General features: G+C 71.0%; 55 protein-coding genes and 1 pseudogene (1 of these 56 running past the window's edge). 27 read left to right on the top strand and 29 right to left on the bottom strand.

Annotation, left to right across the window (positions count from 1 at the left end; translation table 11 throughout):
- Window positions 1–137 precede the first annotated feature (137 nt).
- Window positions 138–584 (bottom strand): Rv3235 family protein, encoded by a 447-nt coding sequence (locus AB0N03_RS00005; RefSeq protein ID WP_364362897.1) that lies wholly within the window; start codon window positions 582–584, stop codon window positions 138–140.
- Between the two features lie 228 nt (window positions 585–812).
- Here AB0N03_RS00005 and AB0N03_RS00010 point away from each other — a divergent pair, with 228 nt between their 5' ends.
- Window positions 813–1,187 (top strand): HAD-IA family hydrolase, encoded by a 375-nt coding sequence (locus tag AB0N03_RS00010; protein WP_364364212.1) that lies wholly within the window; start codon window positions 813–815, stop codon window positions 1,185–1,187.
- 3 nt (window positions 1,188–1,190) lie between these two features.
- Here AB0N03_RS00010 and AB0N03_RS00015 read toward each other — a convergent pair whose 3' ends face one another.
- Complete coding sequence (locus tag AB0N03_RS00015) at window positions 1,191–1,952, bottom strand: RNA methyltransferase (protein ID WP_364362899.1); 762 nt, start codon at window positions 1,950–1,952, stop codon at window positions 1,191–1,193.
- Window positions 1,953–1,986: 34 nt separating this feature from the next.
- Between AB0N03_RS00015 and AB0N03_RS00020 the strand changes: the two genes are divergently transcribed.
- Together AB0N03_RS00020 and AB0N03_RS00025 are read left to right on the top strand one after the other, a co-directional pair.
- The gene (locus AB0N03_RS00020; protein WP_364362901.1) at window positions 1,987–3,393 is read left to right on the top strand and encodes a wax ester/triacylglycerol synthase family O-acyltransferase; all 1,407 of its coding nucleotides are present in this window, start codon (window positions 1,987–1,989) and stop codon (window positions 3,391–3,393) included.
- Complete coding sequence (locus AB0N03_RS00025; RefSeq protein WP_364362903.1) at window positions 3,390–3,881, top strand: hypothetical protein; 492 nt, start codon at window positions 3,390–3,392, stop codon at window positions 3,879–3,881. Before AB0N03_RS00020 ends, AB0N03_RS00025 begins: the two co-directional genes overlap by 4 nt.
- A gap of 38 nt (window positions 3,882–3,919) precedes the next feature.
- Here the strand turns inward: AB0N03_RS00025 and AB0N03_RS00030 are convergent, their stop codons facing one another.
- The 3 genes from AB0N03_RS00030 to rsgA form a co-directional block, all read right to left on the bottom strand.
- The gene (locus AB0N03_RS00030) at window positions 3,920–4,669 is read right to left on the bottom strand and encodes a hypothetical protein (RefSeq protein WP_364362905.1); all 750 of its coding nucleotides are present in this window, start codon (window positions 4,667–4,669) and stop codon (window positions 3,920–3,922) included.
- 70 nt (window positions 4,670–4,739) lie between these two features.
- The gene (locus tag AB0N03_RS00035; RefSeq protein WP_364362907.1) at window positions 4,740–5,630 is read right to left on the bottom strand and encodes a hypothetical protein; all 891 of its coding nucleotides are present in this window, start codon (window positions 5,628–5,630) and stop codon (window positions 4,740–4,742) included.
- 101 nt (window positions 5,631–5,731) lie between these two features.
- Window positions 5,732–6,754, bottom strand: coding sequence for a ribosome small subunit-dependent GTPase A (rsgA, locus tag AB0N03_RS00040; protein ID WP_364362909.1), 1,023 nt, complete (start codon window positions 6,752–6,754; stop codon window positions 5,732–5,734).
- A 113-nt stretch (window positions 6,755–6,867) separates the two neighbouring features.
- On the opposite strand from rsgA, the gene AB0N03_RS00045 reads away from it, so the two are divergent.
- Together AB0N03_RS00045 and AB0N03_RS00050 are read left to right on the top strand one after the other, a co-directional pair.
- Entirely contained in the window at window positions 6,868–7,626 is a 759-nt protein-coding gene (locus AB0N03_RS00045) for an SOS response-associated peptidase (RefSeq protein WP_364362911.1), read from the top strand.
- Complete coding sequence (locus tag AB0N03_RS00050) at window positions 7,623–8,231, top strand: alpha/beta family hydrolase (protein WP_364362913.1); 609 nt, start codon at window positions 7,623–7,625, stop codon at window positions 8,229–8,231. The genes AB0N03_RS00045 and AB0N03_RS00050 overlap by 4 nt, the downstream gene beginning before the upstream one ends.
- 129 nt (window positions 8,232–8,360) lie before the next feature.
- On the opposite strand, the gene ybaK is transcribed toward AB0N03_RS00050, so the two are convergent.
- The gene (gene ybaK / locus AB0N03_RS00055; RefSeq protein WP_364362915.1) at window positions 8,361–8,837 is read right to left on the bottom strand and encodes a Cys-tRNA(Pro) deacylase; all 477 of its coding nucleotides are present in this window, start codon (window positions 8,835–8,837) and stop codon (window positions 8,361–8,363) included.
- Between the two features lie 193 nt (window positions 8,838–9,030).
- Here ybaK and AB0N03_RS00060 point away from each other — a divergent pair, with 193 nt between their 5' ends.
- From AB0N03_RS00060 to AB0N03_RS00075, 4 genes are all read left to right on the top strand, one after another.
- A complete protein-coding gene (locus AB0N03_RS00060; protein ID WP_364364215.1) occupies window positions 9,031–9,654 on the top strand; it encodes a sigma-70 family RNA polymerase sigma factor in 624 nt (207 codons plus the stop codon).
- Window positions 9,651–9,971 (top strand): mycothiol system anti-sigma-R factor, encoded by a 321-nt coding sequence (gene rsrA, locus AB0N03_RS00065; RefSeq protein ID WP_364362917.1) that lies wholly within the window; start codon window positions 9,651–9,653, stop codon window positions 9,969–9,971. Before AB0N03_RS00060 ends, rsrA begins: the two co-directional genes overlap by 4 nt.
- 240 nt (window positions 9,972–10,211) lie before the next feature.
- Window positions 10,212–10,424, top strand: coding sequence for a biotin/lipoyl-binding carrier protein (locus AB0N03_RS00070; protein ID WP_364362919.1), 213 nt, complete (start codon window positions 10,212–10,214; stop codon window positions 10,422–10,424).
- Window positions 10,425–10,427: 3 nt separating this feature from the next.
- Window positions 10,428–11,945 carry a histidine kinase N-terminal domain-containing protein gene (locus AB0N03_RS00075; protein ID WP_364362921.1) on the top strand — a complete coding sequence of 506 codons (1,518 nt, stop codon included), beginning with the start codon at window positions 10,428–10,430 and terminating at the stop codon, window positions 11,943–11,945.
- A gap of 311 nt (window positions 11,946–12,256) precedes the next feature.
- Here the strand turns inward: AB0N03_RS00075 and AB0N03_RS00080 are convergent, their stop codons facing one another.
- Together AB0N03_RS00080 and AB0N03_RS00085 are read right to left on the bottom strand one after the other, a co-directional pair.
- Window positions 12,257–12,511 (bottom strand): WhiB family transcriptional regulator, encoded by a 255-nt coding sequence (locus AB0N03_RS00080; RefSeq protein ID WP_247057443.1) that lies wholly within the window; start codon window positions 12,509–12,511, stop codon window positions 12,257–12,259.
- Between the two features lie 275 nt (window positions 12,512–12,786).
- Window positions 12,787–13,776 (bottom strand): diacylglycerol kinase family protein, encoded by a 990-nt coding sequence (locus AB0N03_RS00085; protein WP_364362923.1) that lies wholly within the window; start codon window positions 13,774–13,776, stop codon window positions 12,787–12,789.
- A 323-nt stretch (window positions 13,777–14,099) separates the two neighbouring features.
- Between AB0N03_RS00085 and AB0N03_RS00090 the strand changes: the two genes are divergently transcribed.
- Window positions 14,100–14,561 (top strand): hypothetical protein, encoded by a 462-nt coding sequence (locus tag AB0N03_RS00090; RefSeq protein WP_364362925.1) that lies wholly within the window; start codon window positions 14,100–14,102, stop codon window positions 14,559–14,561.
- 26 nt (window positions 14,562–14,587) lie between these two features.
- Here AB0N03_RS00090 and AB0N03_RS00095 read toward each other — a convergent pair.
- Window positions 14,588–15,058 (bottom strand): annotated as a pseudogene (locus AB0N03_RS00095) (GNAT family N-acetyltransferase); the annotation flags it as partial.
- 1 nt (window position 15,059) lies between these two features.
- Window positions 15,060–15,650, bottom strand: a complete 591-nt coding sequence (locus AB0N03_RS00100; protein ID WP_364362927.1) for an acid phosphatase — start codon at window positions 15,648–15,650, stop codon at window positions 15,060–15,062.
- Between the two features lie 83 nt (window positions 15,651–15,733).
- Here AB0N03_RS00100 and AB0N03_RS00105 point away from each other — a divergent pair, with 83 nt between their 5' ends.
- On the top strand, window positions 15,734–16,207 hold the full coding sequence (locus AB0N03_RS00105; protein WP_364362929.1) for a hotdog fold domain-containing protein: 474 nt from the start codon (window positions 15,734–15,736) through the stop codon (window positions 16,205–16,207).
- Here AB0N03_RS00105 and AB0N03_RS00110 read toward each other — a convergent pair.
- The 4 genes from AB0N03_RS00110 to rfbC form a co-directional block, all read right to left on the bottom strand.
- On the bottom strand, window positions 16,204–16,872 hold the full coding sequence (locus AB0N03_RS00110) for a hypothetical protein (RefSeq protein ID WP_364362931.1): 669 nt from the start codon (window positions 16,870–16,872) through the stop codon (window positions 16,204–16,206). The two genes, AB0N03_RS00105 and AB0N03_RS00110, sit on opposite strands and share 4 nt — an antisense overlap.
- A gap of 109 nt (window positions 16,873–16,981) precedes the next feature.
- Complete coding sequence (locus AB0N03_RS00115; RefSeq protein ID WP_364362933.1) at window positions 16,982–17,416, bottom strand: MarR family winged helix-turn-helix transcriptional regulator; 435 nt, start codon at window positions 17,414–17,416, stop codon at window positions 16,982–16,984.
- Entirely contained in the window at window positions 17,413–17,886 is a 474-nt protein-coding gene (locus AB0N03_RS00120) for an SRPBCC family protein (RefSeq protein ID WP_364362935.1), read from the bottom strand. Before AB0N03_RS00120 ends, AB0N03_RS00115 begins: the two co-directional genes overlap by 4 nt.
- 65 nt (window positions 17,887–17,951) lie before the next feature.
- Window positions 17,952–18,557, bottom strand: a complete 606-nt coding sequence (rfbC, locus tag AB0N03_RS00125; protein WP_364362936.1) for a dTDP-4-dehydrorhamnose 3,5-epimerase — start codon at window positions 18,555–18,557, stop codon at window positions 17,952–17,954.
- A 359-nt stretch (window positions 18,558–18,916) separates the two neighbouring features.
- Between rfbC and AB0N03_RS00130 the strand changes: the two genes are divergently transcribed.
- Entirely contained in the window at window positions 18,917–20,098 is a 1,182-nt protein-coding gene (locus AB0N03_RS00130) for an NADP-dependent malic enzyme (RefSeq protein WP_364362938.1), read from the top strand.
- Between the two features lie 92 nt (window positions 20,099–20,190).
- Here the strand turns inward: AB0N03_RS00130 and AB0N03_RS00135 are convergent, their stop codons facing one another.
- Window positions 20,191–21,609, bottom strand: a complete 1,419-nt coding sequence (locus tag AB0N03_RS00135; protein ID WP_364362940.1) for a bis-aminopropyl spermidine synthase family protein — start codon at window positions 21,607–21,609, stop codon at window positions 20,191–20,193.
- Window positions 21,610–21,702: 93 nt separating this feature from the next.
- Here AB0N03_RS00135 and AB0N03_RS00140 point away from each other — a divergent pair, with 93 nt between their 5' ends.
- The 4 genes from AB0N03_RS00140 to AB0N03_RS00155 are packed head-to-tail and all read left to right on the top strand — an operon-like array spanning window position 21,703 to window position 25,005.
- Entirely contained in the window at window positions 21,703–22,788 is a 1,086-nt protein-coding gene (locus AB0N03_RS00140; RefSeq protein WP_364362941.1) for an ATP-binding cassette domain-containing protein, read from the top strand.
- A complete protein-coding gene (locus AB0N03_RS00145; RefSeq protein ID WP_364362943.1) occupies window positions 22,785–23,453 on the top strand; it encodes an ABC transporter permease subunit in 669 nt (222 codons plus the stop codon). The genes AB0N03_RS00140 and AB0N03_RS00145 overlap by 4 nt, the downstream gene beginning before the upstream one ends.
- On the top strand, window positions 23,450–24,133 hold the full coding sequence (locus AB0N03_RS00150; protein ID WP_364362945.1) for an ABC transporter permease subunit: 684 nt from the start codon (window positions 23,450–23,452) through the stop codon (window positions 24,131–24,133). The genes AB0N03_RS00145 and AB0N03_RS00150 overlap by 4 nt, the downstream gene beginning before the upstream one ends.
- Window positions 24,130–25,005: an ABC transporter substrate-binding protein gene (locus tag AB0N03_RS00155; protein ID WP_364362947.1), complete on the top strand. Its 876-nt coding sequence runs from the start codon at window positions 24,130–24,132 to the stop codon at window positions 25,003–25,005. The genes AB0N03_RS00150 and AB0N03_RS00155 overlap by 4 nt, the downstream gene beginning before the upstream one ends.
- Here the strand turns inward: AB0N03_RS00155 and AB0N03_RS00160 are convergent.
- The 3 genes from AB0N03_RS00160 to AB0N03_RS00170 are packed head-to-tail and all read right to left on the bottom strand — an operon-like array spanning window position 25,002 to window position 27,165.
- Window positions 25,002–25,604 (bottom strand): LysE family translocator, encoded by a 603-nt coding sequence (locus AB0N03_RS00160; protein WP_364362949.1) that lies wholly within the window; start codon window positions 25,602–25,604, stop codon window positions 25,002–25,004. The two genes, AB0N03_RS00155 and AB0N03_RS00160, sit on opposite strands and share 4 nt — an antisense overlap.
- A gap of 49 nt (window positions 25,605–25,653) precedes the next feature.
- Window positions 25,654–26,634 carry an LLM class flavin-dependent oxidoreductase gene (locus AB0N03_RS00165; RefSeq protein WP_364362951.1) on the bottom strand — a complete coding sequence of 327 codons (981 nt, stop codon included), beginning with the start codon at window positions 26,632–26,634 and terminating at the stop codon, window positions 25,654–25,656.
- Window positions 26,635–26,646: 12 nt separating this feature from the next.
- A complete protein-coding gene (locus AB0N03_RS00170; protein ID WP_364362953.1) occupies window positions 26,647–27,165 on the bottom strand; it encodes an N-acetyltransferase in 519 nt (172 codons plus the stop codon).
- A gap of 89 nt (window positions 27,166–27,254) precedes the next feature.
- On the opposite strand from AB0N03_RS00170, the gene AB0N03_RS00175 reads away from it, so the two are divergent.
- On the top strand, window positions 27,255–28,301 hold the full coding sequence (locus AB0N03_RS00175) for a hypothetical protein (protein WP_364362955.1): 1,047 nt from the start codon (window positions 27,255–27,257) through the stop codon (window positions 28,299–28,301).
- On the top strand, window positions 28,298–31,558 hold the full coding sequence (locus AB0N03_RS00180) for a CHAT domain-containing protein (RefSeq protein WP_364362957.1): 3,261 nt from the start codon (window positions 28,298–28,300) through the stop codon (window positions 31,556–31,558). Before AB0N03_RS00175 ends, AB0N03_RS00180 begins: the two co-directional genes overlap by 4 nt.
- Here the strand turns inward: AB0N03_RS00180 and AB0N03_RS00185 are convergent.
- Entirely contained in the window at window positions 31,542–31,706 is a 165-nt protein-coding gene (locus AB0N03_RS00185) for a DUF397 domain-containing protein (protein ID WP_364362959.1), read from the bottom strand. The genes AB0N03_RS00180 and AB0N03_RS00185 overlap by 17 nt on opposite strands.
- Window positions 31,690–32,562, bottom strand: a complete 873-nt coding sequence (locus AB0N03_RS00190; RefSeq protein WP_364362961.1) for a helix-turn-helix transcriptional regulator — start codon at window positions 32,560–32,562, stop codon at window positions 31,690–31,692. The genes AB0N03_RS00185 and AB0N03_RS00190 overlap by 17 nt, the downstream gene beginning before the upstream one ends.
- Before the next feature lie 90 nt (window positions 32,563–32,652).
- Between AB0N03_RS00190 and AB0N03_RS00195 the strand changes: the two genes are divergently transcribed.
- On the top strand, window positions 32,653–32,964 hold the full coding sequence (locus AB0N03_RS00195) for a hypothetical protein (protein WP_364362963.1): 312 nt from the start codon (window positions 32,653–32,655) through the stop codon (window positions 32,962–32,964).
- Between the two features lie 73 nt (window positions 32,965–33,037).
- Here AB0N03_RS00195 and AB0N03_RS00200 read toward each other — a convergent pair whose 3' ends face one another.
- Window positions 33,038–36,763, bottom strand: a complete 3,726-nt coding sequence (locus AB0N03_RS00200) for a multifunctional oxoglutarate decarboxylase/oxoglutarate dehydrogenase thiamine pyrophosphate-binding subunit/dihydrolipoyllysine-residue succinyltransferase subunit (protein WP_364362964.1) — start codon at window positions 36,761–36,763, stop codon at window positions 33,038–33,040.
- A 258-nt stretch (window positions 36,764–37,021) separates the two neighbouring features.
- On the opposite strand from AB0N03_RS00200, the gene AB0N03_RS00205 reads away from it, so the two are divergent.
- On the top strand, window positions 37,022–37,294 hold the full coding sequence (locus tag AB0N03_RS00205) for a hypothetical protein (RefSeq protein ID WP_364362966.1): 273 nt from the start codon (window positions 37,022–37,024) through the stop codon (window positions 37,292–37,294).
- On the opposite strand, the gene AB0N03_RS00210 is transcribed toward AB0N03_RS00205, so the two are convergent.
- The 4 genes from AB0N03_RS00210 to AB0N03_RS00225 form a co-directional block, all read right to left on the bottom strand.
- Window positions 37,291–37,836 carry a DUF4291 family protein gene (locus tag AB0N03_RS00210; protein ID WP_364362968.1) on the bottom strand — a complete coding sequence of 182 codons (546 nt, stop codon included), beginning with the start codon at window positions 37,834–37,836 and terminating at the stop codon, window positions 37,291–37,293. The genes AB0N03_RS00205 and AB0N03_RS00210 overlap by 4 nt on opposite strands.
- Before the next feature lie 192 nt (window positions 37,837–38,028).
- Entirely contained in the window at window positions 38,029–41,784 is a 3,756-nt protein-coding gene (locus tag AB0N03_RS00215; protein ID WP_364362970.1) for an ABC transporter ATP-binding protein, read from the bottom strand.
- 107 nt (window positions 41,785–41,891) lie between these two features.
- Window positions 41,892–42,773, bottom strand: coding sequence for an ABC transporter permease subunit (locus tag AB0N03_RS00220; RefSeq protein WP_364362972.1), 882 nt, complete (start codon window positions 42,771–42,773; stop codon window positions 41,892–41,894).
- Window positions 42,773–43,786, bottom strand: coding sequence for an ABC transporter ATP-binding protein (locus AB0N03_RS00225; RefSeq protein ID WP_364362974.1), 1,014 nt, complete (start codon window positions 43,784–43,786; stop codon window positions 42,773–42,775). Before AB0N03_RS00225 ends, AB0N03_RS00220 begins: the two co-directional genes overlap by 1 nt.
- A gap of 477 nt (window positions 43,787–44,263) precedes the next feature.
- Between AB0N03_RS00225 and AB0N03_RS00230 the strand changes: the two genes are divergently transcribed.
- The 3 genes from AB0N03_RS00230 to AB0N03_RS00240 are packed head-to-tail and all read left to right on the top strand — an operon-like array spanning window position 44,264 to window position 46,411.
- The gene (locus tag AB0N03_RS00230; protein ID WP_364362976.1) at window positions 44,264–44,941 is read left to right on the top strand and encodes a response regulator transcription factor; all 678 of its coding nucleotides are present in this window, start codon (window positions 44,264–44,266) and stop codon (window positions 44,939–44,941) included.
- Window positions 44,934–45,242, top strand: coding sequence for a hypothetical protein (locus AB0N03_RS00235; RefSeq protein WP_364362978.1), 309 nt, complete (start codon window positions 44,934–44,936; stop codon window positions 45,240–45,242). The genes AB0N03_RS00230 and AB0N03_RS00235 overlap by 8 nt, the downstream gene beginning before the upstream one ends.
- Before the next feature lie 56 nt (window positions 45,243–45,298).
- The gene (locus tag AB0N03_RS00240; protein ID WP_364362980.1) at window positions 45,299–46,411 is read left to right on the top strand and encodes an acyltransferase; all 1,113 of its coding nucleotides are present in this window, start codon (window positions 45,299–45,301) and stop codon (window positions 46,409–46,411) included.
- Between the two features lie 3 nt (window positions 46,412–46,414).
- On the opposite strand, the gene ald is transcribed toward AB0N03_RS00240, so the two are convergent.
- The gene (ald, locus tag AB0N03_RS00245; protein ID WP_364362982.1) at window positions 46,415–47,530 is read right to left on the bottom strand and encodes an alanine dehydrogenase; all 1,116 of its coding nucleotides are present in this window, start codon (window positions 47,528–47,530) and stop codon (window positions 46,415–46,417) included.
- Window positions 47,531–47,702: 172 nt separating this feature from the next.
- On the opposite strand from ald, the gene AB0N03_RS00250 reads away from it, so the two are divergent.
- On the top strand, window positions 47,703–48,635 hold the full coding sequence (locus AB0N03_RS00250; RefSeq protein WP_364362984.1) for a zinc-binding dehydrogenase: 933 nt from the start codon (window positions 47,703–47,705) through the stop codon (window positions 48,633–48,635).
- Window positions 48,632–49,051 carry a pyridoxamine 5'-phosphate oxidase family protein gene (locus AB0N03_RS00255; RefSeq protein ID WP_364362986.1) on the top strand — a complete coding sequence of 140 codons (420 nt, stop codon included), beginning with the start codon at window positions 48,632–48,634 and terminating at the stop codon, window positions 49,049–49,051. Before AB0N03_RS00250 ends, AB0N03_RS00255 begins: the two co-directional genes overlap by 4 nt.
- Before the next feature lie 55 nt (window positions 49,052–49,106).
- On the opposite strand, the gene AB0N03_RS00260 is transcribed toward AB0N03_RS00255, so the two are convergent.
- Entirely contained in the window at window positions 49,107–50,018 is a 912-nt protein-coding gene (locus AB0N03_RS00260; protein ID WP_364362988.1) for a zinc metalloprotease, read from the bottom strand.
- Window positions 50,019–50,180: 162 nt separating this feature from the next.
- Entirely contained in the window at window positions 50,181–51,728 is a 1,548-nt protein-coding gene (locus tag AB0N03_RS00265; RefSeq protein WP_364362990.1) for a helix-turn-helix domain-containing protein, read from the bottom strand.
- 50 nt (window positions 51,729–51,778) lie between these two features.
- On the opposite strand from AB0N03_RS00265, the gene AB0N03_RS00270 reads away from it, so the two are divergent.
- Window positions 51,779–52,408 carry a class I SAM-dependent methyltransferase gene (locus AB0N03_RS00270; RefSeq protein ID WP_364362992.1) on the top strand — a complete coding sequence of 210 codons (630 nt, stop codon included), beginning with the start codon at window positions 51,779–51,781 and terminating at the stop codon, window positions 52,406–52,408.
- On the opposite strand, the gene rdmE is transcribed toward AB0N03_RS00270, so the two are convergent.
- Window positions 52,405–53,937: an aklavinone 12-hydroxylase RdmE gene (rdmE, locus tag AB0N03_RS00275; RefSeq protein ID WP_364362993.1), complete on the bottom strand. Its 1,533-nt coding sequence runs from the start codon at window positions 53,935–53,937 to the stop codon at window positions 52,405–52,407. The genes AB0N03_RS00270 and rdmE overlap by 4 nt on opposite strands.
- Before the next feature lie 163 nt (window positions 53,938–54,100).
- On the opposite strand from rdmE, the gene AB0N03_RS00280 reads away from it, so the two are divergent.
- Window positions 54,101–54,896, top strand: the 5' portion of a protein-coding gene (locus AB0N03_RS00280) for a bifunctional o-acetylhomoserine/o-acetylserine sulfhydrylase (RefSeq protein WP_364362995.1). The gene runs 524 nt beyond the window's last position; only the first 796 of its 1,320 coding nucleotides appear in the window; its start codon is at window positions 54,101–54,103; its stop codon lies off the right edge, out of view.

Genomic DNA, 54,896 nt, shown 5'->3' on the forward strand with positions numbered 1-54,896 from the left:
GGGCCCGCACCCGGCGGTGCGCGGGCCCGTACCCCGGCGGTGCGCGGGCCGGCGGGGGGCGAGCGCGGTGCCAACCCGACTCCCCCCCCCCGCGACCTCCCGGCACCCCGGCGGTGCGCGGGCGGCGCGAGCGCGTCTCACGCCGCCGCCGGGCGCTGGGCCCGCTGGTCCGGCCGTCCCGGCTTCAGCAGTGAGAACCGCACGCACTGCCAGCCCGCCGGGGTCCGGGTGAAGCGGGCCGCCAGCGCGAACGACCGGCCGGCCGCCTCCACGCGGGCGCACGCCTCGAGCACCCCCGCCACCGGAGTGCACACGTGCACCCGGCACAGCCGGTGCCGCGGCCGCGCCAAGTGCGGCCCGCTGAGGCCCGCGAGGACCTCCGGTGCCACCAGCCCGCGGATCTGCGGTACCGGACGGCGGCCGTCGTAGGCCTCCAGCAGCATGGTCAGCAGGCGGCCCACCTCACCCGCCTCCAGCCCGCGAGGCACCGGCCACCGGGCGTCGCCGCGCCGGTGTTCGTGCGGGGTCACCGCCGGCGGGCTTTCGGCCCGGCGCGGCACTTCGTTGTGGACCAGCGTTCTCACGCGGTGTTCCTCGGACATTTCTCCCCTCCCGGACGGTGGCATTTCGCCGCCGTCACGGCTTAGAGGTGGGAACCGGCCCGAAAGGCGACGGGAATCGCCCGATTCGGGAAAGAACCGCCGAAGCGATGGATTCACCGGCGCCGGTGCGGTAAGCGCCGGCCGTTGTTGCGCTGTGCGAGACAACGCGTCGTTACCCCGGCTATGGTGTGCCGGGTGTTAAAGGGCTTATTGGTCGATTTCGCCGGTGTTCTCACGGATCCCGACGCAGGCCGCTTCTACGACTACTTGGTGGCCGCGCGCGAACGTGGCGTCCGCACCGGGCTGCTGTCCAACGCCCCCGGAGCGTCGGCCGAGGTGAAGAACACCATGTTCGACTATTTCGACGCCCTGGTGTTTTCCGGCGAGGTCGGTGTCGCCAAACCGGATCCCGCGGTCTACCTGATCGCGGCCGACCGGCTCGGCCTGCCCGCCGTGCGGTGCGCGTTCGTCGACGACTCGGCCGCGAACATCCGCGGCGCCGTCCAGGCGGGCATGGTCGGCGTGCACCACCGGTCGGTCGAGGAAACGCTCACCGAGCTCGGCGCGCTGTTCCCCGATCGATGAGCGTCACCGCGCGCGGCGGACCAGTTCGAAAGACAGGACCGCCGCGGCAGCTGAGACATTCAGCGACTCGACGTCACCCGGCATGGGAATCGACACCCATTCCGTGACGAGCTCGCCGACTTCGGTGCCGACTCCGTCCGTCTCGCCGCCGAGCACGAAAGCGGCGCGCTGCGGCAGTTCGACGTCGAAAACCGCAGTTCGAGCCGACGCCCCCAGCGCATAAAGGCCGTAGCCGGCTTCGGTGAGCATTTCGGCGGCTTCGCGCGCGGAGCCGCACCGCAGCACCGGCGCGCGGAAGGCGACGCCGGCCGAAGCCTTGACCACCAGCGGGTCGAGCGCCGCGACGCCGCGGCGCGGCACGATCACGCCGTCGAGCCCGGCGGCGGTCGCCGTGCGCAGGATCATCCCGACGTTCGCGGGCGTCGTGATGCCGTCGAGCAGCAGCACGCGCGACGGCGGGCGACGGTCCGACAGCGCGGCTTCGAGCGCGCGCATCCGCGGGGCGACGACGTCGGCGAGCACGCCCTGGTCCTGCTTGCCGTTGCCGGCGAGCACCTTGACCCGGTGGGCGCTGGCGCGCTGCACCGCCACGCCGGCCTCCTTCGCCGCGCGCTGGATCTCCGCCGCGCCGGGACCGCGGGCGGTGTCGGCGAGGATCACCTTGTCCACGCGCAGGCCGTCGTCGGCCAGCGCTTCGAGCACCGGCTTCCGGCCGTACACGGTCAGGAAGCGGTCTTTCGGCGAGACGGTCGACTCATCACCCACACCCGGCAGTCTCGCATTGTGTAAGGATCGGCTCATGCCCGACCGCCTGTCCGCGCTGGACGCCTCGTTCCTGTACGTCGAGGACCACGCGACGCCGATGCACGTCGGCGGGGTGGCAATCTTCGAGCGGCCGCGGTCCGGGTTCGGCTACGCGCAGCTGCTCGACCTCGTCGGGGCGCGGCTGGCGTACCTGCCGCGCTACCGCCAGCGCGTGGCGGAGGTGCCGGGGCACCTGGCGCGGCCGGTGTGGGTGGACGACGTCGACTTCGACCTCGGCTACCACGTCCGGCGCTCGGCACTGCCCCAGCCGGGCAGCGACGAGCAGCTGTTCGACCTGGTCGCGCGGCTGATGTCGCGGCGGCTGGCCCCGGAGCGCCCGCTCTGGGAGGCGTACTTCATCGAGGGCCTGGCCGGCGACCGGGTGGCGCTGGTGACCAAGACGCACCAGTCCGTTGTGGACGGTGTCGGCACGATCGAGCTCGGTCAGCTCATCCTCGATCCGACGCCGGCCGAGCCCGAGCCGTTCGAGGACATCTGGACGCCGCGGCGCGAGCCGAGCCGCACGCAGCTGGTGCTGGACGCGGTCAGCGAGGGCGTCCAGCGGCCGGGCGAGGTCGTGGAGAACGTCCGCTCGGCGGCGAACGACGCGTTCGCGGTGGCGGGGAAGTTCGCCGAGACCGTCGGCGGGGTGGCGTCGACGCTGCGCACGCTGGTGAGCCCGGCGCCGACCGGGCCGCTGAACGTCCGGGTGTCGGGCGGCCGCGTGTTCTCGGTGGTGCGCACGCGGCTGGAGGACTTCCGCAAGATCCGCGCGGCGCACGGCGGCACGGTCAACGACGTCGTCCTCGCCGCCATCACCGGCGCGTTGCGCGAATGGCTGCTTTCGCGCGAAGAATCGCTGTCTCCGAACGCGACGATCCGCGCGCTGGTGCCGCTGGCGGTCCGCGACGCCGAGACGGCGGAGTACTCGACGCCGGCGCTGGTCGGCAACCAGGTGGCCGCGTACCTGGTGGACCTGCCGGTCGGCGAGCCCAACCCGGTGCTGCGGCTGCAGCACATCGGGCACGCGATGGCCGAGCACCTGGACTCGGGACGCTCGGTCACGGCGCGCGGGCTGCTCAAGGTGGGCGGCTTCGCCCCGGCTACCCTGCATTCGCTCGGCGCGCGAGCGGCGGGGTCGCTGTCCGGGCGCATCTTCAACGTCATGGTGACCAACTCACCGGGCCCGCAGGTGCCGATGTACGCGGGAGAGGCCAGACTGATCGAGATGTTCCCGGTGATGCCGCTGATGCGCACCCAGGCGCTGGCGATCGGGGTGACGTCCTACCACGGCGGCGTCTACTTCGGACTCAACGGCGACCGCAAGGCCGCGTTCGACGTCGACCTCGTGGCCGGGATGATCGAAGAGTCCTTGGAAGAGCTGAAGGGTGCGCACTGGTGAGGGTCTATCTGCCTGCGACCATCGCGATGCTTCGCGACCTCGAAACCTCGGGGGAGTTCCGCGCCCGCAGCGGAACGGCGTTCGCTTTGACGCCGGCTTTGCGCGAGGCGTACGTGAGCGGTTCGGACGAGGAGCTGGAGTACGCGGCGCTGCTGGACGCGGCCCGGGCTTCGCTGCGGCTGCTCGCGGCGGAGGAGAAGGGCGAGCCGCGGCGGGTGGTGATCTCGGCGGACGTCGAAGGCGTGACGCTGCGGCCCGACCTGGACGCGCCGGTGGTCCGCATCGGCGGGCCGATCCCGTTGAAGGCGGTGGCGGCGATCCACGTGGACTCGGCCGAGGCGGCGGACGCGGTCGCCGCGGCGGCCGCGGTGATCGACGCGGCGGACCTGGGTGATCCGGACGCGGAGTTCACGCTGGGGGACGCCGAGGACCACGAATTGGCCTGGTACGCGCCGCAGGAACTGCCGTTCTTGCTGGAGCTGCTCTGAGTTGTCCACAGGCGGGATTGCCGGTGGACAACTTGTGACTAACCGACCTCGCCCGGAGGCGGCGGCCGCACATCGACCGGCACCCCCCACTCGCGGTACCGGGTCGTGATCCGGGCCTCCCCGCCCTGCAAAATCGGCGAAAGGTCCAGCACGATCTGCACCGGCCGGTGCGCGTCGTCGAGCCAAAGCTCCACCGGGAACTTGCCACCGAGCTGCCCGGCGGCGTCGGCGGGCAACCCGGCCGGCAGATCGGCCCCCAGCCGGGCCAAGTCCAGCTCCACCCGGTAGTGCTCCGCGGCCACGCCGTCCAGCTGCCCGCGCTCGGACGAGACGATCGAACCCGCCGTCCGGATCTCGCCCAGTGTGTGCGCCGGGTCGTTCTGGGCCGCCAGCTGCGCGAGACTGCCGCCGACGACCTGGGAGAACGGGTCGCTCCCGTCCGCCGCGACCACCACCCACGGCTTGCCCGCGCCGACCTCGTCGCGCGAACCCTCCGGCACCTTCGCGTACAGCTTGCCGGCCACCAGCCGCAGCTCCATCGGCTCGCCGATGAAGTCCGTCGTCATCACCTGGGACGTCCCGCCCGCGCCGAAGCGCGCTTGGCCCTGCCCCTTCGAGCGGACCTGGCCCACGGCGACGTCCGTGCCGAACTTCGCCGAGCCGCCGCTCGTCGTGGCCGCCGTGGCGGCGTCCGCCAGCGCCCGCGCGTCGGTGAACGCGGGTGGGGCCGGCGAGCCGGTGCAGGCGGTCACCAGGACGAGCAGCAGCACGACGGCGGCTTTGCGCATGGCGCCAACAAAAACACAGCGGCTCCCCCGAACCCGTTCGGGGGAGCCGCTGCTACTCAGCGTCGTCCGGTCAGCGACCGGCCTTCTTCATCAGCTCGCCGAGGTCGACGACCTGGTCGGCCGGCGGGGCCGTCACGTCGACCTGGGTGCCCCAGTCGCTGTACTTCATCGCGAACTTCGCGTCGCCCGCGGGCGCGCCCAGCGCCTGCATCATCGGGCCCTGGTCCATGGTCACCTGCACCGGCAGGTTGTCCTTGTTCAGCCACAGCTCGGCCGGGATCTTGATGTCCTTGCCCTTGAGCTTCTCGTTGAGCTGGTCGCGCGCCGCGGCCGGGACCTGGCCGGTGAACTGGTCGATGGCCTTGGCGACGTCGAGCTCCACCTTGTAGTGGTTGACCTGCTCGCCGTTCAGGTCGGTCTGGTCGGACGAGATGATCCGGCCCGCCTTGGCGACCTGGTCCAGGATCTTGCTCGGGTCGCTCTGGTCGGCCGACTGCGACATCGCGGCGCCCATCGCCTGGGAGACCGGGTCGGTGCCGTCGGCCGAGATCTTGGCCCACGACTTGTCGGTGCCCATCTGCTTCTGCTGGTCGGCGGGCAGCTTGATGTACATGACCTTGTCGACCATGCGCATCTCGGTGGTCTCGCCGGCCGCGGTGCTGGTCATCGAGAACTTGGTGTTCGCGCCGTCGAAGGCCATCGCGCCGGTCGCGCTGATCGTCTGGCCGGCGGCGGAGCCCTCCATGACGAACTTCGCCGACTTGGACTTCTCGGTGCCCTGCTTGGACGCCGAGGCCAGCTGGATCGCGTCGGTGAACGGCGAGGCGAGGAGGCCGCCACCGCCGTTGGCCTGCGTCTGGTTGCCCGCGGCGGCCGGCTCGGCGGTGCCGGAGTTGCCGCCGCACGCCGTCAGCGTGAGCACCAGCGCGGCGCCCGCGGCGACCAAGGTGGTCTTGCGCATCGAATTCCCCTCAGAGTCAAATGTTCCGCTCGGCATATCGCCCGATCGGACGAAGAGTTACCACTGGGACGGTGACGATCCGCCACGGGTTCCCGGTTGCCTCAGGTTTCCGTGGGGCGGGTCACGTCGTGACCACCACGGGAGGCCAGCAGCCGGCGCAGCGACGCGAGCCGCTCGGGCAGCGCCGTTCCGTCCGCGACGACGTCGTCGAGCGCGCAGTCCGGGTCCTCGGGCGCCCCGAGGTGGCCGCAGCCCGAGGGACACTCCTCGGCGGCCGCGGCGAACTCTTCGAAGGCGTCGACGATGTCGTCCGCGGTGACGTGGGCCAGCCCGAACGACCGCACGCCCGGCGTGTCGATCACCCAGCCGCCGTCCGGCAGGGGCAGCGCCACCGCGGCGACGGACGTGTGCCGCCCCTTGCCGACCGCGCTCACGACGCCGACGGCCAGGAAGGCATCCGGCACCAAGCGGTTGACCAAAGTCGACTTGCCGACACCGGAGTGGCCGACCAGCGCCGTCACGCGGTCCTTCAGCATCTCGGTGAGGCCTTCGGGCTCTTCGTCGTAGCGGGTCACGATCGCCGGGATGTCGAGGCCCGCGTATCCGGCGAGGAGCTCGTCCGGGCTGGCCAGGTCGGCCTTCGTCAGGCACAGCACCGGCTCGACGCCGCCCGCGTAGCAGGCGACCAGGCAGCGGTCGATGAAGCCGGTGCGCGGCGGCGGGTCGGCGAGCGCGGTGACGATCAGCAGGCGCTCGGCGTTCGCGACGACCAGCCGCTCGTACGGGTCGGTGTCGTCGGCCGTGCGCAGCAGGGAGCTGGTGCGCACGTCGACGCGGATGATGCGCGCGAGGGTGTCCGGCTTGCCGGAGACGTCGCCGACGACCCCGACCCGGTCGCCGACCACCACCGGCGTCCGGCCCATTTCGCGGGCCCGCATCGCGGTGATCACCCGTCCGGGGTCGGCGTCGATCGCGCAGGTCCAGCGGCCGCGGTCCTTGCCGATGACCATGGCGTTGACGGCGTCGGCGTGCTCGGGACGGCGCTTGCTGCGGGGCCGGGTGCCCTTGCCCGGACGCACGCGGACGTCGGACTCGTCCAGCTTGCTCCAGTCGTTGCGCGTCAAACCCTCGTCCTCTCGTGCGCCGGTGCCACCCGAATGATCCCACGCCGCTCGCCACGGCCCTGGCCTGCGTGTAACGATGGCGTCCCGGACGTATCCGGTAGAGGAGGTTGGCCATGTGCGGCCGCTATGCCGCCACCAAGGACCCGGCGAAGCTGATTGAAGAGTTCGAGGCCATCGACCTCACCGAGGGGCACGCGCGCGCCGACCACAACGTCGCGCCGACGAAGAACGTGGTCACCGTCGTGCAGCGGCACCCGCGCGACGAAGACGGCCAGGTCCTCGAGGACGAGCCCGCCGAGCGCTCGCTGCGGATGATGAAGTGGGGCCTGGTGCCGTTCTGGGCCAAGGACCCGTCGGTCGGCTCGCGGATGATCAACACGCGCGCCGAGACGGCCGCCGAGAAGCCGGCGTTCCGCCGCGCGCTGGTGTCCCGCCGCTGCCTGGTGCCCGCCGACGGCTGGTTCGAGTGGCGCCGCACCGGCAAGGAGAAGGAGCCGTTCTACATGACGGAGCCGGACGGCTCCTCGATCGCGTTCGGCGGGATCTGGGAGAGCTGGCACCCGAAGGACGACAAGGACGCGGCGCCGCTGATCACGTTCTCCATCATCACGACCGACGCCGCCGGCCAGCTCACCGACGTCCACCACCGGATGCCGCTGATCGTGCCCCGCTCCCATTGGGACGGCTGGCTCGACCCGGACCGTGAGGACGTCAAGGACCTGCTGGTGCCGACGCCGGACGACATCGTGGCGTCGCTGGAGCTGCGGCCGATCTCGACCCTGGTGAACAACGTCCGCAACAACGGGCCGGAGCTGCTGGAGCGCGTCGATCCGGCGCACGAGGGCGCCCTGTTCGACACGCCGAAGTCATGACCGCCGTCGAGATCGACACCGCGTACGGCCCGGCCCGGGTCTACCTGCACTGCGCCGAGGAGGGCGTGGCGGTGCTGATGCTCGGCCACGGCGCGGGCGGCGGTCTCGGCGCGAAGGACCTGGTGGCGGTGACGCGGGCGGCCCAGACGGCCGGCGTGCACGTGGCACTGGTCGAGCAGCCGTACCGGGTGGCCGGTCGCCGCGCGCCGGCCCCGGCGAACCAGCTGGACACGGCGTGGCTGACGATCGCGGACGAGCTGTCGGAGCGCTTCGACTCCCTGCCGCTGGTGTTCGGCGGCCGGTCGTCCGGGGCGCGGGTGGCCTGCCGGACGGCGTCGGCCGGGCAGGCGGTGGCGGTGCTGTGCCTGGCGTTCCCGGAGCACCCGCCGGGCAAGCCGGAGAAGACGCGTCAGCCGGAGCTGGACGCGGTCGAGGTGCCGGTGCTGGTGGTCCAGGGCGAGCGCGACCCGTTCGGGCGGCCGAAGGCGGGGCCGCACCACGAGATCGTGATGGTCGACGGGGACCACAGCCTGTCGAAGGACCTGGAGACGGTTTCGCGGGCGGCGACGGAGTGGCTGTCGCGGGTGCTGCGGCCGCTGGCCTGAGCCGGTCCCGAGCGCCCCAATGTGGCCTTGGTTGCGTTCAACGCACCGAAGGGCCCCTTGGGTGCGTTGAACGCACCGAAGGCCACATTGGGGCGCTGGCGGCCGGCCAACAAGCGCGTAACCCGCGGCTCAGACCGCGATCGGTGCCACCACCGCCGACGTGAGCCGGATCAGCTCACCAGGCGCCAGCTCCACCTCGAGCCCGCGGCGTCCGGCCGAACAGAACACCGTCCCGAACGTCGGAGCCGAGGCGTCGATCACCACCGGCAGCCGGCTCCGGTGCCCCAGGGGCGAGATCCCGCCCAGCACGTACCCCGTGGCCCGCCGAGCCGCCGCCGGGTCGGCCATCTTGGCCTTCTTGCCGCCCGCCGCGGCCGCCAGAGCCTTCAGGTCCAGCTGTCCCGTGACCGGGACCACCCCCACGACCAGACGGCCGTCCACCTCGGCCACCAGCGTCTTGAACACCCGGGCGCGCTCCAGGCCCAGCGCCTCGACCGCCTCCAGCCCGTACGATTCCGCGCGCGGATCGTGGTCGTACGCGTGCAGCGTGTGCGCCACTTTCCGCTTCGACAGCAGCGCCGTCGCCGGGGTGCCCTTGCCAGCCATGGGCCGGAGTCTAGGGAATGCCCGCACCCCCCGATCGGTTGTACGGAACGTGACAGCAACCCTCGCCACCACACGCTCTCGCAGCCGCCGCCGCCCTGAGGCACCGGCGAACCGCGGTGTGCCCGGCCCCCGCGTAAACTCGACGTCGCCGTATGCGCGCACGCGCATCGACGCCGAGCGGGAAGGGAACGGTTTGCCGAGCACGCAGAACCCAGCGTCGGAAGAAGCGACCGAGGCCGAGCGCGCCGAGCGCTTCGAGCGGGACGCCATGCCGCTGCTCGACCAGCTGTACTCGGCCGCGATGCGGATGACCCGCAACCCCGCCGACGCCGAGGACCTGGTCCAGGAGACCTACCTGAAGGCGTACGCCGCCTTCGCGTCCTTCAAGGCGGGCACGAACCTCAAGGCGTGGATGTACCGCATCCTCACCAACACCTACATCAACGGCTACCGCAAGCGGCAGCGGCAGCCGGTACAGGCGCCCACCGAGGAGATCACCGACTGGCAGATCGCCAAGGCGGAGAACCACACCTCCAGCGGGCTGCGCTCGGCCGAGGTCGAGGCGATGGACAACCTGCCCGACAACGACGTGAAGGCCGCCCTGCAGAAGCTGCCCGAGGAGTTCCGGCTGGCCGTCTACCTGGCCGACGTCGAGGGCTTCGCGTACAAGGAGATCGCCGAGATCATGGACACGCCCATCGGCACCGTGATGTCCCGCCTGCACCGCGGCCGCGCCCAGCTGCGCGACCTGCTCGCCGACGTCGCGCGCGAGCGCGGCTTCATCCGGGGGGCCAAGGAAGAGGTGGCGGGGCGATGAACGACATGTGCGAGGGCGCGTCGGACAAGGTCCGCTGCGAAGAGGCGCTCGCCGACATCTACCTGCTCCTCGACCGCGAGTGCAGCACCGAGCGGGACGCGGCGTTGCGCGCCCACATCGAGGACTGCCCGCCGTGCCTCGAGGAGTACGGCATCGACGAGCACATCAAGCAGCTGCTGGCCCGCAAGTGTGGCGGTGACCACGCCCCCGCCGAGCTGAAGAGCCGGTTGCGCGCGTCGATCCGCCAGACCGTCGCCACGCGCGGCGGCGTCACCGTGGAACGCACCGAGATCACCCTCGAGCAGCGTTCCGAATAGCGCCCGAGCACGACAAAGGCCCCCGCACCACGGTGTGGGGGCCTTTTTGCGTGCCGACGCCGAATTCAGGAGTTGGGCTTACCGCCGTGGTTCGCGCTGTTCTTCTTCCGGCTGCGACGCTTGCGGGCGCGCTTCGACATGTTCACTCCTCGTCGTCAAAGCTGGTCAACCTCTCAAGTGTGTCATGACGTCGCGTTCTGGTTGGATGGGGTGGTCAGGGCGAGCGCGAGGAGGGTGTCGATGGCCGAGATCAGGGCCGAAATGGTCGGCACCGTGCTGGAGGTCGTCGCGGAGCCGGGCGCCGCGCTGAACGCCGGTGACACCGTGCTGATCCTGGAGTCGATGAAGATGGAGCTGCCCGCCGTGAGCGCCAAGGCGGGCACGCTGACCAGCCTCGCCGTGGCGAAGGGCGACCGGGTCCAGCAGGGTGACGTCCTCGGGACGGTCGAGTAACCCGTGTCCACGCTCAACGAACTGCTCGCCGACAACACCGGCCTTCCCGGGGAGGCCGCGGACCACCTGCAGACCGTCGTCGCGGAGTGGCAGCTGCTGGCCGACCTGTCCTTCGCCGACTTCCTGCTCTGGGTCCCGGTCACCGAGGACCTGCAGCCGGACGGCGGCGACTTCGTCTGCGTCGCGCACGCGCGGCCGACGACGGCGCCCACCGCGCACCCCGAGGACGTCGTCGGCACGCGGTTCACGGTGGAGGAGCACCCGCAGCTGGCGAAGGCCATGCGCGAGGCGCGGATCTGCCGCGAGGAAGACCCGCACTGGTACCGCGACCTGCCGATGCGACGCGAGGCGATCCCGGTGCGCTTCCACGACGACGTCGTCGCCGTGATGAGCCGCGAGACGAACCTGGCCGCGCCGCGCGTCCCTTCGCCGCTGGAGATCGCGTACCTGGGCAGCGCCGGCGACCTGTGCCAGATGATCGTCGACGGCACGTTCCCGCCGAGCGGCACCAACGCGACCGACACGCACACGTCGCCGCGGGTGGGGGACGGGCTGATCCGGCTCGATTCGAGCGGCACGGTCGTGTTCGCCAGTCCGAACGGCTTGTCCGCGTACCACCGGATGGGGCACGAGTCCGACCTGGTCGGCACCCGGCTGGCGCCGCTGACGCGGTCGCTGATCCGCGACCCGTTCGACGCGACCGAGGTGTCGCACCGGATCATCGAGGCCCTCGACGGGAAGCCGTCGAGCCGTACGGAGGCCGATTCGCGACGCGGCGCGGTGGTGCTGTTCCGCGCGCTGCCGCTGCGGCCGGCCGGGCAGGCGGCGGGCGCGCTGGTGCTGGTGCGCGACGTCACCGAGGTCAAGCGCCGCGACCGGGCGTTGCTGTCGAAGGACGCGACCATCCGCGAGATCCACCACCGGGTGAAGAACAACCTGCAGACGGTAGCGGCGCTGCTGCGCCTGCAGTCCCGCCGGACGTCGTCGGAGGAGGCGCGGCTCGCGCTCGCGGAGTCGGTGCGCCGGGTGACGTCGATCGCGCTGGTGCACGAGGCGCTGTCGATCTCGGTGGACGAGCGCGTCGACCTCGACAAGCTCCTCGACAACGTGCTGCCGATGGTCGGCGAAGTCGCCACGGCGGAGTCGCAGGTCGGGCTGAAGCGGAAGGGCTCGTTCGGGGTGGTGGTCGCGGAAATCGCGACGCCGCTGGTGATGGTGCTGGCCGAGCTGGTGCAGAACGCCATCGAGCACGCCTTCCCGGCGGGCCGGTCGGGCAAGGTCGAGCTGATCGTGGAGCGCTCGGCCCGCTGGCTGGACGTCGTCATCCGCGACAACGGGCGCGGCCTGCCGGCGGGGTTCTCGCTGGAGCGTTCGGACGGCCTGGGCCTGCAGATCGTGCGGACGCTGGTGGAGTCCGAGCTGCGGGGCTCGCTTTCGCTGCGGAAGGTGCACGCCGAGGCGTCGACCCGGGTGGCGGGAACGGAAGCCGCGCTGCGCATCCCTCTTTCGAGGCGCTTGTAGACCGTCCTGTTTGGACTTGATCACCGCCGGGCATATCCGTCTCGGTGGACGTGATCGGGTGCGGATCGCGGCCGGGAACCAGTGGCGGGGAACCTGAAGACGTTGAAGGCCCGGCACGTGGTGCTCGTGTGCCGGGCCGTTCAACGTTTTTGCGAGGACTTGAAGTCCTGGTGAGGTTTCAGCACACCCGTCGTGGGGCGGTTTCACCTCGGTTGTTAAACTTGAGCTGGGTAGGTATCACCCCAGACGGCGTGGGCATGGAAATGCCCGCCGGGTGATTTTCCTACTCGGCTCGGTGGATCTTTGTGATATCAGGCGTTGGTACGCGTGCCAATGTGCGTACGGCGGCGCTTGACTGCGCGTCGCTCGTCTTCGCTCATGCCGCCCCACACGCCCGCGTCCTGTCCGCTGGCCAAAGCCCAGGCCAAGCAGTCGGAAGCGACGGTGCAACGGTGGCACACGGCCTTGGCCTGACTAACCTGCGACAGAGCAGGACCGCTGGTTCCCACCGGGAAGAACAGCTCGGGGTCCTCGTCTCGGCAGGCCGCGTCGTGGCGCCAGTCCATGTTCGTGAGCTCCTTCATATGGCGCGGGGAGGGCCGCGCCACAGTCGTCAATGGCGGTCGTGTTCTTGGGTGCTTGTGAATGCTTTCACGAAGCACCGCGTTCGACAAGGGTTTCTTGAAGATCGGTGAGTCAGGTCACCCGGCCGAGCGACCCCTCTGACCTGCGGTTTCTCTCCGATACAGCCGCCCGAAGGGAAGGCTGATGCGCTGAGTGGAGCTTCTGCGTCGACGAACGGCAGCTTGCACTTTGCCGCAGGCGATCAGTGGTCCCGTCGTCACACAATTACCCTGAGTGCGTTCGGGACACTGAAGAATTCCACTCTGGTCCGCTGGCCGACGAGGTCGCCGTCCACCTGGAAGTTTACCGGTTCAGCAGCGTCGATGCGGATCATCGGCACGTCGTCGTGACGCACGAGACGTTTGCCCTTTTGGTTGCTCTTCGTAGCCAAAGCGCGCCGTACATGCTTGAACACCGTGGGCAACCCCAGACCGTTCAACGCGAACAAACCCAGTCCCGTCTCGAACGAGCAACCCGGGTTGAGGTGGATCGGACGCTCGCCCAGGTAGCTCCACGGATCGGTGTTCGACACGAAAGCGGTCAGCGCTTCGGTGGGTTCTTCACCCGGAACGCGGATGGTGAGGGCCGGCCGGCCCAGCGGCGGCCGGAAGTGGGAGCGGACGGCGGCCCTCATGTAGAGGCTCGCGGTCGTCTGCTTGCCGCGGCGCTTGGCGACCAGGCCGACGACGTCGGCGTCCCAGCCGAGCCCGGAGTTGAAGGTGAACCAGTGCCCATCGGCCAGGCCGAGCCCGACCCGGCGTGAGCGGTCGTTCTCCAGCGCGTTCAGCAGCTGGTGGGTGGCCTCGACGGGATCCGCGGAAATACCGAGGGCGCGCGCGAACACGTTGGCCGAGCCACCGGGCACGACGCCCAGCGCGGGGACCGACCCGATCTGGGTGGGGTCGCCGTCCAACCCTCTTCCGGGGGTCCGGGTGGCGACGCCCCCGGCCCGGGGCGGAGCCCCGGGTGTTACCGCGTCGGCCAGCAGGCCGTTGACGACCTCGTTGACCGTGCCGTCGCCGCCGTGGGCCACGACCAGGTCGATCCCGTCCCGCGCGGCCGAGCGCGCGACGGCCATGGCGTGCCCGCGGTAGTCCGTTTCGACCACGTCGAGCTTGACCTGGCTGGCGAGCGCGTGCGCCAGGACGTCCCGGCCACCGGCGGTGGTCGAGGTGGCCTGGGGGTTCACGACGAGGATTGCGCGCACCACCGCAGGGTAGGTGACGCTCACCGCCCCGAAAACCTCTCGACGGCGCAAGGTGACCGGAAGCACCGGTCGTCGCAACGCTCCGAACAGCACCTGTGACCCTGTGCCGGGCGGCCCTCCTTCGCGTGACGAGTGTCCGCTCGTCGTGACAAGTGCACCCGGGCCGACCGCCCGCTCATCGACGACACCTGAATTCTCAGCGCCCGGACGGTCCCGCGAAAACGGCCGACCGGGTGGCATACGATCGAATCAGCTCACGCACGGTGACTCGCCCTGGTGGAATCCACTGTGCTCCCGCGAAAAGATCTCCCGGAAGGCTCGCCGTGAAGCTCTCGCCCGCACCCCGTGAGGTCCGGCTGGCCGGCGTGGTCACGGCGGTGCCGTCATTCGCCCTGCTGGTGTTCGGCGTGGTCGTGCTGGTGAACGGCCTGGGCTCGCCCGCGCGACCGGGCAACAACATCTACGTCGAGTCCGGCACGTTCATCGTGGTGGCGCTGGCCTTCTTGGCCGCGTCGGCCGGGCTGATCCTCGGCCGGACGTGGGCGCGCTCGCCCGGCGTGGTGATCGCGTTGATCGTGGTCGGCCTCGGCTGGTACCTGCTCGGCCCGTCGGGCGAGCCGGTGTGGGGCGTGCCGATCGCGCTGCTCGGCATCGTCGCGCTGGTGCTGCTGTTCCGGCGGCCGTCGCGGGCGTGGGCGCTGGACCTGCGCGAAGGCGAGACGGAGACAGAGGCCGCGGAACGCGGTGGGCTCGCCGGCCGCCGCGCCGAGCGCGAAGAGGACTGAGCACGACAGCTCGAGTCAGGCCTGGGCGCCAGGGCCTGCAGGGGTGCGTCCGTCAGCCGGTTGACCGTCCACTCGTCCATCGCCACCGCGCCGAGCGCCTTGTAGAACTCCGTCGCCGGGTTCCAGTCCAGCACCGACCACTCGAGCCGGCCGTAGCCGTTCGCGACGCACTCCGCCGCCAGCGCCGCCAGCAGGGCCTTGCCCAGGCCGGACCCGCGGTGGGCCGGGCGCACGAACAGGTCCTCCAGGTAGATCCCGTGCACGCCGCGCCAGGTCGAGTAGTTGAGGAACCAGACCGCGAAGCCGACGACCTCGCCGTCCAGTTCGGCCACGTGCCCGAACAGCTTGGGTGCGTCGCCGAACAGGGCCTCCTGCAGCTGCGGTGCCGTCAGGTGGCAGTCGTCGGGCGCGCGTTCGTACTCGGCCAGGTCGTAGGCGAGCTGGACGGCGGCCTCGACGTCGTCGGGCCGGATCCGGCGGATGCGGTCGTCGGGCACGTCAGTCCTCCAGGGCGGGCGGCAGGTTGAGGTGTTCGATCTGGGGCTCGCCGCGCTCGTCGCCGAGCACCGCGATGCCGGCCGCGTCCAGTCCGAAGTGGACGCCGGACGTCGCGGGCAGGCCGAGCCAGCGGGCCACCAGCACACGGCTGAAGTGCCCGTGCCCGACCAGGATGACGTCGCCGGCTTCGATGTCGCCGCGGGCGCGCTCGAGCACGCGGTCCGCGCGGTCGGAGACCTCCGAAGCGCTTTCGCCGCCGGGGATCGGGTGGGTCCAGACCGTCCAGCCCGGGACGGTTTCGCGGATCTTCGGCGTGGTGATGCCTTCGTACTCGCCGTAGTCCCACTCGGAGAGGTCTTCGGTGACGTCGTCGACGCGCAAGCCGGCGAGCGCGGCGGTCCGCAGCGCGCGGGCGCGCGGGCTCGACAGCACGAGCGACGGCCCGCCGACCAGGCTGCGGAGCGTGCCGCCCGCGGCCAGCGCCTGGCCTTCCCCGGCCGGCGTCAGCGGGATGTCGGTGCGGCCGGTGTGCCGCCCGTTCACCGACCATTCGGTCTGGCCGTGCCGGAGGAGGAAGAGACGGTTCGCCACGTCGGCGAATATATCCGGCGGTTTGCGCGACGGCAGGTCGTCTGCTTTGCTACTGAGCAGTAGCTTAGCTTGAGGAGACTTCGATGCCCGACACGCCGACGTTCGCGCTGTGGCACAAGCTGGCCGCCAAACCGGGCGGAAAACAGCTGTTCAGCGCCGCGATGTGCGTGCGCGTGCCGTACTTCCGCACGGTGCTGCCCTCGGTGCGCGAGCTGCGGGCGGGCCACTGCGAGGTAACCGCGCCGAAGTGGTGGGGTGTTTACAACCACATCCACACGTTCCACGCGATCGCCGCCTGCAACCTCGCCGAGATCGCGATGGGCATGCTCGCCGAGGCGACGGTCCCCGCGACGCACCGCTGGCTGCCGAAGGGCATGAACGTCCAGTACGTCGCGAAGGCCGAGACGGGCCTGCGCGCGGTCGCGTCGCTGCCCGAGCTGCCGGAGTTCGGCGACGAGGGTTTCGAGCTGGGCGTCCCGGTGACCATTTCGGACGCGCACGGCAAGCCGGTGGTCACCGGGACGATCACGATCTGGGTGACGCCGAAGAAGCGTTAGAGCGGCTTGTACTGCACGTACGTCGTCTGGTAGAACGCGTTCTCGCCGGCCGGCGAAGGCAGGCCCAGGCGCTGGTCGACGAGCTTGCCGAGGGGGCCGCAGCCCTGGGTCGCCGGGAGGGTCAGGTCCGGGTCGACAACGCCGAAGTACGCGGTTTTCGGGTTGTCCGAGATCAGCCGCGGCGGCACGGCCGGGTCGTCGTGGACGACCGTGTGCAGAGGTGTGGACGCCGTACCGATGCTGCAGTCCTGGCGCAGCAACGGGTGTCGCAGCACGGCGTAGACGTCGAGCTCGCCGCGGCGCTCGTCGTTGCTCTGGAAGTCGGAGTGACCGCCGTAGCGCAGCTGGATCGTCGCGCCGGCCAGGCCGGGAACCCGCGCCGGCGCGTGCCGCAGCGAGCCGAACACCTGCGCGTACTGGCCGTTCACCCGGCCTTCGCTGAACGTCAGCCGCATTTCCCCGAGCGGGATCTCCTTGCCGTCGATCGTCAGTTTCCCTTGTGAGACAAAGGCTTCGCAACGCCACGTGCCCGGGTCGGCGTTCGCGGGCGGTGCCGGGCAGTCCGTGAAGTCGAACGTCGGCAGCTCGTCGGCGGACGCCGTCCCGGGCACGACCCCCAGTGCGGCGACGGCGACCGCGGCCGCCCCCAGTGCGAGAAGTTTCATGCCGGTGAGCTTGCTCGCGGCGCGGATCGGGGACATCCGGGATCGCCCCCAGGGGAAGACCGGAGATTTCCCTCAGTCGGGTGAAACACGTTCCACTTGGTTGCCTGCCTCAAGGGCTGAGCTTCGCCAGTGAGTCGGTGAAGCCGTCGTCGACGCCTTCGAAGAACGACGCGTCGGCGGCTTCGACGTCCTTCAGGGCCTTCGCGACCAGGTCGAGGCCGGCTTGAGTGACTTCGAGGCGCTTCGCGCGCGCGTCGGCCGGGTCGTCGGCGCGGGCCAGCAGGCCGCGTTCGGCGAGCTTGCGGACGACCTGGCTGGTCATCATCGTGTCGGTGCCGGCCTGTTCGGCCAGTTGCCGCTGGGTGGGTGGTTCGCCCGAGCGGGTGAGCCACCACGTCGTGGTCAGCAGCACGAACTGGACGTGCGTGAGGTCGTGCGGGGCCAGCGCGGCCCGCATCGCCCGCTGCCAGGCCAGCGTCACGCGCCACAGCAGGAAGCCGGGGCTGCGCTCGGGGCCGGGCAGGCGGGACTCCGGGGCGGTCATACCCGGGATCCTGCCCTTCGGGCGTTCCGGGTGGCGGAGCCTCCGGCCTGGGGCGAAGCCCCGGATGTCGCAGCCTCAGCCAGCCGCGCAAGCGCTTGCATCGCCTCCGGGGTGTCCGATGTGACCTGCTCGCCGAAGCCCTCGGGCCCGTCGATGGTGACGCGGTAGGTGATGCGCGTGCCGCCGTCGACGTCGGTCAGCTCGTGTTCGAACCTCAGGTGGGCGTCGGGCAGCCGGGTCTCGTCGGTGAAGCCGCGGCCCTCCATGACTTCGGTCAGGGTGAACGGGATCGGCGGCATCCCGTCCATCGCCATGGTGCCGCTGGTCCCGACGGCGAACGGGCCGTCGAGGACCACCGACCGCACGCCCGCGTCCCACTCCGGCCAGCGGGTGGTGTCGGCCCACAGCGGCCAGATCGCGGCGGCGGGAGCGGTGGACGTCTCGCTGTGCTCGTACTCGTAAAGTGCCATGCGGGCAGACTATATGCGCGCTTACTAAATCGGCAAGAGGTCACGCGGACCCGGTGGTGCGGGGCTCAGTTCGCCGAGCGCAGCTTGTCGTAATAGGCGACGCAGTCCTGGTAGGACGGCAGCAGGCCCTGTTCCTGGGCTTCGGCCAGCGTGGGCGCGTCGCGGTCCTTCGCGGACAGGATCGGCTCGATGTCCGCGGGCCAGGGCAGGCCCAGCGCCGGGTCGAGCGGGGTGATGCCGTGCTCGCCTGTCGGGTTGTAGGGCTCGGAGCACAGGTAAGCCATCACCGTGTCGTCTTCGAGGGCGATGAAGCCGTGCCCGAGGCCCTCGGCGAGGTAGGCGGCGTTGAACCGGCCGGAGTCGAGTCGGACGGCGTCCCAGGTGCCGAAGCTCGGCGAGCCGACGCGGATGTCCACGACGACGTCGAGCAGCGAACCGCGCGCACAGTAGATGTACTTCGCCTGGCCGGGAGGCATGTCGGCGAAGTGGATGCCGCGGATCGCGCCGCGCCGGGACACGCTGTGGTTCGCCTGGGCCAGCCGCAGGGGGTGGCCGACCGCTTCGCGCAGGACCTCCTCCTGGAAAGGGGCGACGAACAGGCCCCGCTCGTCGGGGAACGCCCGGGGGGAGAACTCGAAGGCGTCCGGGACGCTCAGCCGGCGGAATTCCATGGCGTCACCATATCGGGCGCTTAAAAAACCGAACGGACGTCTTGGCAATTGCCGGAATAGGGGGTCCGGTGTGACATCAACCGCACCGAGGGGTCACCTCCTGGACCGGACCTGTCACACTGATCGGACCGCCGCGTCCGCGGTCATCGCCCGACCCACGGCACCGATGGCCGACGTGACGCCTCGCCGACAGGCCGGCGCTACCGCGCTGGGCTGCCGTGCCGGGATCCCCCACGGAATCCCCCGCAGACCCGTGGTCCCAGCTCGCATGCCCAGGAGAAATTCCAGTGACCCAAGTCCGATCCGCGAGTTCCGTCATTCCCACTGGGGGAATGACGGAAACGACGACAGGAATCCCCATGAGCGACCCCACCGGCGCCGGAGCGCCGGTCACCGACGAAGAGATCTTCACCGGGCACGAGGGCGGCAAGCTCTCGGTGGCGGCCACCCGCCCGATTGCCAGCCCGCGTGACCTTTCGATCGCGTACACCCCGGGTGTGGCGAAGGTGAGCCGCGCGATCGCCGAGGACGCGGCCAAGGCCAAGCGGTACACGTGGGCGGACCGGCTCGTCGTCGTGGTGAGCGACGGGACGGCGGTGCTGGGCCTCGGCGACATCGGCGCGAGCGCGTCGCTGCCGGTCATGGAGGGCAAGTCGGTCCTGTTCAAGACCTTCGGCGGGCTCGACTCGATCCCGCTGGTGCTCGACACCACCGACGTCGACGAGATCGTCGAGACGCTGGTGCGGCTGCGGCCGTCCTTCGGGGCCGTCAACCTGGAGGACATCTCCGCGCCGCGGTGCTTCGAGCTGGAGGACAAGCTCAAGGAGGCGCTCGACTGCCCGGTCATGCACGACGACCAGCACGGCACGGCGATCGTCACGCTGGCCGCGCTGCGCGGCGCGAACCTGGTCCTCGACCGGGCGATCGCCGACCAGCGCGTGGTCGTGTCCGGCGCCGGCGCGGCGGGGGTCGCGTGCGCGCGGATCCTGCAGGAGGCCGGCATCGGCGACGTCACCGTCCTCGACTCGCGCGGCATCATCCACCCCGGCCGCGACAACCTGAACCCGATCAAGGCGCACCTGGCTTCGACGACGAACAAGGCCGGTCTTCAGGGTGGGCTGGCGGAGGCGCTGGAAGGCGCGGACGTGTTCCTCGGCCTGTCCGGCGCGACGATCGACGAGACGCTGCTCGGCCGGATGGCGGGCGGCGGCATCGTGTTCGCACTGTCCAATCCGGACCCGGAGGTGCACCCGGAGGTGGCGGCGCGCTACGCGTCGATCGTGGCCACCGGGCGCAGTGACTTCCCGAACCAGATCAACAACGTGCTGGCGTTCCCGGGCGTGTTCCGTGGCGCGCTGGACTCCGGCGCGCGGGCGATCACCGAAGGCATGAAGCTGGCGGCCGCCGAGGCGATCGTGTCGGTGGCGATGGACGACCTGGGCCCGGACCGCATCGTCCCCTCGCCGTTCGACCCGCGCGTGGCCCCCGAGGTCGCGGCGGCGGTGGCGAAGGCCGGGCAGGCCGACGGCGTCACGGACTGACCCGAGCGCCCCAAGGCGGCCTTGGTTGCGTCTGACGCACCGAAGGCCGCCTTGGGTGCGTTGAACGCACCGAAGGCCACATTGGGGCGCTTTCAGCCCAGCAGGTCGGGGAGGCGGTGGCGGGGGACGTCGACCAGGCGCAGGTCCGTCAGGTCTTCGGGGACGTCCAGGGAGACGTTCGCCAGCCGGGCGTGGGCGCGGGTCAGGACCTCGTCCTGGTCCGCCACCGCGTCCGCGACCACCACCGCGTGCCGGTTGTCCGGCGTGCTCCTCAGGTAGCGCAGCGCGTACTTCCCCCGGATCAGCTCCGCAAGAGCCGTCTGGGACCGCTCGTCCGCCAGGTCCGGGTGCGCGTTCGGCACCAGCAGCGCCAGACGCCGGGCGTTCGTACCCAGTAAGGTGCGCAACAGCCACGGGCCCGGGTCGGCCGAGAGGTCCATCGCGATCGCGTCACCTTCGGGCCCGGAGATCGACCAGTCCACCGGCCGCGTCTCCGGCGAAAGCCCGCCCGCAACGGCGATCTCCTTCAGCTTCTCCAGCAGCGCCGGCTTCGTCCCGGCCGCCTCCACCGACTGCGGCCCGTGCGTGTAGATCGCGGACTTCCCCTTGCCGCCCCGCATCTTCTTGGCCTTCGCCGTCGGCTGACAGACGTACAGGTCCGCCGCGCTGCCGATCGCCTGCGCCCCGAAGTAGCGGTTGAAGTCCGGCAGGATCGCCTCGAACGTCAGCCCGAGCGTGGCCAGCGACCGCTGCACCTGCGCGCCCAGCGCCGGGTGCCGCGGGCTGTAGCCGTACGCGAACAGCAGCCGTCCCTCGGACGGCTCCCGCAGCGCCTGCACCCCGCGCGCCGCGAACAGGCCCATGCCCTCCGGCGTGTACGGCGGATCGCTGAACACCAAATCGAACCCGCCGTTGAAGGCCGGCGGCAGGCCGACGCGCAGGTCCGCGTGGGCGGTGGTGATCTCGCGCCCGGAGCGCTCGTCGAGGTAGGCCAGCACGCGCTCGTCGAGGTCCACGACGGTCAGCGACGCCGACGGGCAGACGGCGTGCACCGCCGGCGACGTCAGGTCGTGGTCACCGAGGAACAGCACCCGCGCCGACGCGAGGTCGTAGCGCGCGTCCAGCCACAGCGCGCGGCGCAGCACCGTCTCCGGCGTCGCCTGCACGTGGTCGAGCGCGGCCAGCGGCGGCGGCACCTCCGCGACCCACTCGGCGACCTTCGGCAGCAGCTCGTGCGTCGCGACCGCTTCGTCGAGCGGGTCGGCGTAGCGCGGCGCGCTGTACTGGAGGTACGACGCCGCGACGCCGGGGGAGATCCGCAGCCGGTCGCCGCTGCGGTCGAGGTCGTCGCCCAGCGCCGCCAGGACGTCTTCGACGCTGCGCCGCGGCGCCGTGCTCAGCCGCACCAGCTCGCCGAGGTCGTGGTCACCGGTCCGCAGGAGGTCGATGACGCGGTACAGCGGGCGGACGCCGACGCCGTGCGCGGCGAGGACGTCGTCGAGTGCCTTCACGGTCTCTGAGCCTAGTCACCACCTGCCGGAACACCGTGCCAACCGTCGCCAACTCGGCTACGGTCGATGGGACCTGACATGGGGAGTGGGCAAGTGACGATCGAATTCCGCGACGTGACCAAGCAGTATCCCGATGGGACGGTCGCCGTCGACAAGCTGAACCTGACGGTCGAGGACGGCACGATCACCGTGTTCGTCGGCCCGTCCGGCTGCGGCAAGACGACGTCGCTGCGGATGATCAACCGGATGATCGAGCCCACCGGCGGTCAGGTGCTGCTCGACGGCAAGGACGTCGCCGAGGGCGACCCGGCGCTGCTGCGCCGCGGCATCGGCTACGTCATCCAGCACGCCGGCCTCTTTCCACATAGGACGGTCCTGGACAACATCGCCACCGTGCCCCTGCTGTCGGGCTGGGACAAGGCGAAGGCGCGCAAGCGGGCGGCCGAGCTGCTCGAGACCATCGGCCTGCCGGTCGAGGTCGGCAAGCGGTACCCGGCTCAGCTCTCGGGCGGCCAGCAGCAGCGCGTCGGCGTCGCCCGCGCGCTCGCCGCGGACTCGCCGGTGCTGCTGATGGATGAGCCGTTCTCCGCGGTCGACCCGATCGTGCGCGAAGACCTGCAGAACGAGCTGCTGCGGCTGCAGTCGCAGCTGGGCAAGACCATCGTGTTCGTCACGCACGACATCGACGAGGCCGTCCGGCTCGGCGACAAGGTCGCGGTGATGCGCGTCGGCGGCAAGCTCGCCCAGTACGGCACGCCCGCCGACGTGCTGCGCCACCCGGTGGACGACTTCGTCGCGTCGTTCGTCGGCCGCGATCGCGGCTACCGCGGCCTGTCCTTCCTCTCCGCCGAGGGCGTCGAGGTGAAGGAGATCGAGCTGGTCGAGATCGGCTCCCCGGTGTCGGCGAGCGACGGCTGGCGGCTGGGTGTCAACGCCGACAAGCAACCCCGCGGCTGGCTGCGGCCGAACTCCACTGTGGACGGCGCACTGTCCGGAGACGACCTCGTCGCCGGCGGTTCGCTGTGGATCCACGGGACGCCGATCCGCGGCGCGCTCGACGCCGCGCTGTCCTCGCCGGCCAGCCTCGGCGTGGTCGTCGACGAAGACCACCGCGTGCTCGGCGGCGTGGTCGCGAGGCAAGTGCTGGACGTGATCGAGGCGACCCCGCAGGCGTCATGAGCTTCTTCGACGAGCTCGGGACGTACCTGAGCAGCGGGAACACGCGCGTCGAAATCCTCGGTGACCTGGGTGACCACGTCTACCTGGCGCTGCTCCCGCTGGTCCTGGGCATCGTACTGGCGATCGCCGCGGGCTGGCTCGGCCACCGCTGGCGCCCGGCCCGGCAGGTGCTGATGGTGCTCGCCAACCTGCTCTACACGATCCCGTCGCTCGCGCTGTTCGTGGTCATCCCCGGCCTGATCGGGTCGAAGATCCTGGACAGCGTCAACGTCGTCGTCGCGTTGACGATCTACACCACGGCGCTGCTGGTCCGCCCGGTGCTCGACGCGCTCGACGCGGTGGCGCCGTCGGTGATCGCCGCCGCGACCGCGGTCGGCTACCAGCCGGTGCGGAAGTTCTTCGCCGTCGAACTGCCGCTGTCCGTGCCGGTCCTCGCGGCCGGCGTGCGGGTGGCGTCGGTCAGCAACATCAGCCTGGTCAGCGTCGGCGCGCTGATCGGCACCGGCGGCCTCGGGGTGCTCTTCACCGACGGCTTCCAGCGCGAATACTTCTCGCCGATCGTCGTCGGCATCGTGCTGACGCTGCTGCTCGCGCTGGTCGTCGACCTGGTCCTGGTGGGGATCCGAAACCTACTGACACCGTGGGAGCGGGTGGCCGTCGCATGATCACCGACCTCTTCCACTGGTTCGGCGATCCGGCGCACTGGTCGGGCCCGGACGGCATCCCGCAGCGGTTGCTGGAGCACCTCGGCTACGTCACTTTGTCCTTGGTGATCGCGTTGGTCATCGCTGTCCCGTTAGGACTGTTCGTCGGCCACACCGGACGCGGCGGCGTCGCGCTGGTGAGCGCCGGCAACGCGATCCGCGCGCTGCCGACGCTGGGGCTCGTGACGTTCTTGTTCCTGCTCTTCACCGAAAGCGTCACCTCGACGATCATCGGGCTCGTCGTGCTGGCCGTGCCGCCGATCCTGGCCGGCACGTACGCCGGGCTGCAGGCGACCGACCACGGCGTGGTCGACGCCGCCGAGGGCGTCGGGATGACCGGCTGGCAGCGGCTCTGGAAGGTCGAGGTGCCGATCTCGCTGCCGCTCGTGCTCGGCGGGATCCGCAACGCCGTGCTGCAGCTCGTGGCGACCGCCGCGGTGGCCGCGTACGTCGGACTCGGTGGCCTGGGCCGGTTCCTGCTCGACGGACTGGCCATTTTGGACTATTCCGAAGTCATCGCGGGTGCGTTGCTGACGACGGTGCTCGCCATCGTCCTGGACCTGCTCTTCGCGCTGCTGAACCGGGCCCTGGTGCCCCGGGGCGTCCGGCTCGCGGCGGCCGTGAAGAAGGTGACCGCATGAAACGGCTCGGTCTGCTGGCTGCCGCCTTGGTCTTGGTGGCCGGCTGCGGCAACCCGCTGGCGGGCGGCGGCGAGGGTGGCGCATCCGGCGACATCATCATCGGCGCGTCCGACGTCGGGGAAAGCCTGCTGCTGGCCCAGATCTACGCCGGCGCGCTTCGCGATGCCGGCGCCACGAACGTGACGGTGCGGCCGCCGGTCGGCAGCCGCGAAGTCGTCGTCAAGGCGCTGCAGGACAAATCGCTGTCGGTGGTGCCGGACTACAGCGGGAACCTGTTGCGGTACTTCGACAAGGAGACGTCCGCGACGACTTCGCAGGACGTCTACGCGCAGCTGCGCCAGAAGGTCCCGGCCGGCTTCGAGGTCCTGGACCAGGCACCGGCCGAGGACAAGGACCTCCTGGTCGTCGGGGCGCAGCTGGCGGCTTCGGGCGTCAAGACGTTCTCCGACCTGGGGAAGCGCTGCGGCGAGCTGGTGTTCGGCGGCCCGGGCCAGTGGAGCAGCCGCTGGAAGGACCAGATCAAGAAGCTCTACGGCTGCGAGTTCAAGGAGATCCGCACGACCGACACGGGCGGCCCGGTGACGGTGGCGGCGCTGAAGTCGGGCGACGTCCAGGTGGCGGACCTGTTCAGCACGTCGTCGACGATCGCGGCGAACGGGTTCGTGCCGCTGGTCGACGACAAGAACATGTTCCCGGCGCAGAACATCGTGCCGCTGGTGGCGCGCGGGACGCTGTCGCCCGGGGAGGTGGCCGCGCTGAACCGCGTCTCGGCGGCGCTGACGACCGAGCAGCTGACGCGGCTGAACGTCGAGTTCACCGAGGAGAAGCGCAACCCGCTGGACATCGCCGAGGACTTCCTGGCGCACTCCTAGTCGAGGGCCAGCTTGACGCCGAGCCCGATGAAGATGCCCCCGGTGGCGACCTCGATGCGCCGCTGGTTCTTCTTCCGGCGCACCCACCCGCCGACCCGGCCGGCGAGCACCCCGACGGCGCCGTCGACGAGGAACTCGAACACGATCATGATGGCCCCGAGGATCGCGAACTGCAGGGCCACGTGCCCACGCGCCGGGTCGATGAACTGTGGCAGGAAGGCGATGGTGAAGGTGACCATCTTGGGGTTGAGCAGGTTGGTGAGCAGGCCGCTGAGGTAGGCGCGGTCGCTGTTTCGTTCGACGAGCGGCTTCCGGTTCCGGATGGCTTGCACGCCGAGGTGGACGAGGTAGGCGGCGCCGGCGATCTTGACGACGGTAAAGGCGACGGGAACGGCGGCGAAGAGGGCGGCGAGCCCGGCGGCGGCGACGGCGACGTGGATGGCTTCGCTGGTGGCGACCCCGGCGGTGGCGAGCAGCCCGGCTTTCGGGCCGCCGCGCATGCCGCAGCCGAGGATGAAGAGCATGTCCGGGCCCGGCGTCACCATCGCGACGATGGTGGTGAGGACGAAGGCCAGGAGGAGGTGCGGGTCGACCGGCATGGCCCGATCCTGACACGCGGGGTGCCGCCGGCGAACTTGTTTTCGGCAGTCAGTTACGCAGGGCCGCCGCGACCCGGCCCGCGTCCTCGATGCCCCGCTCCGGCGGCTCCTCCGGCAGTGGCAACAGCACCACGGACCCGCTCCCGGCCTCATGCAACGCGCGCACCGCGGCCACACATTGGTCCAGATCCCCGCAGACGGCCAGCCGCGAGAGCCACGAAGGATCCAGCCCGGCCGCCAACTCGTCCACAGTGGACGCCGAGTCCACCAGCTCCAGCAGTTCCGCAGCGAACGGCAAACCCTCGACCTGCACGCGCGCACCGGGGGTCAACGACTTGGCGACCGTCGACCGAGCCCGCTCGGGGTCACCCAAAGCGAGCCAGTTGTACGTCACCAGAGCGTGCTCAGGAGGCGCACCATCCGCGGAACGCCCAGCGGCGATCCCGGACAACGCCGTCCGCACGAACTCCGGCGGCGAAGGCTCGGCCAGGATCGTCCCATCCGCGGACGAACCCGCCACCGCCAAGGACTTCGGACGACGCACCCCCGCCAGCACCGGCGGCACGACAGCCGGCGGGAACACCAGCTCCACCTCGTCCAGGTCGACGTGCCGGCCGGTGACCGACACCCGGTCTCCCGCCAGCAGCCGGCGGATCGCCACCAGCGTCTCCTCCAACGCCGCCAGCGGCGAAGCCGGGTACGCGCCGATCTGGCGCATCCACGACGCCACCCCGTGGCCCAGCCCGCCGATCAGCCGGCCCGGGTGCAGCTCCGCCAGCGCCGCCAGTTCCATCGCCGCGATCGCCGGGTTGCGGGCCACCGCCGGCAGGACCCCGATGCCCACCTTGATCGTCGACGTCGCCGCCAGCGCCGTGGCCACCGTCGCGATGCCGGCCGCCCAGAAACAGTCCTCGACCAGCCAGACTTCGTCGAGACCCGCGGCCTCCGCCTGGCGGGCCAGCTCGACCAGCCGCGACGGTGGCTGCTCGCGGTTGATCCGGACGCCGACGGACGAGCTCGGTGCGTACATGCGAAGGCTCCTCTAGATCCGGGAAAACGCCGGCGCGTACTCGAACGCGCCCGCCTGCGTGGGCTTGTAGCCGGTGAGCGTGCGGGCCTGGAAGTTCTTGCCCCAGGCCGGATCCGGCGCCGCGATCGAGAGCGTCGACGCCGTGACGAAGCCGAACCGCGCGTAGTACGCCGGGTTGCCGAGCAGGACGACCAAGCCGTAGCCGAGCGCGTCCGCCGCGCCGAGCACCGCGTGCACCAGCGCCGATCCGACGCCGGCGGCCTGGTACCCGGGCAGCACGCCGAGCGGTCCCAGCCCGACCGCCGACTTCGTGTCCTCGCCGACGCGGGCCCGGCTGCAGCACACGTGCCCGGCGAGCTCGCCGTCGCGGACCGCCACCAGCGACAGCGCGTCGATCAGGTCGCCGTCCGCGCGCAGCTCGTCGACCAGCGGTGCCTCGACCGGGGTGACGCCGGGTTCGCGCCGGAAGGCTTCGCTGTGGATCGCGTACACGGTGGTCCGGTCGGCGGGCGTCTCGCGGCGGATCAGCATGCTCGCCACCTTGCCGCGAACCGGCCGTGGGCGAAAGCCGATTTCGCCCGCGCGCCCTAGACTCGGGCCGAACCGGATGAGGGGAAACCATGGGGATTCGGGAATTGGTCGACCGCGTCGTCAAGCGGGAGGCCGAGGGCATCGTCGCCGTGCAGGTTCCGTCGGTGGACCCCGGATCGGCGCCGGAGTTCGCGCCCGGCCAGGTCTACCTCGAAGTCCGGCTCCAGCAGATGTGGCTGACCCGCGCGCGCGAGCTGTGGCGCGAGTACCTGCCCTTCGGCACGATCGTCACCGAGTTCGTCCACAAGGGGAACACCGTCGCGGTGCCCACCGTGCTCAGCAGCGCCGAACTCGCGCGCCGGTTCCAGGTCACCGGCGCCGACGACGCCGTCGAGATCGCCAACGTCCGGGTCGCCGGGCCGGTCCCGTACGAAGGCGACGAAGTCAGCCTGCTGGTCGCGCTGTTCCGGGCCAAGACCACCGACTGGATCGCGCGCTCGCTGAAGGTCGTCGAGGACGTCGCGTCGGCGGTGGGGTTCGGCGGGCTCGCCGGCGCCGTGCCGCTGGCGTCGTCGCTGATCCGCGGCATCGAGTCGTTCCTGGAGTCGCCGGACGTCGAGCTGCGCGTCGGCGCTTACCGGTCGTGGCAGAAGGGCTTCGAGCCGCTGAACTACTGCGTGATGCGCCGGCCGCGCACCACGACGTCGGCGGCGGAGCTGGCGTCCCTGCGCGTCTCCGACGGGCGGCTGCACCGGCTCCTCGACGACGGCGTCACCCTGGTGCCCTACACCGAGCACGACTTCATCCTGGTCAGCGTCGAAGCGAAGACCGAGCGCGACGACTACCGCAAGCTCGCCTTCTACCCGCTGTGGGAGCGGACGAAGGAGCAGGTGATCGCGGGCGAGCTCGGCGCCGCGCAGCGCAGCTGGCGCAAGACCGCCGGGGCGATCTTCACCGACGACCTGACCCGGCCCCAGCAGGAGATCCTCTTCGCCGAGTACCAGCGGCTGTACGGCGAGCTGGTCGAGCGCTTCTCGGACCTGGACATGGCGGAGTACCGCGGCACGACGACCGAGTCCGCGGCGGCTCCCGTCGTCGACGACCCGCTGGCCATCCTCCGGGCGGCCGGGGCGTGACCGCGCCGACGGAAGCGGACCTGCAGCTGCTGGGCCTGATCCAGCACGTCCACGGGCTCTTGGGCGAGGGACGTCATCAGGACGCCTACGGCGCGCTCATGAGCGGGCTGGAACTCGCGGAAGCCGAGTCCGCCGACCCGCTGGCCGTGTTCGCGTTCTACCGGCTGCTCGGCCAGGCCGCGCGCCAGGCACGGCAGTTCGACGACGCCCGGAAGGCGTACGCCCTCGCCTTCGGCATCGCCCGGGAGCTCGAAGACCTCAACGCGGTCAGCGCCGCGTTCGAAGGGCTCGGCCTGGTGGAGCTGGCCGACGACCGGCTGCCCGAGGCGGACGAGTACCTGGCCGAAGCCGTCAAGGCGGCCCAGGCTTCCGGCGACGCCGACGGCTACCGGGCCGCCCTGCAGAACCACGCGATGGTGCTGTCCCGGCGCGGGGACCCGCGGGCGGTCGAGCGGTACGAGGAGGCACTGGCCGTCCCGGGGCAGGGGCCGGCGCTCCGGGCCATCACGACGGACAACCTCGCCGAAGAGCTGCACCGGCAGGGCCGGTTCGAGGAGTCCGTCGCGAAGACGCGCGAAGCCGCGGCGATGTTCCGCGAAGCCGGCGCGGGCTACGACGAGTTCGTGGCCCTGCACAACCTCGCCCTGCGTGCGCGCAAGGTCGACGCCGAAGCTGCCACACAAGCCTTCGTCGACGCCCACGACCTCATCCACCGGTTGCACGCCGACGTCGACGTCGAGCGCTACACGACCGGGCACGAGCAGATGGTGCGCCGGATCGAGCAGCGGACCGAGGAGAAGTTCGCCGCGGAGAACCCGGCTGCCGACACGGTGCTCGAGATCGGGCTCCTCGCGACGACCGCGTCCGACGCCACCGACGAGGGCGAACGGCTGCTGGGCCGGCACCGGTACGCCGACGCCGAACGGCTCCTCCGGCAGGCCGAGGCGGCGTGGGACCACCTCGGCGCCGTCCACTGCCTGCCGCGGGTCTGGAACGGCCTCGGCTACCTGTACATGGAGACCGGCGACCACGAAGCGGCGTGGCAGTACCTGGAACGCGCGAAGCAGTACGCGAACCAGCTCGGCGACGCCCGGCGTGAGCTGACCGCCCTGGTCAACCAGTGCGGCCTGAGCCGGCGGTTCGAGAACGTCCCGCCGCAGCGGGCGCTGGAGCTCCTGGCGCGGGCCCGTGGCCTGCAGGCATTCGTCCGCGACCGGCAGGCCGAGCGACTGCCCGGAGTCGAGCTGACGGAGTCCCAGCGCGAAGAGCTCGCGAGCGCCGTCGACGGCGGTGTCCTCGACGGCGTCGCCGCGGGCATCGCGGCCGAGCACGGCGCCGTCGAGCTGGAGGAGCGGTACCTGCGGCGGCTGGTCGCTTCCGGGCAGCGTTCGGCCGACGACATGCCGGGACGGCTCGCGAGCCGGCGCGCCCGGCTGATGCACTTCCTGTTCCGCCAGGACAAGACCGGCGAGGCCGCGGAGATCGCCACGCAGCTCGAAGCGGCGCTCGCGGTCACGCCGGACGTCGCGGTGGGCTTCGTCGTCAACACCGTGCTCGGCGGGCTCGCCTTCGAGGACGGGCGATGGACCGAGGGGACGCTGCAGCGGCTGGAACAGGCCTGCGCGGCCCATTCGGAGCTGCGGCGCGGCGCGGTCGACGTCGGGGAGGCCGGCCGGTTCGGCGTGTACAACGACCCGCCGTACCGGCAGGCCGTCGAGGTCGCGATCGCGCTGGGCCACGCCGAGCGGGCGTTCGAGCTGGTGCAGGCCGCGAAGTCCCGCACCCTGCTCGACGCCGTGCGCGACCGGCCGCCGGTCGTCGACGATCCGCCGGCGGCCGAGGAGGAGCAGCTGTGGCAGCGGCTGGTGGGGCTGCGCACGCGTGCGCTCGGTGAAGGGCTCTCCCCGCGCGAGCGCGTCAGCCGGCTCTTCGGCGTCGACAAGGAGATCGAGGAGGTGCGCGGCCGGCTTGAGGACGTCTGGGAGCAGCTCCCGCCGAATGTCCGATTGCACCGGCTCGCGACGCCGTCCACCAGCGCGGATGTTCGCGCGCTGCTCTCGCTGCGCGGAGAGCGGACACTGCTGGAATTCTTCACCGGCGACCAGGGCATCTACGTCTTCACGGTGGCCGCCGGGGAAATCGGCGTCCGGCTGGTCGTCCCGGCGGACGACCCGGACCTGGCCGAGTTCGGCCGGCTGCTGAACGAAGACGATCCGCGCGGCCTCGACCGCCTGCTCGCCCAGCCGGTGTACCAGCGGCTGGCGCGGCTCGTCGGGGACGTCCGGACTGAGGTGTACGTCGCACCTTACGGCGTACTACACCTCGCGTCGCTGCACCTCGTACCCCGCGAGGACGGTGGCATCGAGCCGCGGCCCGGGACGTTCGTGGTGCCCAGCGCGTCGCTGCTGCGCGCGGCGCACAGCGGGTCGTGGACGCGGCGGGAGTCCCTGGTCATCGGCGGTGACCCGCTCGGCGACCTGCCGTTCGCGCGGGCGGAGGCGGCCGGCGTCGCGGCCCGGCTGGGCGGCGACGCCCGGCACGGCGGCGACCTGACCTTCGACTGGCTCGCCGGCGCCCTCGACGGCACCGCGCGCCTGGTGCACCTGGCCTGCCACGCCGTCTTCGACGAAGCCCGGCCCGAACGTTCGGGCCTGCTGCTCGCGGGTCCCGAGGGGCGGCCGGACCAGGTGACGTTGTCGCGGCTGGCCTCGCTGGACTGGTCGGGCGCGCTCGTCGTGCTCGGCTCCTGCCAGAGCGGCAAGCACCGCGTCCGGACCGGCGACGAGCTGACCGGCATCGCGAGCACCCTGCTCGCCGCGGGAGCGACGGCGCTGGTCAGCACGTTCCGCCCGGTCCCGGACCTCGCGACGGCGTTGCTCATGCTCTGGTTCCACGACCGGCTCGGCGCGGGCGGCGACTGGTCGCTCGAAGCGGTGAGCACGGCGTTGACCGACGCCCAGCGCCGCGTCGCGGCGGCGAGTGCCCGGGAGGTGCTGACCTGGGTCGTCGACCGGGTGGTGGCGGAGGAGCTGGACCTGGCGCTGGCCTACACGTTGCTTTCGGTGGCGCACCGGGCGGCGGGGAACGTCGAGGAGTTCGCCGCGTGCCGGCACCGGCGTCAGCAGCTCCGGGAGGGGTCGGTGGAGGAGGCGGTGGCGGACGTGGCCCGCCAGCGCGCGATCGGGCCCGCGTACGGCGAGAGGCCGTTCCGCGCGGCGGTGAACTGGGCGCCGTTCTCGATCACTTCGGGAGGGTGACGGCGGTCAGGGCGCGCCAGGCGGAGGCGGCGAAGGTCAGGTGGCCGCCTTCGCGGTCCTTGGTGTCCCGGACGTGGACCACGGTTGCGGCGGGAGCAACCTCGACGCAATTACCGGACCCAGCCGAATAGCTACTCGTGCGCCACATCGCGGACCTCCCCGTAGAGTTCGATCGCCAACTCGCCGATCAGGTCCCTCGATTGTGCCTCGTCGAGTGCGGTTTCCGCCAGGCTCGCGATGATTTGCCGGTAAGCCGAGATTTCTTCTCGCTCTTCCAGGAACAACGTGGCGGTCTCGCTCTCCATGTAGACCACCGGATTGATCTGCGAGAACTCCATGTAGGTGAATGAACCCGCGACACCCGCGTGAGCGCCGAAGGTGGCCGGAACCACGCGAAGCGAGATGCACGGCCGCACCGACATGCGCAGCAGTTGGTGCAGTTGGTCCGACATCACCGTCGCGCCGCCGACCGGCAGCCGCAACGCGAACTCGTGCACGAAGTAGGCGAAGCGCGCCGGTCGAGGGCGGCTGAAGATCGCCGACCGAGCCAGCCGTGCGGCTACGCGCTCCTCGACCTCATCGGTGGGCACGCTCGCGATCCGGCTGAGAACCGCGCGAGCGTAGTCGCCGGTCTGCAGTGAGCCCGGAACCAATGTCGCTGCGAAGTCCGCAACGCTCGTGGCTTTGTCTTCGTGGTCGATGTAGGTGCGAAGCTGCTTCGGCAGTCTCGAACCGTGCTGCTGGTACCAGCCCCTCTTGTTCGCTTCGCGACACAACTCGAGAAGGCGCTCCGCCTCCTCCCCATACACGCGGCACACGCCCAGGAAACGCGCCACGTCGGTCTCCTTGACCGTCCGCCTCCCGCTCAGCATCTTCGAAACGTCGCTCGGGCCGCAGTCCATCTGCCGCGCGACGTCCTTGCCGTTCAGGCCGGCCTTCGCCAGCACCGCGCGCAGTCCTTCGCCGAGTTCGCGGCCCCGGACCGTCGGCTCGTGTTCGGTCATGGCGGAAGATTAGACAATGCGCGCCGCGGCGCCGATCGGGGCAATTGATTTCTGCCGGAGCAACAATTTCTCTAGGCTGTGGAGGTCTACATGATGAACCACGCCCAAGCGCGCGCATTCCGTTTGCTGCGCGAAGAAATCTACACCCAGCTCGACGAGGTCGAATTCTTCGCCATGGCGGACGCCCCGTGGCAGGAGGACGAAGAGGCGTCCGCGCGGACGCTGCTGTGCGATCTCGTCGTGGTCGTCCGGTCGGTCGTCGGGTTGCACGCCGAAGACCAGTACGGCGGCTGCGGGTTCTGCGGCACGGCTTGGCCGTGCGACAGCATCGACTCGATCCACCGCACGATGCAGGACCCCGAGGCGGCGGCCCTCGCCCAGCTCCCGCGCCGCGCCGGCTGATCCCGAAAAGCCGTGAAGGCCTCCTTACCGGCCACAAGAGCCGGCAAGGAGGCCTTCACGGACCATCAAGCGATCAGTCGAACGCCTTCGAGATCAGCGCCTTCTGCTCCACCTCGTGCACCTTCGACGAGCCGGCCGACGGCGCCGCCATCGGGCGCCGCGACACGACTTCCAGCTTCGAGAAGAGCTCCGGGAACTTGCGGGGCAGGTTCAGGCCGAAGAACGGCCACGCGCCCTGGTTCTCCGGCTCCTCCTGGACCCACACGACCTGCGAAGCGTTGGTGTAGCGCTCCAGCGCCGCCAGCAGCTTCTTCTTCGGCAGCGGGTAGTACTGCTCGATCCGCACGATCGCGACGTCGTCCGCCTCGCGCTTCGTCCGCTCGGCCGCCAGCTCCCAGTACAGCTTCCCGGAGGTCAGCAGCACCTTGCGGATCTTCGCCGGGTCCGGCGTCACGTCGTCGATGACCGACATGAACCGGCTCTGGCCGGTGAAGTCCTCGGTCGCCGAGGTCGCGGCCTTGTTGCGCAGCATCGACTTCGGCGTGAAGACGATCAGCGGACGCTGGATGCCGTCGAGGGCGTGCCGGCGCAGCAGGTGGAAGTAGTTCGCCGGGGTCGACGGCACCGCCACGGTCATCGAGCCCTCCGCGCACAGCGAGAGGAACCGCTCGATGCGGCCCGACGTGTGGTCGGGGCCCTGGCCCTCCTGGCCGTGCGGAAGCAGCAGCACGACGTCCGAGCGCTGGCCCCACTTGGCCTCGCCCGAGGAGATGTACTCGTCGATGACGGTCTGCGCGCCGTTGACGAAGTCACCGAACTGCGCTTCCCACATGACCAGCGACTCGGGGTTGGCCACCGAGTAGCCGTACTCGAAGCCGACGGCCGCGTACTCCGACAGCGCCGAGTCGTAGATCATCACGCGGCCCTGGCCCTCGGCCAGGTTCTGCAGCGGTGAGTACTCCTGGCCGGTCTTGCGGTCGATGAACACCGAGTGCCGCTGGGTGAACGTGCCGCGCCGCGAGTCCTGGCCGGACAGCCGGACGAGCCGGTCCTCCATGGCCAGCGAACCGAACGCGAGCAGCTCGCCGAACGCCCAGTCGATGTCGCCCTCGCGGGACATCTTGTGGCGGCGCTCCATGACCGGCTTGACGCGCGGGTGCGGCGTGAAGCCCTCCGGCACGTTCACGAACGCGTCGCCGATGTGCTCCAGCGTCTCGGTCGTGATCGCCGTCGCGACCTTGGCCGGGACCTGCTGCTCCTCCTCGACCGAGGGGCTCGCCTTCGCCGGGTGCTTCTCCAGCTCCCGGACCTCGTTGAAGACGTGCTCCAGCTGGCTCGAGAAGTCGCGGAGAGCGGCCTCGGCCTCTTCGACGGAGATGTCACCGCGGCCGATCAGCGACTCGGTGTAGGTCTTCCGCACCGAACGCTTCGTGTCGATGATGTCGTACATCGCCGGCTGCGTCATCGAGGGGTCGTCGCCCTCGTTGTGGCCGCGGCGGCGGTAGCAGATCAGGTCGATGACGACGTCCTTGTGGAACGCCTGCCGGTACTCGACGGCCAGCTTGGCCACCCAGTGCCCGGCCTCCGGGTCGTCGCCGTTCACGTGGAAGATCGGCGAGCCGATCATCTTCGCGACGTCGGTGGCGTACTGGCTGGAGCGCGAGTGCTCCGGCGCGGTGGTGAAGCCGACCTGGTTGTTGACGACCACGTGCACGGTGCCGCCGGTGCGGTACCCGCGCAGCAGCGACAGGTTCAGCGTCTCGGCGACGACGCCCTGGCCCGCGAAGGCCGCGTCGCCGTGCATCAGGACGGGCAGCACGGTGTAGCCCTCGCCGCCCTTGTCCAGGAGGTCCTGCTTCGCGCGGACGATGCCCTCGAGCACCGGGTCCACGGTCTCCAGGTGCGACGGGTTGGCCGTCAGCGAGACCTTCGTCTCGCCGTCGCCGAACATGCGGAAGTACTTGCCCTCGGCGCCGAGGTGGTACTTCACGTCACCGGAGCCGTGCGCCTGGCCCGGGTCGAGGTTGCCCTCGAACTCCTGGAAGATCTGGCTGATCGGCTTGCCGACGATGTTGGCCAGGACGTTCAGCCGGCCGCGGTGCGGCATGCCGATGACGACCTCGTCGAGCTCGTGCTCGGCGGCCTTGTCCAGCAGCGTGTCGAGCAGCGGGATCGCCGTCTCGCCGCCCTCGAGCGAGAACCGCTTCTGGCCGACGTACTTGGTCTGCAGGAACGTCTCGAACGCCTCGGCGGCGTTCAGCTTCGAGAGCACGTACTTCTGGACCGCGGGGTCCGGCTTCTCGTGCGGGATCTCGACGCGCTCCTGGATCCAGCGGCGCTCCTCGGGGTCGAGGATGTGGGTGTACTCGATGCCGACCGTGCGGCAGTACGAGTTGCGCAGCACGCCCAGGATGTCGCGCAGCTTCATCCGCTCCTGGCCGGCGAAGCCGCCGACCGGGAACTCGCGGTCGAGGTCCCAGAGGGTGAGGCCGTGGCTCAGCACGTCGAGGTCGGCGTGGCTGCGCTGGCGGTAGTTCAGCGGGTCGGTGTCGGCCATCAGGTGGCCGCGCATCCGGAACGCGTCGATGAGCTCGATCACGCGGGCGGTCTTGTCGACCGGGCCCTCGGGGATGTCGGCGACCCAGCGGATCGGCTCGTACGGGAGGCGCAGGCTGGTGAAGACGTCGTCGTAGAAGCCGTCTTCGCCGAGCAGCAGCTGGTGGATGCGCTTGAGGAACTCGCCGGACTCCGCGCCCTGGATGATGCGGTGGTCGTACGTCGAGGTCAGCGTCATGATCTTGCTGATGCCGAGGTCGACCAGCGTCTTCTCGCTGGTGCCCTCGAACGCCGCCGGGTACTGCATGGCGCCGACGCCGATGATGGCGCCCTGGCCGGCCTGCAGGCGCGGCACGGAGTGGTTGGTGCCGATGCCGCCCGGGTTGGTCAGCGAGATCGTGGTGCCGGCGAAGTCGTCCGCGGTGAGCTTGTTGTTGCGGGCCTTCTTGACGATGTCCTCGTAGGCCTGCCAGAACTGCAGGAAGGACATGTCTTCGCAGCCCTTGACCGAAGCCACGACGAGCGTGCGGGAGTTGTCCTTGCCCTTCATGTCGATCGCGAGCCCGAAGTTGACGTGCTCCGGCGTGATCGCGAACGGCTTCCCGTCGATCACCTGGTAGTGCCGGTTCATGTTCGGGTAGTTCTTCAGCGCCCGCACCATGGCGTAGCCGATGAGGTGCGTGAAGGAGATCTTGCCGCCGCGGGTGCGCTTGAGGTGGTTGTTGATGACGATGCGGTTGTCGGCCATCAGCTTCGCCGGGACCGCGCGCACGCTGGTCGCGGTGGGGACGCTCAGCGAGGCGTCCATGTTCTTCGCGATGGCGGCCGCGGCACCGCGCAGCTGCTTCGACTCCGGCTCGTCCTTCTTCACGTCGGACTTCGGCTCCGCCTTGGCGGCGGCCGGCTTCGGCGTGGCCTTCGGCTCGGCCTTCGCGGGGGCTGCCTTCGCGGGCGCCTCCTGCGCGGGGCCGGACTTGGTGGCCGCCTGCTTGGCCGCCGACTCCGCGTTCTGCACGGCCTTGGCCGAAGGCTGCGCCGCCTGGCCGTTGGTGGCCGGCTTGGCTTCGGCCTGCTGCCGGGCGTTGTCCGCCTTGGCCTGCGCGTTCTGCGTCGGCTTGAAGTCCGCGAAGAAGTCGTGCCACGCGGCATCGACTGAGGATGGGTCGGCGAGGAACTGGTCGTACATCTCTTCGACCAGCCACTCGTTGGGGCCGAATTGTGACGCAGGGCTGCTGCTGGACACGGCTGGGGCTCGCCTCTATCCGTCTCGATCTCGATCTTGAATCCGCTGATGCGCCTACCAGGCTAACCCCCTCGGTGACCGTGATGTGATGGAACCGGCCTGTGTGAGGCGTGGCGCACTAGGGGATCGGTCACTGACACGATCAAGATGTGCTAAGGGAACCTTAAGCGCTGTACCCGGTACAGGGTTCGCGGGCTCTTGGTCCGGGGTTCGCCCGCCGGTGCGAGGCCGTTCACCGCGGCGGGTTCCACTGGGAAGATGTGGCTGGTCGAATGTCCTTCGTTCTGGGACCAGGGCCTGGTGCGGCCGCTGGTGACGGAGTCCGGCACGGTCGTGCTGCGGTGCGACTCGTGCCAGGCCGTCTGGCCGACGCCGGCCGACTTCGAGGAGATGGAGTGGGTCGAGCCCGACGAGCCGGACTGGCTGGTCGGGGCCGGGGTGCACGTCCGTCCGGGGACGGTCCGGTGGGCCGCGCGCCCGGACGTCGAGGCGGCGGGGATGGGCTCCCTGAAGTGGCGGGCGCTGCCTTAGCCGGTGGCGTCGATGGCCTTGGCCAGCTCGGCCGGCAGCTCGTACGGCGGCTCGTGGGGGACGAGCTTCACCGCCTTGTGCAGCTGGTCGGTGGCGAGGAGGCCGGAGATGTCGCGCATGACCGGCGTGACGTCGGTGATCGACTGGATCCATTCACCGACGTAGTGGTCGGTGGCATCGCCGGTCAGGCCGATCCGGATCGCGTCGAAGTTCAGCGGCGTGTGGTCGAGGTCTCGCTCCGCGTCCCATTGGATGAGCACCGGACCGCCGCTGCCCGAGTGGGAAAGCGCCCACTCGAAGCCGTCACGGGTGAGGTCGACGGCCAGGATGCGTTCCTGGCCGGGCTTGCTCCCGTTGCCGCTGCCGTAGGCCGCCCAGCGGAACGAAGGCACGAGCCACGTGGTGCCGTCGCGCTCCGCGAACGTCTGCTTTTCGAGCGCGGCGTCGGCGATCGCGGGCGAGCAGGCCTGGTAGACCCGGACGGTCGTCTCGGTCCGCGCCGCGCGAACCTGCCGGTCGGGGACCCGCTTCTCTTCGAACATGCCCGCCATGCTCCCAGCGCGGCGTGCCGTCGGCCACGAACTTTCGTGCTCAAGAGGGCATCGCGCGTGATCGGAGGGTCGACTCGCGTGATCAGAAGGTCGACACGCGTGATTGAGAAGTCGACACGCCGAACCAGGCCAAAGGCCGCCGTGTCGACTCGCCAATCACGCGTGTCGACCCTTCCGTCACGGTCAGCCGAGGGACCACAGGCGGGCGTACAGGCCCTCGGCCGCCAGCAGCTCTTCGTGGGTTCCGGTCTCCGCTATCCGGCCGTGATCCAGGACCACGATGCGGTCCGCGCGGGCCGCCGTGGCCAGGCGGTGGGCCACCACGAATGTCGTGCGCCTGTGGGACACCGTCTCCGTCGCGCGGAGGACCGCCGCCTCCGTCGAGGGGTCGAGGGCCGCCGTCGCCTCGTCGAGCAGCAGGACGTCCGGGTCCACCAGCTCCGCCCGGGCCAGCGCCACCAGCTGGCGCTGCCCCGCCGACAGCGACCGGCCGCGTTCGCCCACCGGCTGCAGGAAGCCCGCCGGCAGGGCCGCGACGCCGTCGAACGCGCCCACCGCGCGGACCGCCGCCTCCACCTCCGCGTCCGACGCCGCCGGGCGGCCGTAACGGACGTTGTCCGCCACCGTGCCCGAGAACAGGTGCGCCTCCTGCGGCACCACGCCCATCCGGCGCCGCAGCCCGGCGAGCTCGTACTCGCGGACGTCCGTGCCGTCGATCCGGACCTCGCCGCCGGTGACGTCGTAGTAGCGCGCCACCAGCTTCACCGCCGTCGACTTGCCCGCGCCGGTCGCGCCGACCAGCGCGATCGTCTCCCCGGCCGCGACGTCCAGCGAGAACTGCTCCAGCGCCTTCGCTTCGGCGCCGGTGTAGGAGAAGTCGACCTCCTTGAACGACACCTCGCCGCGCAGCCGGGCGGGCGCCGCGACGGCGTTCTCCGCCGCCGGCACCGACGTCGGCGTCCGCAGCAGGTCGCCGATCCGGTTCAGGCCGACGCGGGCCTGCTGGTAGCCGTCGAACACCGCCGACAGCTGCTGGATCGGCGAGAAGAACTGCTGCAGGTACAGCAGGAACCCGAGCAGGACGCCGGCCGACAGCGTCCCCGCCGAGACGCGGTTCGCGCCCGCGACCAGCACGGTCGTCGTCGCCAGGTCGGACATCAGCGCGACCAGCGGGAAGTACGTCGCGACGTACCGCTGCGCCCGCAGCCGCGAACGCCGGTAGTCGTCGCTGCGCGAAGCGAACGCTTGCGCGGAGCGGTCTTCGCGCGTGAACGCCTGGGCGACGCGCAGGCCGCTCATGTTCTCCTGCATGTCCGCGTTGACGAGGCTGACCCGCTCGCGGGCCTCGTTGTACGCCTTGGACGCCGCCCGTCGGAAGATCACGGTCGCGACGGCCAGCACCGGCACCATCGCCAGCGCGTACAGCGCCAGCCCGGCGTCGGTGACCAGCAGCGCCGCCGTGATCCCGGCCAGCGTCAGCGCGCTGACCACCGCGGTCGCCAGGCCGGTCTGCAGGAACGTCGAGAGCGCGTCGACGTCCGTGGTCATCCGGGTCATGATCTTCCCGGACAGCTCCCGCTCGTAGTAGTCGAGCCCGAGCCGCTGCAGGTGCGCGTAGCTGCGGACGCGCAACGCGTACAGCACCGTCTCGCCGACCCGCGAGGTCAGGCGGGTCTGCGCGAACACCACCGCCCAGTCGGCCGCGATCACCACGGCGCCGATCCCGGCGGCCAGCCAGATCATCCACTCCACGCCCGTGCGGACGCCGTGGTCGACGCCGAACTGGTAGAGCCCGGGCAGCGCGATCGACGCCAGCGCGTCCGCCGCCACCAGCCCCACCACCAGTGCCAAGGGCCAGCGGACCGGCCGCAGCAGCCGGGCCAGCCGGAAGCCGGGGTCGGGGGCGGTGACGTCCACATCGGACATCTGCGGCTCATCGGTGGCGGCCGGGAGCTTCCGCACGCCCTCGATCAGCTCCGGTGTCGGCGGCACGTCCAGGCCGCCACTGCCGCCGCCCCCGCCCACGAAGCCGCTGCTGTTCGGGTTGCCGCTGCGCAGGCGGGCCGCGTCGGCCAGGTCGTCGACCTCGTCCCGGCTTTCGTCGCGCGGCCACAGCGCCTGCGTGATGCCGGCCGGGCCGCAGTCCAGGCCCTCGCAGCGGTGCTTCTCCTCGACGTCGTCGCCCGGCCCCGCGATCAGCTCGCGGAACAGCGGGCAGCGCGCCATCAGCTCGTCTTCGGTGCCGACGTCGACGACGCGGCCCTCGTCGAGCACCGCGATCCGGTCGGCCAGGGCCAGCGTCGAGCGCCGGTGCGCGATCAGCAGCGTCGTCCGGCTCGCGGTGACCGAGCGCAGGGTGTCGTGGATCGCCGCCTCGGTCACGGTGTCGATGGCCGACGTCGCGTCGTCCAGGATCAGGATCCGCGGGTCGGTGATCAGGGCCCGGGCGAGCCCGAGCCGCTGCCGCTGGCCGCCCGACAGCGTCAGCCCGCGCTCGCCGACCAGCGTGTCGTAGCCGTCGGGCAGGGCGCGGATGAACTCGTCGGCCTCCGCCGCGCGCGCGGCCGCGACGATCTCTTCCTCGCTCGCGTCCGGGCGGCCGTACGCGATGTTGTCCCGGATCGACGAGGAGAACAGGAACGCCTCCTCGAACACCACGCCGATCGCCTGCCGCAGCTGCCGCAGCGGGATGTCCCGGACGTCGAGGCCGCCGACCCGCACCGAGCCCGAGTGCACGTCGTAGAACCGGGGCAGCAGCAGGGAGATCGTCGATTTCCCGGAGCCCGCGGTGCCGACCAGCGCGAGGGTCTCGCCCGGGTTCGCGGTGACCGAAAGCCCGGCCAGCACCGGGTCGGTGCGGGTGTAGCCGAACCGGACGTCGGCCAGCTCGACGCCGAGCGGCCCCGGCGGCAGCGGCCGCGCGTCGGGGGAGTCGACGACCTCCGGTTGCGCGTCGATCAGCTCGTACACGCGCTCGGCGCCGGCGCGGGTCAGCTGGGCCTGCACGACCAGGCCGGACAGCATCCGGGCCGGGCCGATCAGCGTCGCGAGGTAGGTCGCGAAGGCGAGGAAAGTGCCGAGGGTGATCGAGCCGTTCAGCGCGAGGACGCCGCCGATGCCGAGCACGGCGACCTGGCCGGCGGCCGGCAGGGCCGCGGTGGTCGCCGTCGGCAGCGCCGAGAGCTTCGCCGCGCGAAGCCGCTCCGCGAACAACTTGCGCGCGGTCCCTTCGAGCTTCGAGACCTCCTGCGTCTCCTGGCCGAAGCCCTTGACCACGCGGACGCCGGTGACGGTCTCCTCGACCTGCTGCGCGACGTCCGCCGCACGCTGCTGCGCCGACCACGTCGCCGGGAAGAGGCGCTTGCGGCTGCGCGTCACGATGATGCCGACCGCGGGCGTGACGACCAGCGCGATCAGCGTCAGCACCGGCGACATCCACAGCATCGCCGCGAACGACAGCAGCGCGAAGATCACCGAACCGAACGAGAGCGGGACCTGCATGAGGATCCCGGTGACCAGCTGCAGATCGGAGATGGCCCGCGAGACGACCTGGCCGGTGCGCAGCGCGTCCTGCTTGCCGCCGTCGAGGCGCGAGACCGCGTTGAAGACGCGCTGGCGCAGGTCGTGCTGGACGTCGAGGGCGAGCTTCCCGCCGAAGTAGCGGCGCAGGAACGCCGTGGCGAACGCGACCAGCTGCAGGGAAACCAGGAAGACGGCGATCCCGGGCAGCGCGCCGGTCTGCCCCGCCACCGCGTCGTCCACCGCCGTGCGCACCAGCAGCGGGCTCGCGGCCTGCACACCGACGCTGAACACGGCGGCGAGCAGCGACAGCACGACGATGGCGCGGTGCTCCCAGGCCGCGGCGGACAGCCGGCGGACCCAGCCGACGGTCTCAGCGGGTGGGAGCTCTTGACGGGTGCGGGGCGGAGCGATGGTCACGTTGTCACAGTAAGCGCCGCCACCGACAAAATATTTCCCGAAAAGCCGTGAAGGCCTCCTTACCGGCCCAAGACGCCGGTAAGGAGGCCTTCACGGACCACGGGAACTTACGTGATGTCGCGCTTCTGGTTGCCCGCCCAGCCGAGGCCGAAGAACACCATCGTCCACGCGAAGAAGATCAGCGCCGAGGCCCACCACGAGATCACGCCCGGCGCGCCCGCCGCGAGCTGCAGGCCCAGCGCCGACCAGTGGTCGACGCCGCCGGGCAGGTTGAGCGAGTTGATCCCGAACGCGTCCGCCGCGATCCCGCCCACGATCCCGTTGGCCGTGCCGTTCGGCAGGATCCCGCCCAGGATGTCGGCCGGGCCCCAGAGCGCGATGACCAGGACGTTCTCCACGATCAGGAACCACACCAGGAACAGCACCACCGCCAGCGGCACGTTGCGCAGCACCGCGCCGAACCCGATGCCGAACAGCGTCACCAGCACCGCGGCCAGGATCGTCCCGCCGAGCGCGGCCAGCCACTGGCCCGCGCTGGGCCACCGGCCGGAGTCGACCGACACCATCACCGCGACCGCCGAGACGCCGAAGCTCACCAGGCCGTAGATCGCACCCCAGGCCACGTAGGTCAGCATCTTCGCGGTCAGCGCCGCGATCCGGTTCGGCGCGGTCAGGAACGTCGTCGTGATCGTCTTGCTGCGGTACTCGCCGGCCAGCGCGAAGACGCCGAACAGCCCGGGGATGAGCTGCGCGATGTTCACGCCGTGCGCGAATGCCAGCAGCCCGACCGGCAGCTTGCTCGCGTCCAGACCGACCGCGCCCGCGACCTCGCGCGCGTCGCTCGAACCGATGAAGTCCGCGAAGTCGTTGGTGATCTTGCCCCAGACGAACGTCAGCCAGAACGCCACCAGCGCCAGCGGGATCAGCAGCACCCACCACGTGTTCAGGGAGAGCGTCTTGCGGAACTCCGCCTTGATCAGGTTGCCCATCACTGCTGCGGTCCTCCCCGGTACTGCTGCTGCGGACCCGACGGCGGATACCCCGGCGGCGGCGGGCCCTGATACTGCGGCTGCGGCGGGTAACCCGGCCCGCCGGCGTACTGGCCCTGCGTCAGCTGGAAGAACATCCGCTCCAGGTCGGCGTGGTCCTCCTGCATCCCGTAGACGGCGATCCCGGCCTTCGCGGAGATGTCACCGATCTGCTGGACGCTCGACCCGGCGACCGCGACCCGGCCGTCCGGCGTCGGCGAAACCCCCGTGATGCCGTTCTCCTGCAACGCTTTCACGAGCGCCGCGGGGTCCGCCGGCTGCACCAGCACGCGCGACTGCTGGCCCTTGCGCAGCTGGTCCAGCGAGCCGTAGTACCGCGTGACGCCCTGACTGATGATCACGACCTGGTCGATCAGCTGCTCGACCTCGTTGAGCAGGTGGCTCGACACCAGGACCGTCCGCCGCTGCTCCCGCGCGTACGAGCGCAGGAAGTTCCGCAGCCACAGGATGCCTTCGGGGTCGAGGCCGTTCGTCGGCTCGTCCAGCACCAGCACCTGTGGGTCACCCAGCAACGCCGTCGCGAGCGCCAGCCGCTGCCGCATGCCGAGGGAGAACCCGCCCGCCTTCCGGTCCGCGGCGCTGCCCAGGCCCACCAGGCCGAGCACCTCGTCGGCGCGCCGATCCGGCACCCCGATGGCCGCCGCGTACACGCGGAGGTGGTTGCGCGCCGTGCGGCTCGGGTGGAAACCCTCGTTCTCCAGCACCGAGCCCACGATCCGCGCCGGGTTCCCCAGCTGCGAGTGCGGACGCCCGTTGATCGTCGCCTGCCCCGCCGTGGGCGTCACCAGCCCGAGCAGCATCCGCAACGTCGTCGTCTTCCCGGCGCCGTTCGGACCCAGGAAACCCGTCACCGAACCCGGCTCGACCGTGAAGCTGAGGTTCTGCACCGCGTTCACCGCGCCGAACTGCTTGCTCAGGTTCTGCACCACAATCCGGCCACTGCCGTCGTGCATACCGTCCCCTAACGTTCCCGCTGATGCGGCGTCATCCTGCCCTACCCGCGCCGCTCGCGCGCACGGAACGGCCGAACCCGCGGGAAGCGACCTTCGTCACGTTCCGCTATCGCACGCGATCGCCCTGCGTGGCGCTTGTACCGCGCTGACCTGAGGTTTCGCGGTGGGGCACGTCGGCGGCTCAGATCAACTTGGTAAAGAATTCGTTCGACTTGCCGACCCGGTGCAGCGAAGTACGGCGATGCCCTCTAAGCTAGGACTCGGCGGCCCGCTCCCAATGACCCCCAGGTTGGTTGAGCGGGTCGCCGCTTACGTTCCGGGGCTTCGCTCCCTTCACTTCAGCCCATCTCCCGGGGGCCGAGCCCCCGGACCCCCACGGTGCCTCTGGCCCAGCTCCCAGCGTTGTCGCCTCTGCGTGGCTTGGTTCGGGCGGGTGGGTGGGCGGGTGGGCTCTGTTTTGTGTGGCATCGTGGCGCGGTGCGGATCTTGCTCGTGGAAGATGAACGGCGGCTCGCCGAGGCTCTGCGGGCCGGGCTGGGTGCCGAGGGCTATGCCGTCGATGTCGCCCACAACGGGCGGGATGCGCTCTGGCTCGCCACCGAACACCCCTACTCCGCCATCATCCTCGACATCATGCTGCCCGGCCTGAACGGCTACCGCGTCTGCCGGCGGCTGCGGGACCAGGGCGACAGCACCCCCATCCTCATGCTCACCGCCAAGGACGGCGAGGACGACGAGATCGAGGCCCTCGACACCGGCGCCGACGACTTCCTGCCCAAGCCCTTCTCTTACGGTGTACTGCTCTCGCGGCTGCGCGCCCTCATCCGGCGAGGCGGCGCCACCCGGCCGGGGGTCCTCAAACTGGGTGACCTCGAACTCGACCAGGCCGGCCGGACGTGCCGGCGCGGGACCGCCGACATCGCCCTCACCGGCAAGGAGTTCGCCCTCCTCGCCTACCTCATGCAACGGGCCGGGCAGGTCGTCACCAAGGCCGAACTCGTCGACAACCTCTGGGACTTCGCCGCCTCCGCGACGGCCAACCTGGTCGAGGTGCACGTCAGTGCCCTGCGGCGGAAGATCGACGTCCCGTTCGGCGCCGAGACCATCCGTACGGTCCGCGGGGCCGGCTACCACGTGGTGCCGGCGGGTGCCTAGCTTCCTTCGCGCCACCCGCTTCCGCGTCGCGGTGACGGCCTTCGCCGCCTCGGCCGTGGCGCTCTTCGCCGGCGTCGAGATCGACCGCGAGGGCCAAGCCGCCGTCGAATCCGTCCGGACCGTGCTCACCTTCGGTGTCCCCGCGGTCGCGCTGCTCATCGGCGTCATCGCGTGGCTCGCGACCGCGACGACGGCGGATCGGGACTGGGCCTGGCGATCGTCGCCGACATCGCGCGCGCCCACGGCGGCACGGCTGCGGTCGACGGCGCGAACCGGTTCGTCGTCCGGCTTCCGGAGCTGAAGCCGTCTTAAGCCCGCTTCAGGCTGGGTTCAGCGTCAGCGACCGACGCTGCGGGCATGATCATCTCGTGGCGGCCCCTCGACCACGCCGAATACCGCGCGTCGTCGTGGTTCCCCGGTCTCACCGGTCTGCGCGCGCTCGCCGCGCCGGCCGTCGTGTTCTTCCACTACGGCGGCCCGGTCGTCGACCGGCTGCAGGGCTGGATCGCCGTCCAGCTGTTCTTCGTGCTGTCCGGCTTCCTCATCACGACGCTGGCGCTGCGCGAAGAGGACCGCACCGGCCGGATCTCGGTGCGCGGCTTCTACATGCGCCGCGTTTTCCGGATCATGCCGGTCTACTTCCTGCTGCTCGGCCTGACGGCGCTGGCGGTGACGCTCGCCGGCACGTACCAGAGCAGCCGGCTCGGCGACGCGATGCCGTACTACCTGACCTTCTTCAACGAAGTCGTCGACTTCAACACGCCGTACCCGACGTCGTGGTCGCTGGGCGTGGAGGAGAAGTTCTACCTCGGCTGGCCCGCGCTGCTCGTGCTGACGTCGTCCGCGAAGTCCGGCAAGATCGCGCTGCGCCTGCTGATCGGCGCGGGTGCGATGGGGTTCGTGCTCGGCGTGCTGCCGCTGGCGCCGTCACACCAGTGGGCGAGCCTGCTGGTGCACTACGGCTCACTGGTCGTCGGCTGCCTGCTCGCGCTGACCCTGCACCACCCGCGCGGGTTCGCCGTGCTGCGGCCGCTGACCAGCCCGGCCGCGGCGGTGCTGGTCGCGCTGGGGTTCTGCGGGCTGCAGCTGTCGGTCAAGCCGCTGGGGGAAGCGCTCGGCGGGAACTGGCAGTTCGTCGTCCCGATCTACGCGGTGGGCGCGGCGCTGCTGCTCGTCGCGGTGATCGCGCGGGGTCCGGTCCGGCGGCTGCTCGCGAGCCGGCCGCTCACCTACATCGGTGATCGGTCCTACGCGCTGTACCTGGCCCAGACCGGGGCCGCGGGCGTGACCGGGCTCCTGCTGCCGACGGGCCTGGCGAAGGCCGTCGCGACTTCCGCCGTCGCGCTGGTCTTCGCGGGCGGCCTGCGGCGGTGGGTCGAGCTGCCTGCGATCGCTGTCGGGCGGCGGCTCGTGGCAAAAGGGGAGCGGGCCCCTGCCGCGGAACGACAGGGACCCGCTCGGGTGAAATAAGGATCAGGCGAGCACGGTCTCCAGCGCCGTGTGCGGCAGGTCATGGGCGACCGCGACCGGGCCGTTCGTCAGGGCGCCCGCGTGCGTGTTGAGGCCCTTCGCCAGCGCCGCGTCGGCCTGCAGCGCGGCCTTCCAGCCGTGCTCGGCCAGCTGTACAGCGTAAGGCAGCGTGACGTTGGTGAGGCCGTAGGTCGACGTCCTCGGCACCGCGCCGGGCATGTTCGCGACGCAGTAGAAGACCGACTCGTGCACGGTGTAAGTCGGGTCGTCGTGCGTGGTCGGGCGCGAGTCGGCGAAGCACCCGCCCTGGTCGATCGCGATGTCGACGAGCACGCTGCCGGCCTTCATGCGGGCCACCAGCTCGTTCGAGACCAGCTTCGGCGCCTTCGCGCCCGGGACCAGCACCGCGCCGATGACCAGGTCGGCCTGCAGCACGGACTCCTCGACGGACAGGCGGTTCGACGTCACCGTGCGGATGCGGCCGCCGAAATCGTTGTCGATCTGGCGCAGGCGGTCGACGTTGGTGTCCAGGATCTCGACGTCCGAGCCGAGGCCCAGCGCGACGCGGGCGGCGTTCAGGCCGGCGACACCGCCACCGATCACGACGACGCGCGCCGGGTGCACACCCGGGATGCCGCCCGGCAGCACGCCGCGGCCGCCGCTGGGCTTCATCAGCGAGAACGCGCCGACCTGCGGGGCCAGCCGGCCCGCGACCTCGGACATCGGGGCGAGCAGCGGCAGCGCGCCGTTCGCGGTCTGCACGGTCTCGTAGGCGATCGCGGTGGTGCCGGCGGCCAGCAGCGCGTCGGTCAGCGGCCGGTCGGCGGCGATGTGCAGGTAGGTGAACAGGACCTGGTCGGCGCGCAGCCGGGGGTACTCCTCGGCGATCGGCTCCTTGACCTTGAGGACGAGCTCGCCCTCGGCCCAGGTCTCGTCGGCGGTGGCGAGGATCTTCGCGCCGGCGGCGACGTACTCGTCGTCGGAGATGGACGAGCCGACGCCCGCGCCGGTCTCGACGAAGACGTCGTGCCCGCGGCCGACCAGCTCGTGCACCCCGGCCGGGGTCAGCGCGACCCGGTACTCGTGCTTCTTGATTTCACGGGGAACGGCGATACGCACGGTCGGCCTCCTGGGTCGGTCTGCGTCCGGATTCGGTGCGGTGGTGCCACTCACGGTGAACCACCCGGACGGCGGAGTCATCGTGCTGAGCGGACATTTTTTCGCGGCAATCGTGGTGCTGGGCGGACAAGAACGTTGACTTCGACCGCGCTGGAGGTTGCAGCGTGGAGCGATGAGAGCTGTGTGGTTGCGGGAGTTCGGCGGGCCGGAAGTACTGGAGCCGGGGGACGCGCCGGACCCGGTCCCCGGGTCCGGCCAGGTGCTGGTCGAAGTGGCGTTCGCGAACACCACGTTCGTCGAGACGCAGGTGCGGGCCGGGACGGGACCGTTCCGGCCGGTGTTGCCGGTGATCCCCGGCAACGGCGTCGGCGGCGTGATCAGCACGGTCGGCCCGGGCGCGGACCCGGGGCTCGCGGGGCAGCGGGTGGTGACGTCGACCGGCGGTTCCGGCGGGTACGCCCAGCGCGTCGCGGTGGACGCGGCGGCGGTGTTCGCGGTGCCGGACGCGCTGGCGCTCGACGCGGCGGTGGCGCTGCTCGCGGACGGCCGGACCGCGACGGGCTTGGTCCATGCCACCAGGGTGCGGCCGGGCGATCGAGTCCTGGTCGAGGCGGCGGCGGGCGGCGTCGGAGGGCTGCTGGTCCAGCTGGCGAAGGCGGCGGGAGCGTCGGTGGTCGGCGCGGCGGGCGGGCCGGCGAAGGTGGCTCACGTCGTGGGGGCGGACGTCGTGGTCGACTACCTGACTCCGGACTGGGCGTCCTCGGTCGGCGAGGTCGACGTCGTCTTCGACGGCGTGGGCGGGGAGATCGGCACGGCGGCGTTCGGGCTGCTGCGTCCGGGTGGGCGGATGGCGGTGTACGGCCTGGCGGGCGGTTCGTGGGCGGAAGTGTCCGAAGAGGACGCTGCTTCTCGGGGCGTCTCGCTGGTGCGCTCGATCGGGAGCCCGGCGGAGATGCGGGCGTTCACGGAGTCGGCGCTGTCCGAAGCGGCGGCCGGCCGGTTGGTCCCGGTGATCGGCCGGCGGTTCCCGTTGGAGAAGGCCGCGGACGCCCATGCGGCGATGGAGTCGCGCACCACCGTGGGCAAGACGCTGCTGGTGGCATGAGCGGGTTCGACGTCGAGGAGTTCCTGGCGCGGCCCCTCACCGCGCGGGTCGCCACGGACGGGCCGACCGTGCGGCCCACGTGGTACCTCTGGGAAGCCGGCGCGTTCTGGATCCTCAGCGGCCCGTGGTCCCGGCTGCCCGCGCGGGTCCGGGCGCGACCGCGGATCGCGCTCACCGTGGACATCTGCGAGCTGGACACCGGTGTCGTCCGGCAGGTCGTGGCGAGCGGTGACGCGCAACTGCGCCCGTTCGACGTTGCCCGCGGGCGACGGAAGCTCGTCCGCTACCTCGGTTCCGACGAAACGCGCTGGGATCCGAGGTTCCGCGCGTACCTGCACGACAACGCCGACACGGTCTGGGTGCGCTTGCGGCCGTCGCGGCTGGTCGCGAAGGACCTCGGTTACCAAGTGCCGTGAAGGGCCCCCTCATGGACTTAAAAGCCATGAGGGGGCCCTTCACGGAAAGAAGAGGTCAGGCGCGGTAGGCCGACCAGGAGCTGTTCATCCGCGTCGTCTGGCCCGCGGTGAACTCGTACATGCAGCCGTCGTAGCTGTAGTCCATGAAGTTGTGGATCGGGTCGCTGCCCGCCGCCGAGCACGTGTTCTTGCTCGCCGGGCAGCCGGACGTCGCCGTCGCTTCGGCCGGCGTGTCCGACACGTAGTCGCCCGAACCGGAGCAGCCGCCCTGGAACGTGTGGTAGAGCCCCATCCAGTGGCCGATCTCGTGCGTGGCCGTGTCGCCCTCGTTGTAGTTCGTCGCCGAGCGGCCCGGGAGGGACTCGTCGAGGATCACCACGCCGTCCATCTTCGGCGCCGAGGTGTAGTTCCAGGGGAACGTCGCCCAGCCGAGCAGGTCGTCACCGAGGTTGGCGGTGTAGACGTTCAGCGCGTTCTTGCCGCCCTTGTGCAGCGCGTTCTTCATGTTTCGCTCGGCCGATGTGCCGTCGGTGATGCCGTTGTACCAGGTGGAGTTGTTCGTGTAGTCCGTGCTCACCAGCGAGAAGCTGTAGCCGCTCTTCGCGTACGCGCTGTTGAGGACCGAGATCTGCTTGGTGATCGTCGCGGCCGGCAGGTTGCCGGTCGAGCCGCTGGTGATCACGTGGAAGTACACCGGGATCGAGACGGCCGCCGCGGCGAACGCCGTGCGCTTCCCGGCGAGCCTGCTCTGCATGTCCGCTTCGACGCGGGCCGCCTCGGCCGGCGACAGGCTGTCGGCGTGGCCGTCCTTGCTGCGGTCCGCGCTCTGGGTCGGGGTGAAGCAGTCGCCGGCGGGCGCCGCTACCGCGCTCCCTGCTGTGGTGCCCGGGACGACCAGGGCGACCAGGGAGAGCGCGGACACCGCACCCAGCTTGACGGCCCTGCGAAACCGCTCCGAACTGCTCATGGACACTCCTCTGCGACGACCCGGCTACCCCGGGTGCTGCGAAGAAAATGCGTCAGGCGATCACCGGAATCCACCATCTTTCGGCTGGAAAAGACAATCGGAACGTTCGGCGCGATCCATGCGGAGTAGTGCATGGGTCGTGGGATGAGCCGAACGGCGCAGTCAGCTCCAGCGCAGGGCGACGAGCTGGGTGATCAGCGCCAGCCGGACGTCGGGGTCGTCGAGGTCCAGCGGCACCAGTTCCAGGAGCTTGCGCATCCGGTACCGCAGGGTGTTCGGGTGGATCCGCAGCTCGCGCGCCGCCGCGCGCGGGTCGCCCGGGTGCCGCAGCCACTCGTACAGCGTCTCGACGTAGCCGGCCTTGCCCGTCTCGTCGTGCGCGCGCAGGGCGCCCAGGGGGCCGAGCTCCGCGACCTTCGCTCCGGCCGCCGCCGTCGCGCCGCGGTGCAGCGTCAACGCCGTCCAGGCTTCGTCGAAGGTGATCACGCGCTCGTCGAGGATTTCCGCGCGCAGCAGGCCGAGGGCTTCGTCGGCTTGGAGGCGCGACGCGGACAGGTCGCCGATTTCGCCCGGTGCGCCGGCCGCCGCCCGCGGAGCGCCGCCGCGCCGGGAAGCCGCGGTCGTCAGCGCCTCGCGCAGCTCTTCCCAGCCGCCGGGGCCCGGCCGGTCGGGCACCACGGCGTAGAGCAGCCCGGCCAGCTCGGTCGCCACCGGACGGCGCCCGATGCCCTGGGAGATCCGTTCGAGCAGGGCGAGGCGCAGGCCCTCGGCGTCGCGCCCGTCGCCGCCGGTGACCTCGATGGCGACTACCCGGTGCGGCTCGTCGGACAGGTCCAGCTCGGCCATCGCCTTGCGCGGGTTCGCCCGGCCTTCGAGCACCCCGCGCAGCAGCTCGGCGGACGCGCGGCGCTGCGCGTCGGTGTGCGCGCGGCGGCGCAGCAGGTGCAGCGCGACGACGGGGGCGGCGTCGGCGAAGGCGGCCGCGCGCTCGTCGGACACCGGCCCGGCGACGACCGCCCACATCGACCCGAGCAGCTCGCCGCCCATCCGGATCGGCACGATCAGCCGCGGCAGCGTGCCGTCGCGCTGGGCGGGGACGAAGATCGTCTGCCGGCCGCGCGACAGCTCGCGGAACACCCCGCGCGAGCGGAACCGCGCGAGGACGTCGTCCGGGATGCGGCGGCCCATGATCGTGGCGACGCGCGCGGGGTCGGTGAGGTCTTGGCGCGCGGAGTAGGCGAGCACGCGGGAGTTGGTGTCCTCGATGGTCACCGGCGCGTCCACGACGGAGGCGACGGCGTCGGCGAGGCGGAAGAGGTCGCCGGAGCCGGGGTCGAGGTCCTCGGACTCGTCGGCGAGGGCGTCGAGGACGGTCCGCAGCAGCCAGACGAGCTGGGCCCACGACGTCGCGGCGTGCACCTGGACGAGCGCGACCCCGCTGGTCTTCGCGGCGCGCTTGACCGCGGCGGCCACGGGCGGTTTCAGCAGGACGGCGGCAGCGCCCTGCTCGGCACTCCGCTTCACCAGCTGGGCGGCATCGTCGGGCCCGGTGATGGCGACGCCGAGCACGAGATCCCCGGCGGCGACGGTGAGGCTCCCGCCGGGCTCGGCGATGACGACATCGGCGACGGCGGGCGAGTCGTCGGGCACCTGGAGCGCGTGGAGCAGCGTCGGCCCCACCCGGTCGACCACGCTGCGCACCGAGACCACGACGTCATTCTGGCCGAGAAACCGGTGGACGGCTCGGTAGGGTCGGACCGGTGAGCGACGCGCGGCGGATCGTCGAATCCGGCTACGACAGCTCGGCGGAGCGGTACCTCGAGTGGAGCGCGCGGATCGCGGACGATCCGCGGCTGCGCTTCCTGGCCGAGCTGACCGACCGGCTCGCCGACGGCGCCCAGGTGCTCGACCTGGGGTGCGGCGCGGGTGTGCCTTGCACCGCGCTGCTCGCCGAACGGCACGACGTCCTCGGCGTCGACCTCTCCGCGGCGCAGCTCGACCTCGCGCGGCGCAACGTCCCCGGAGCGAGGTTCGAGAAGGCGGACATGGCCGCGGTGTCCTTTCCGGACGGCAGCTTCGACGCCGTGACGGCGTTCTACTCGGTGCTGCACGTCCCGCGCGAGGAGCAGGGCGCGCTCTTCTCCCGGATCGCGCGCTGGCTGCGGCCGGGCGGCTGGTTCCTCGCCGCCCTCGGGTGCAGCGAGGCGAACGGCGTCCAGGACGACTGGCTCGGCACGCCGATGTTCTTCAGCAGCCACGCCCCCGAAGTCAACCGGCGGCTGCTGACGGCGGCCGGGTTCAGCCTCGTCGTCGACGAGCCGGTGACCATGCACGAGCCGGAAGGGGCGGCGACCTTCCACTGGGTGCTCGGCCGCCGCCTGGCCGGCTAGCGGGACAGCACCGCGTCCAGGACCTGCCGCAGCTCGCTCGCCGGGTCGTCGACCGGCTCCTTCGCGCGCCACGCCACGATGCCGTCCGGGCGCACGAGCGACGCGCCGCCCGCTGAGAGGCCGTAGCGCGAGGCGAACGCGTCGTCGTCGATCCCGTGGCAGCCGACGCCGGCCGAGGCCGCGGCAGCGGACCACCGCGACCCGTCGCCCGCGCAGAGCAGCACCCACGACCGCCCCAGCAGGTCCACAGTGGACTCCATCCCCGGCGCCCGGAAGCCGGGCCGTCCGGTCGGCGCGTGGATGTCCTCGACGCGCTCGCCGTCGTCCGGCTCCTCGGAAAGCACCGCCGTCGAGCGGTAGCGGAACCCGAGGATGGCGTTCAGCAGGTCCACCGGCTCGGTGATCCCCGAGACGTCGAGGCCGGGGTGCATCCGCTGCTTCATGTTGTGCAGCGAGGTGTCGATGATCATCCGGGCGATCGGCCGCCGCTCGGCTTCGTAGGTGTCGAGCAGCGCCGGGCCCGCCTCGCCGCGCAGCACCGTGGCGAGCTTCCACGCGATGTCGGCGGCGTCGCCGACCGCCGTGTTGCCGCCCTGGCCGCCGGTCGGCGGCGTCACCTTCGCCGCGTCGCCGGCCAGGAAGACCCGCCCCTCGCGGAACCGGTCGGCCAGCCGCGCGGCGATCTCCCACGAGCCCGTCCAGACGATCTCGGGCTCCAGGTCCGGCAGGTCGGTGGCCGCGCGGATCATCGACACGAGCCGATCGTGGGGGAAGTCCGCCGGGGATTCGCCGCGAGAAGGGAAGTAGTCCGGCGCGAAGACGTACCGGTTCGGCACGTCGGTGTTGACCAGCCCCGCGGTGAAGTCCGGGTGCTGCAGGTAGAACAGGTCGCTCACCTCGGGCTGGACGCGGTCGCCGAGGTCGGCGTCGAACACGACGCCGAGGCAGTGGCTCAGCGCGTCCATCCCGGTGGTCCCGATGCCCAGCCGGGCCCGGATGCCGCTGCGCCCGCCGTCGGCGGCGACGACGTAGTCCGCGCGCACCACCGTCTCCTCGCCGGAGTCACGGTGCCGCAGCGTCGCGGTGACGCCGTCGTCGTCCTGGGTCAGTTCGACGAGTTCGGTGCGGAACCGGACGCGCGCACCGGCCTTCTCGGCGTGCGCGAGCAGGATCGGCTCGACGACGTCCTGCCCGGCCATGCCGGCGGGCAGCGTCGTCGAGGCCGAGACGTCGAACTCGCTGCCGTCCTCCATGAGCCGGTGCAGGACGCGGCCGGCCAGGCTGGTCGCGACGGTGATCCGCAGCCCCTGCGACGCCCGCGGGCTCACGTCGAGGACCTCACGGTCGATTCCTGCCCAGTGGAACAGCTCCATCGTGCGCCAGTTCTGCCCGGCGGCTCGCGAGTGGACCGACGTGCCGGGGTGCCGCTCGACCGTCAGGACGTCCACTCCTTCCCGCGCCAGGAACAGTGACGCCGACAGTCCGCCCAGTCCGGCCCCCACGACCAGCACCTGTACCCGCTCCGTCATGATTTCCTCCCAGTCCGTGAATCTCCCTGTGAATATATCTTAGACACTGAGAGATCTCGATGGCAAGAGGCGTAGGCTCCCAGGACGTGGGAACGGTTGGGTACTCCGTTCGGCCGAAGTAGCGTCGGTCCGAACGAACCCCTTGAGCCGCAAGGAGAAACCGATGAGCGCGGACGACACCTCGGCGTGGTCCTTCGAGACCAGGCAGATCCACGCGGGCGCCGCGCCGGATCCGGCCACGGGCGCGCGGGCCACTCCGATCTACCAGACGACGTCGTACGTCTTCCGCGACAGCCAGCACGGCGCCGACCTGTTCAGCCTCGCCGAGCCCGGCAACATCTACACGCGGATCATGAACCCGACGCAGGACGTGCTGGAGCAGCGCGTCGCGTCGCTCGAAGGGGGCGTCGCGGCCCTGGCGTTCGCGTCCGGCTCGGCCGCGACCACGGCGGCGATCCTGAACCTCGCGGGCGCGGGCGACCACTTCGTGTCCAGCCAGTCGCTCTACGGCGGCACCTACAACCTCTTCCACTACACGCTGCCGAAGCTCGGCATCGAGGTCACGTTCATCGACGACCAGGACGACCTCGAGCAGTGGCGCGCCGCCGTCCGGCCGAACACGAAGTTCTTCTTCGCCGAGACGCTCGCCAACCCCGGCAGCAACGTCCTCGACATCCGCGGCGTCGCCGACACCGCGCACGAGGCCGGCGTCCCGCTGCTGGTCGACAACACCATCCCCACGCCTTACCTTGTACGTCCGATCGAGCACGGCGCCGACGTCGTGATCCACTCCGCCACCAAGTACCTGGGCGGCCACGGCACGACGATCGCCGGCGTCCTGGTCGACGGCGGCACGTTCGACTTCGGCAAGGACCCGGCCAGGTTCCCGGGCTTCAACGAGCCCGACCCGAGCTACAACGGCCTGAAGTACTGGGAGGCGCTCGGCCCGGGCGCGTACG

Source organism: Amycolatopsis sp. NPDC051061 (genome assembly GCF_040682935.1).
Classification (GTDB): domain Bacteria; phylum Actinomycetota; class Actinomycetes; order Mycobacteriales; family Pseudonocardiaceae; genus Amycolatopsis.

Coding starts and splice junctions, on each gene's coding strand:
- AB0N03_RS00020 (WP_364362901.1), top strand. CDS start 1,987: ATGCCCGACCGCCTGTCCGCGCTGGACGCCTCGTTCCTGTACGTCGAG.
- AB0N03_RS00030 (WP_364362905.1), bottom strand. CDS start 4,669: ATGCGCAAAGCCGCCGTCGTGCTGCTGCTCGTCCTGGTGACCGCCTGC.
- AB0N03_RS00035 (WP_364362907.1), bottom strand. CDS start 5,630: ATGCGCAAGACCACCTTGGTCGCCGCGGGCGCCGCGCTGGTGCTCACG.
- AB0N03_RS00045 (WP_364362911.1), top strand. CDS start 6,868: ATGTGCGGCCGCTATGCCGCCACCAAGGACCCGGCGAAGCTGATTGAA.
- AB0N03_RS00050 (WP_364362913.1), top strand. CDS start 7,623: ATGACCGCCGTCGAGATCGACACCGCGTACGGCCCGGCCCGGGTCTAC.
- ybaK (WP_364362915.1), bottom strand. CDS start 8,837: ATGGCTGGCAAGGGCACCCCGGCGACGGCGCTGCTGTCGAAGCGGAAA.
- rsrA (WP_364362917.1), top strand. CDS start 9,651: ATGAACGACATGTGCGAGGGCGCGTCGGACAAGGTCCGCTGCGAAGAG.
- AB0N03_RS00070 (WP_364362919.1), top strand. CDS start 10,212: ATGGCCGAGATCAGGGCCGAAATGGTCGGCACCGTGCTGGAGGTCGTC.
- AB0N03_RS00080 (WP_247057443.1), bottom strand. CDS start 12,511: ATGGACTGGCGCCACGACGCGGCCTGCCGAGACGAGGACCCCGAGCTG.
- AB0N03_RS00105 (WP_364362929.1), top strand. CDS start 15,734: ATGCCCGACACGCCGACGTTCGCGCTGTGGCACAAGCTGGCCGCCAAA.
- AB0N03_RS00110 (WP_364362931.1), bottom strand. CDS start 16,872: ATGAAACTTCTCGCACTGGGGGCGGCCGCGGTCGCCGTCGCCGCACTG.
- AB0N03_RS00115 (WP_364362933.1), bottom strand. CDS start 17,416: ATGACCGCCCCGGAGTCCCGCCTGCCCGGCCCCGAGCGCAGCCCCGGC.
- AB0N03_RS00120 (WP_364362935.1), bottom strand. CDS start 17,886: ATGGCACTTTACGAGTACGAGCACAGCGAGACGTCCACCGCTCCCGCC.
- rfbC (WP_364362936.1), bottom strand. CDS start 18,557: ATGGAATTCCGCCGGCTGAGCGTCCCGGACGCCTTCGAGTTCTCCCCC.
- AB0N03_RS00130 (WP_364362938.1), top strand. CDS start 18,917: ATGAGCGACCCCACCGGCGCCGGAGCGCCGGTCACCGACGAAGAGATC.
- AB0N03_RS00145 (WP_364362943.1), top strand. CDS start 22,785: ATGAGCTTCTTCGACGAGCTCGGGACGTACCTGAGCAGCGGGAACACG.
- AB0N03_RS00150 (WP_364362945.1), top strand. CDS start 23,450: ATGATCACCGACCTCTTCCACTGGTTCGGCGATCCGGCGCACTGGTCG.
- AB0N03_RS00155 (WP_364362947.1), top strand. CDS start 24,130: ATGAAACGGCTCGGTCTGCTGGCTGCCGCCTTGGTCTTGGTGGCCGGC.
- AB0N03_RS00160 (WP_364362949.1), bottom strand. CDS start 25,604: ATGCCGGTCGACCCGCACCTCCTCCTGGCCTTCGTCCTCACCACCATC.
- AB0N03_RS00165 (WP_364362951.1), bottom strand. CDS start 26,634: ATGTACGCACCGAGCTCGTCCGTCGGCGTCCGGATCAACCGCGAGCAG.
- AB0N03_RS00170 (WP_364362953.1), bottom strand. CDS start 27,165: ATGCTGATCCGCCGCGAGACGCCCGCCGACCGGACCACCGTGTACGCG.
- AB0N03_RS00175 (WP_364362955.1), top strand. CDS start 27,255: ATGGGGATTCGGGAATTGGTCGACCGCGTCGTCAAGCGGGAGGCCGAG.
- AB0N03_RS00185 (WP_364362959.1), bottom strand. CDS start 31,706: ATGTGGCGCACGAGTAGCTATTCGGCTGGGTCCGGTAATTGCGTCGAG.
- AB0N03_RS00190 (WP_364362961.1), bottom strand. CDS start 32,562: ATGACCGAACACGAGCCGACGGTCCGGGGCCGCGAACTCGGCGAAGGA.
- AB0N03_RS00195 (WP_364362963.1), top strand. CDS start 32,653: ATGATGAACCACGCCCAAGCGCGCGCATTCCGTTTGCTGCGCGAAGAA.
- AB0N03_RS00205 (WP_364362966.1), top strand. CDS start 37,022: ATGTGGCTGGTCGAATGTCCTTCGTTCTGGGACCAGGGCCTGGTGCGG.
- AB0N03_RS00210 (WP_364362968.1), bottom strand. CDS start 37,836: ATGTTCGAAGAGAAGCGGGTCCCCGACCGGCAGGTTCGCGCGGCGCGG.
- AB0N03_RS00220 (WP_364362972.1), bottom strand. CDS start 42,773: ATGGGCAACCTGATCAAGGCGGAGTTCCGCAAGACGCTCTCCCTGAAC.
- AB0N03_RS00225 (WP_364362974.1), bottom strand. CDS start 43,786: ATGCACGACGGCAGTGGCCGGATTGTGGTGCAGAACCTGAGCAAGCAG.
- AB0N03_RS00240 (WP_364362980.1), top strand. CDS start 45,299: ATGATCATCTCGTGGCGGCCCCTCGACCACGCCGAATACCGCGCGTCG.
- AB0N03_RS00250 (WP_364362984.1), top strand. CDS start 47,703: ATGAGAGCTGTGTGGTTGCGGGAGTTCGGCGGGCCGGAAGTACTGGAG.
- AB0N03_RS00255 (WP_364362986.1), top strand. CDS start 48,632: ATGAGCGGGTTCGACGTCGAGGAGTTCCTGGCGCGGCCCCTCACCGCG.
- AB0N03_RS00260 (WP_364362988.1), bottom strand. CDS start 50,018: ATGAGCAGTTCGGAGCGGTTTCGCAGGGCCGTCAAGCTGGGTGCGGTG.
- rdmE (WP_364362993.1), bottom strand. CDS start 53,937: ATGACGGAGCGGGTACAGGTGCTGGTCGTGGGGGCCGGACTGGGCGGA.